Source organism: Pseudomonas sp. BP11-1-1, from assembly GCF_052112105.1.
Lineage (GTDB): Bacteria > Pseudomonadota > Gammaproteobacteria > Pseudomonadales > Pseudomonadaceae > Aquipseudomonas > Aquipseudomonas alvandae.
Genome location: NZ_JAUTYU010000007.1, coordinates 168,178 through 224,766, shown reverse-complemented (window position 1 = coordinate 224,766; position 56,589 = coordinate 168,178). Strand labels below are relative to the sequence as shown.

General features: G+C 58.6%; 53 protein-coding genes and 1 tRNA gene (1 of these 54 only partly in view). 38 read left to right on the top strand and 16 right to left on the bottom strand.

Annotated elements, in window-relative coordinates:
• Positions 1 to 149: 149 nt before the first annotated feature.
• Positions 150 to 647, bottom strand: a complete 498-nt coding sequence (locus tag Q7C33_RS16845; RefSeq protein WP_030138650.1) for a hypothetical protein — start codon at positions 645 to 647, stop codon at positions 150 to 152.
• Positions 648 to 1,374: 727 nt separating this feature from the next.
• Between Q7C33_RS16845 and Q7C33_RS16840 the strand changes: the two genes are divergently transcribed.
• The gene (locus Q7C33_RS16840) at positions 1,375 to 1,734 is read left to right on the top strand and encodes a DUF6124 family protein (RefSeq protein WP_407683812.1); all 360 of its coding nucleotides are present in this window, start codon (positions 1,375 to 1,377) and stop codon (positions 1,732 to 1,734) included.
• 91 nt (positions 1,735 to 1,825) lie between these two features.
• Here the strand turns inward: Q7C33_RS16840 and Q7C33_RS16835 are convergent, their stop codons facing one another.
• The 6 genes from Q7C33_RS16835 to Q7C33_RS16810 all read right to left on the bottom strand — a co-directional run bounded on the left by Q7C33_RS16835 (position 1,826) and on the right by Q7C33_RS16810 (position 9,267).
• Positions 1,826 to 3,583: an ATP-dependent nuclease gene (locus Q7C33_RS16835; RefSeq protein WP_407683811.1), complete on the bottom strand. Its 1,758-nt coding sequence runs from the start codon at positions 3,581 to 3,583 to the stop codon at positions 1,826 to 1,828.
• A 131-nt stretch (positions 3,584 to 3,714) separates the two neighbouring features.
• On the bottom strand, positions 3,715 to 5,271 hold the full coding sequence (locus Q7C33_RS16830) for a hypothetical protein (RefSeq protein WP_407683810.1): 1,557 nt from the start codon (positions 5,269 to 5,271) through the stop codon (positions 3,715 to 3,717).
• Between the two features lie 154 nt (positions 5,272 to 5,425).
• Complete coding sequence (locus tag Q7C33_RS16825) at positions 5,426 to 5,911, bottom strand: hypothetical protein (protein WP_407683809.1); 486 nt, start codon at positions 5,909 to 5,911, stop codon at positions 5,426 to 5,428.
• A 48-nt stretch (positions 5,912 to 5,959) separates the two neighbouring features.
• Complete coding sequence (locus tag Q7C33_RS16820; RefSeq protein ID WP_407683808.1) at positions 5,960 to 7,966, bottom strand: ATP-binding protein; 2,007 nt, start codon at positions 7,964 to 7,966, stop codon at positions 5,960 to 5,962.
• Positions 7,967 to 8,504: 538 nt separating this feature from the next.
• On the bottom strand, positions 8,505 to 8,834 hold the full coding sequence (locus tag Q7C33_RS16815) for a hypothetical protein (protein ID WP_407683807.1): 330 nt from the start codon (positions 8,832 to 8,834) through the stop codon (positions 8,505 to 8,507).
• Between the two features lie 348 nt (positions 8,835 to 9,182).
• A tRNA-Leu gene (locus Q7C33_RS16810) sits at positions 9,183 to 9,267 on the bottom strand.
• A 108-nt stretch (positions 9,268 to 9,375) separates the two neighbouring features.
• Here Q7C33_RS16810 and queA point away from each other — a divergent pair.
• The 6 genes from queA (at position 9,376) to Q7C33_RS16780 (ending at position 15,457) form a co-directional block, all read left to right on the top strand.
• Entirely contained in the window at positions 9,376 to 10,425 is a 1,050-nt protein-coding gene (gene queA, locus Q7C33_RS16805) for a tRNA preQ1(34) S-adenosylmethionine ribosyltransferase-isomerase QueA (RefSeq protein ID WP_025211994.1), read from the top strand.
• A 14-nt stretch (positions 10,426 to 10,439) separates the two neighbouring features.
• Positions 10,440 to 11,555, top strand: a complete 1,116-nt coding sequence (gene tgt, locus Q7C33_RS16800) for a tRNA guanosine(34) transglycosylase Tgt (protein ID WP_161951757.1) — start codon at positions 10,440 to 10,442, stop codon at positions 11,553 to 11,555.
• Positions 11,556 to 11,598: 43 nt separating this feature from the next.
• A complete protein-coding gene (gene yajC, locus Q7C33_RS16795; protein WP_007956696.1) occupies positions 11,599 to 11,934 on the top strand; it encodes a preprotein translocase subunit YajC in 336 nt (111 codons plus the stop codon).
• Positions 11,935 to 11,997: 63 nt separating this feature from the next.
• Positions 11,998 to 13,866 carry a protein translocase subunit SecD gene (gene secD / locus Q7C33_RS16790; RefSeq protein ID WP_407683806.1) on the top strand — a complete coding sequence of 623 codons (1,869 nt, stop codon included), beginning with the start codon at positions 11,998 to 12,000 and terminating at the stop codon, positions 13,864 to 13,866.
• Positions 13,867 to 13,875: 9 nt separating this feature from the next.
• A complete protein-coding gene (gene secF, locus Q7C33_RS16785) occupies positions 13,876 to 14,790 on the top strand; it encodes a protein translocase subunit SecF (RefSeq protein ID WP_407683805.1) in 915 nt (304 codons plus the stop codon).
• A 118-nt stretch (positions 14,791 to 14,908) separates the two neighbouring features.
• Positions 14,909 to 15,457, top strand: a complete 549-nt coding sequence (locus tag Q7C33_RS16780; protein ID WP_014336691.1) for a glycine zipper 2TM domain-containing protein — start codon at positions 14,909 to 14,911, stop codon at positions 15,455 to 15,457.
• 481 nt (positions 15,458 to 15,938) lie between these two features.
• On the opposite strand, the gene suhB is transcribed toward Q7C33_RS16780, so the two are convergent.
• Positions 15,939 to 16,757, bottom strand: a complete 819-nt coding sequence (suhB, locus tag Q7C33_RS16775) for a type III secretion system regulator SuhB (protein ID WP_003185165.1) — start codon at positions 16,755 to 16,757, stop codon at positions 15,939 to 15,941.
• A 144-nt stretch (positions 16,758 to 16,901) separates the two neighbouring features.
• Here suhB and trmJ point away from each other — a divergent pair, with 144 nt between their 5' ends.
• From trmJ to Q7C33_RS16665, 22 genes are all read left to right on the top strand, one after another.
• The gene (gene trmJ, locus Q7C33_RS16770) at positions 16,902 to 17,672 is read left to right on the top strand and encodes a tRNA (cytosine(32)/uridine(32)-2'-O)-methyltransferase TrmJ (protein ID WP_198796291.1); all 771 of its coding nucleotides are present in this window, start codon (positions 16,902 to 16,904) and stop codon (positions 17,670 to 17,672) included.
• Between the two features lies 1 nt (position 17,673).
• Positions 17,674 to 18,450 (top strand): serine O-acetyltransferase, encoded by a 777-nt coding sequence (gene cysE, locus Q7C33_RS16765; protein WP_003197992.1) that lies wholly within the window; start codon positions 17,674 to 17,676, stop codon positions 18,448 to 18,450.
• Positions 18,451 to 18,717: 267 nt separating this feature from the next.
• Positions 18,718 to 19,209: a Fe-S cluster assembly transcriptional regulator IscR gene (iscR, locus tag Q7C33_RS16760; protein ID WP_030139599.1), complete on the top strand. Its 492-nt coding sequence runs from the start codon at positions 18,718 to 18,720 to the stop codon at positions 19,207 to 19,209.
• Between the two features lie 50 nt (positions 19,210 to 19,259).
• A complete protein-coding gene (locus tag Q7C33_RS16755; protein ID WP_030139598.1) occupies positions 19,260 to 20,474 on the top strand; it encodes an IscS subfamily cysteine desulfurase in 1,215 nt (404 codons plus the stop codon).
• Positions 20,475 to 20,517: 43 nt separating this feature from the next.
• On the top strand, positions 20,518 to 20,904 hold the full coding sequence (gene iscU, locus Q7C33_RS16750) for a Fe-S cluster assembly scaffold IscU (protein ID WP_003185157.1): 387 nt from the start codon (positions 20,518 to 20,520) through the stop codon (positions 20,902 to 20,904).
• 24 nt (positions 20,905 to 20,928) lie between these two features.
• Positions 20,929 to 21,252, top strand: a complete 324-nt coding sequence (gene iscA, locus Q7C33_RS16745; protein WP_030139597.1) for an iron-sulfur cluster assembly protein IscA — start codon at positions 20,929 to 20,931, stop codon at positions 21,250 to 21,252.
• 8 nt (positions 21,253 to 21,260) lie between these two features.
• On the top strand, positions 21,261 to 21,782 hold the full coding sequence (hscB, locus tag Q7C33_RS16740; RefSeq protein WP_030139596.1) for a co-chaperone HscB: 522 nt from the start codon (positions 21,261 to 21,263) through the stop codon (positions 21,780 to 21,782).
• 50 nt (positions 21,783 to 21,832) lie between these two features.
• Positions 21,833 to 23,695, top strand: a complete 1,863-nt coding sequence (gene hscA / locus Q7C33_RS16735) for a Fe-S protein assembly chaperone HscA (RefSeq protein ID WP_030139595.1) — start codon at positions 21,833 to 21,835, stop codon at positions 23,693 to 23,695.
• A 3-nt stretch (positions 23,696 to 23,698) separates the two neighbouring features.
• Positions 23,699 to 24,040, top strand: coding sequence for an ISC system 2Fe-2S type ferredoxin (gene fdx, locus Q7C33_RS16730; RefSeq protein WP_030139594.1), 342 nt, complete (start codon positions 23,699 to 23,701; stop codon positions 24,038 to 24,040).
• A 13-nt stretch (positions 24,041 to 24,053) separates the two neighbouring features.
• On the top strand, positions 24,054 to 24,254 hold the full coding sequence (iscX, locus tag Q7C33_RS16725; RefSeq protein WP_198796292.1) for a Fe-S cluster assembly protein IscX: 201 nt from the start codon (positions 24,054 to 24,056) through the stop codon (positions 24,252 to 24,254).
• Between the two features lie 88 nt (positions 24,255 to 24,342).
• Positions 24,343 to 24,768, top strand: coding sequence for a nucleoside-diphosphate kinase (gene ndk, locus Q7C33_RS16720; protein WP_030139592.1), 426 nt, complete (start codon positions 24,343 to 24,345; stop codon positions 24,766 to 24,768).
• Positions 24,769 to 24,796: 28 nt separating this feature from the next.
• Positions 24,797 to 25,945, top strand: coding sequence for a 23S rRNA (adenine(2503)-C(2))-methyltransferase RlmN (rlmN, locus tag Q7C33_RS16715; protein ID WP_407683804.1), 1,149 nt, complete (start codon positions 24,797 to 24,799; stop codon positions 25,943 to 25,945).
• Positions 25,946 to 25,957: 12 nt separating this feature from the next.
• Positions 25,958 to 26,716: a type IV pilus biogenesis/stability protein PilW gene (gene pilW, locus Q7C33_RS16710; RefSeq protein ID WP_030139590.1), complete on the top strand. Its 759-nt coding sequence runs from the start codon at positions 25,958 to 25,960 to the stop codon at positions 26,714 to 26,716.
• Positions 26,716 to 27,771, top strand: a complete 1,056-nt coding sequence (locus Q7C33_RS16705; RefSeq protein ID WP_258648233.1) for a RodZ domain-containing protein — start codon at positions 26,716 to 26,718, stop codon at positions 27,769 to 27,771. The genes pilW and Q7C33_RS16705 overlap by 1 nt, the downstream gene beginning before the upstream one ends.
• Positions 27,772 to 27,774: 3 nt before the next feature.
• Positions 27,775 to 28,884, top strand: a complete 1,110-nt coding sequence (gene ispG / locus Q7C33_RS16700) for a flavodoxin-dependent (E)-4-hydroxy-3-methylbut-2-enyl-diphosphate synthase (RefSeq protein WP_003185136.1) — start codon at positions 27,775 to 27,777, stop codon at positions 28,882 to 28,884.
• Positions 28,885 to 28,906: 22 nt separating this feature from the next.
• Entirely contained in the window at positions 28,907 to 30,196 is a 1,290-nt protein-coding gene (gene hisS, locus Q7C33_RS16695) for a histidine--tRNA ligase (RefSeq protein ID WP_407683803.1), read from the top strand.
• Between the two features lie 40 nt (positions 30,197 to 30,236).
• Positions 30,237 to 30,878: a tetratricopeptide repeat protein gene (locus Q7C33_RS16690; RefSeq protein ID WP_030139587.1), complete on the top strand. Its 642-nt coding sequence runs from the start codon at positions 30,237 to 30,239 to the stop codon at positions 30,876 to 30,878.
• Complete coding sequence (gene bamB / locus Q7C33_RS16685) at positions 30,871 to 32,022, top strand: outer membrane protein assembly factor BamB (RefSeq protein WP_030139586.1); 1,152 nt, start codon at positions 30,871 to 30,873, stop codon at positions 32,020 to 32,022. Before Q7C33_RS16690 ends, bamB begins: the two co-directional genes overlap by 8 nt.
• A 199-nt stretch (positions 32,023 to 32,221) precedes the next feature.
• Positions 32,222 to 33,694: a ribosome biogenesis GTPase Der gene (der, locus tag Q7C33_RS16680; RefSeq protein ID WP_030139585.1), complete on the top strand. Its 1,473-nt coding sequence runs from the start codon at positions 32,222 to 32,224 to the stop codon at positions 33,692 to 33,694.
• Between the two features lie 280 nt (positions 33,695 to 33,974).
• Positions 33,975 to 35,123, top strand: a complete 1,149-nt coding sequence (locus Q7C33_RS16675; protein WP_323155360.1) for a pyridoxal phosphate-dependent aminotransferase — start codon at positions 33,975 to 33,977, stop codon at positions 35,121 to 35,123.
• On the top strand, positions 35,111 to 35,905 hold the full coding sequence (locus tag Q7C33_RS16670; RefSeq protein WP_030139583.1) for an amidohydrolase: 795 nt from the start codon (positions 35,111 to 35,113) through the stop codon (positions 35,903 to 35,905). The genes Q7C33_RS16675 and Q7C33_RS16670 overlap by 13 nt, the downstream gene beginning before the upstream one ends.
• Before the next feature lie 63 nt (positions 35,906 to 35,968).
• Positions 35,969 to 36,388: a hypothetical protein gene (locus Q7C33_RS16665; protein ID WP_030139582.1), complete on the top strand. Its 420-nt coding sequence runs from the start codon at positions 35,969 to 35,971 to the stop codon at positions 36,386 to 36,388.
• Between the two features lie 207 nt (positions 36,389 to 36,595).
• Here the strand turns inward: Q7C33_RS16665 and leuA are convergent, their stop codons facing one another.
• The 3 genes from leuA to xseA form a co-directional block, all read right to left on the bottom strand.
• Positions 36,596 to 38,275: a 2-isopropylmalate synthase gene (gene leuA / locus Q7C33_RS16660; protein ID WP_030139581.1), complete on the bottom strand. Its 1,680-nt coding sequence runs from the start codon at positions 38,273 to 38,275 to the stop codon at positions 36,596 to 36,598.
• Positions 38,276 to 38,738: 463 nt separating this feature from the next.
• Positions 38,739 to 39,560: a peptidoglycan DD-metalloendopeptidase family protein gene (locus tag Q7C33_RS16655; RefSeq protein ID WP_407683802.1), complete on the bottom strand. Its 822-nt coding sequence runs from the start codon at positions 39,558 to 39,560 to the stop codon at positions 38,739 to 38,741.
• A gap of 3 nt (positions 39,561 to 39,563) precedes the next feature.
• Positions 39,564 to 40,943, bottom strand: a complete 1,380-nt coding sequence (xseA, locus tag Q7C33_RS16650; RefSeq protein ID WP_407683801.1) for an exodeoxyribonuclease VII large subunit — start codon at positions 40,941 to 40,943, stop codon at positions 39,564 to 39,566.
• A 220-nt stretch (positions 40,944 to 41,163) separates the two neighbouring features.
• Between xseA and Q7C33_RS16645 the strand changes: the two genes are divergently transcribed.
• The 4 genes from Q7C33_RS16645 to guaA all read left to right on the top strand — a co-directional run bounded on the left by Q7C33_RS16645 (position 41,164) and on the right by guaA (position 45,817).
• Positions 41,164 to 41,931 (top strand): sulfite exporter TauE/SafE family protein, encoded by a 768-nt coding sequence (locus Q7C33_RS16645; protein ID WP_407683800.1) that lies wholly within the window; start codon positions 41,164 to 41,166, stop codon positions 41,929 to 41,931.
• 69 nt (positions 41,932 to 42,000) lie between these two features.
• On the top strand, positions 42,001 to 42,549 hold the full coding sequence (locus tag Q7C33_RS16640; protein ID WP_258648228.1) for a sugar ABC transporter ATPase: 549 nt from the start codon (positions 42,001 to 42,003) through the stop codon (positions 42,547 to 42,549).
• Positions 42,550 to 42,690: 141 nt separating this feature from the next.
• Complete coding sequence (guaB, locus tag Q7C33_RS16635; protein WP_030139576.1) at positions 42,691 to 44,160, top strand: IMP dehydrogenase; 1,470 nt, start codon at positions 42,691 to 42,693, stop codon at positions 44,158 to 44,160.
• Positions 44,161 to 44,239: 79 nt separating this feature from the next.
• The gene (guaA, locus tag Q7C33_RS16630; RefSeq protein ID WP_030139575.1) at positions 44,240 to 45,817 is read left to right on the top strand and encodes a glutamine-hydrolyzing GMP synthase; all 1,578 of its coding nucleotides are present in this window, start codon (positions 44,240 to 44,242) and stop codon (positions 45,815 to 45,817) included.
• A 234-nt stretch (positions 45,818 to 46,051) separates the two neighbouring features.
• Here guaA and Q7C33_RS16625 read toward each other — a convergent pair whose 3' ends face one another.
• On the bottom strand, positions 46,052 to 48,124 hold the full coding sequence (locus Q7C33_RS16625) for a TerD family protein (RefSeq protein ID WP_407683799.1): 2,073 nt from the start codon (positions 48,122 to 48,124) through the stop codon (positions 46,052 to 46,054).
• A 571-nt stretch (positions 48,125 to 48,695) separates the two neighbouring features.
• Between Q7C33_RS16625 and Q7C33_RS16620 the strand changes: the two genes are divergently transcribed.
• The 5 genes from Q7C33_RS16620 (at position 48,696) to tadA (ending at position 52,052) form a co-directional block, all read left to right on the top strand.
• Positions 48,696 to 48,971 carry a hypothetical protein gene (locus tag Q7C33_RS16620; RefSeq protein ID WP_030139573.1) on the top strand — a complete coding sequence of 92 codons (276 nt, stop codon included), beginning with the start codon at positions 48,696 to 48,698 and terminating at the stop codon, positions 48,969 to 48,971.
• Between the two features lie 4 nt (positions 48,972 to 48,975).
• Complete coding sequence (locus Q7C33_RS16615) at positions 48,976 to 49,500, top strand: helix-turn-helix transcriptional regulator (protein ID WP_030139572.1); 525 nt, start codon at positions 48,976 to 48,978, stop codon at positions 49,498 to 49,500.
• Positions 49,501 to 49,638: 138 nt separating this feature from the next.
• On the top strand, positions 49,639 to 50,034 hold the full coding sequence (locus tag Q7C33_RS16610) for a DUF6632 domain-containing protein (protein ID WP_030139571.1): 396 nt from the start codon (positions 49,639 to 49,641) through the stop codon (positions 50,032 to 50,034).
• 144 nt (positions 50,035 to 50,178) lie between these two features.
• Positions 50,179 to 51,555 (top strand): multicopper oxidase family protein, encoded by a 1,377-nt coding sequence (locus Q7C33_RS16605; RefSeq protein WP_198796303.1) that lies wholly within the window; start codon positions 50,179 to 50,181, stop codon positions 51,553 to 51,555.
• Positions 51,555 to 52,052: a tRNA adenosine(34) deaminase TadA gene (tadA, locus tag Q7C33_RS16600; protein WP_323155358.1), complete on the top strand. Its 498-nt coding sequence runs from the start codon at positions 51,555 to 51,557 to the stop codon at positions 52,050 to 52,052. Before Q7C33_RS16605 ends, tadA begins: the two co-directional genes overlap by 1 nt.
• Positions 52,053 to 52,174: 122 nt before the next feature.
• Here the strand turns inward: tadA and cmoB are convergent, their stop codons facing one another.
• The 4 genes from cmoB to lon form a co-directional block, all read right to left on the bottom strand.
• Positions 52,175 to 53,131, bottom strand: a complete 957-nt coding sequence (gene cmoB / locus Q7C33_RS16595) for a tRNA 5-methoxyuridine(34)/uridine 5-oxyacetic acid(34) synthase CmoB (protein WP_198796305.1) — start codon at positions 53,129 to 53,131, stop codon at positions 52,175 to 52,177.
• The gene (cmoA, locus tag Q7C33_RS16590; RefSeq protein WP_407683798.1) at positions 53,128 to 53,871 is read right to left on the bottom strand and encodes a carboxy-S-adenosyl-L-methionine synthase CmoA; all 744 of its coding nucleotides are present in this window, start codon (positions 53,869 to 53,871) and stop codon (positions 53,128 to 53,130) included. Before cmoA ends, cmoB begins: the two co-directional genes overlap by 4 nt.
• A gap of 104 nt (positions 53,872 to 53,975) precedes the next feature.
• Positions 53,976 to 54,368, bottom strand: coding sequence for a protease inhibitor I42 family protein (locus Q7C33_RS16585; RefSeq protein ID WP_030139566.1), 393 nt, complete (start codon positions 54,366 to 54,368; stop codon positions 53,976 to 53,978).
• Positions 54,369 to 54,577: 209 nt separating this feature from the next.
• On the bottom strand, positions 54,578 to 56,589 hold the 3' portion of the coding sequence (gene lon, locus Q7C33_RS16580) for an endopeptidase La (protein WP_030139565.1). The gene runs 403 nt beyond the window's last position; only the last 2,012 of its 2,415 coding nucleotides appear in the window; its start codon lies off the right edge, out of view; it ends in the stop codon at positions 54,578 to 54,580.

The following is a 56,589-nucleotide window of genomic DNA, read 5'->3' as shown; positions in this document are numbered from 1 at the left end:
AGCGGGGGATTATCGGGGTGCGGGACGGAAGGGGACTTTGCTGGAGCGGATGGGGGCTTTGCGGGAGGGGATGGATGGGGAAGATTTTTCTTGGAGGTAAGGATGCGCGCAGCGATCAAGCTAAGGGAGTCGTTGCGCGCGACGTTTCATTAGTCCAATACAACAATGCCATTTTGGGGAACGTTCACGAACGGCAACGCATTGCATCGCTGATGATGGGCTTCAAGGGCCAATGCCTCGTACCAATGTAGATAGCCATTCAGCATATGTTTGGGGATATTTGAATTGCGCAGCGGAAAGAACGCGACGGACAATTGGTCTTCCTTTTGTTCATGCCAGCGCCAGCCGGCGGAATGGCCACGAGCCCGGGCTCCCCAAAGCCCTGCGGACCAGGCAAATTGGCCCATGCGAAACTTGAAACTGCTCGTTTGCCCAATGTATTGGACGGTTGGATTGTCAGGAGAGGCCTTCCCGGTCGCTCTCCAGGCAATGCAGTAGACGCCCTTCGCAGCAACCATCTGTGCGAGAACGGGGTCCACGCCGGTGGATTTCTTGCCGACCCCGGGCCAGAAGCAATTGCTGATTTCTGCCCAGGGGTACCAGCCTGCGCCATGCGCCTCAAGATCAAACAGTTCGGGAACTTTCATGGTGATTCGTCCTTGATCGCTCAGATTGAAGTGATGGCAGGATACCGAGGCTGATGTCTTAGTGCCATTACCCGGCTGAGGTATTGATTTTGGCGGCGGTTGCTGGTCAGACAGGCACGGAGAGTTCGCTGCACGAAACGGAGTCAATTAACATGACGGCCTCATTCAATACGCTCGGTGGGTGACGTTCAGGCGCAGTTATTGGCGGTGGTGCACAGTGCGAAATCGGCACAGAAGAGCGAGAACGCCTAGCTCCTCTGATCGCCACGCTGCTACCAAGTAAACACCGAACCCCGTGGCGAGGGAGCTTGCTCCCGCTGGGCTGCGCAGCAGCCCCTCTTCATCCATCGGCCAACCGCTCACGCCAGCCAAATGAAGCCCTGTCAGTAAAGCCCGACAGACACCGCCACGAAGCCTCGCCAGCCCACGTCGCCTTGCGCCTTTGCCTACAACTACGCCAGAATCCGCCGGCTTGTGCGCCTTGGGCTGCGTCGGTAGTTTGGGACCTGTCACTGCTCATCAGTGATCGGGTTTAGCAGCTCGCCGAGTTAAGTCGCACAACGCGTCATCAGTCAGGAATCCCCATCCCTGCACTTAATGGTGGCTGTGCGCAGGGCGCCCTCGGGCGCGCCGATTTCTTAACTCGTCGGTCTGCTAACCTGCGTACAGCTGCCTCCCAATTCGTTTAGCAGCGAACGGGTCGTGGCCTCAATAGAGAGTTAAGACCATGGTCAAAATTACACCGAATCCTCCCGTTACCGACGAACACGTCTCCCGTGCTCAGTCTGCCCGCAACAAGAAAATCGACGACGCTGCCACGCGGGCGTTGGATTACTACCTGAAGCCCAAGCCTAAGGACGAAAAGTCAGACAAGACCGATTCCATTTTCCGGATTGATCCGAATGTGGACTCTGAGTGTTTGCTTGCGAATCTGAGTGAGAACCTGGCTTCGGCGAATGCGATCATCAGTGATCTTGCGTTCGATCTGGATGGCTCGCGAAGGCGGGTGGCATTGGGGATTTTGCAGGTGATTGAGGTGAGCGAGCTGTTGGCGAATCGGGCTTTGGATATTGTTGAGGTGAGGTAGGGGCAAATCATTTGCTCAGGCAATATGAAAAAGGGTCTTGCATAACGAGACCCTTTTATTGATTGTAAATAAATCTACTTATTTGCTTCGATTATTGGTTTGTTCGATAGCATTCCAAGGAGTTAATTAGTCCGCGAAGGTCTTGTGGTATCTCATCGTTATCAAATTCATCAATGATTCGGATTTCGGTGAGAGTTACAGAATATAAGTCACTAACTTTGGCTCGAAGAATTTTCAAGACATCCTTTCCGCAAACCATTTCCATTCGGCTCTCTAAAATTTTCCATTTTTCGTCGAATGAGCGAAGACTCTCAACGTTCAAGGTCGAAACGTCTCTTCCGCTTTTACGATGAAAGTCAGTATATTTGCCGGCGTACTGACCTTGTAACTCAAATTTTTGATTGTCTGTAATTGATTCAAGAAGGGGTAAGATCGTAACTTTTTCAGAGGTTTCTCCTGTACGTTTGCTTCGCTCGATGATTAATCTATTGAGGCATCGATCTAAGACTGACGGTACCAGAAGATAATTTTCCATCTCTTTTCTACGATGAATGTGAGCAAATGCAAGCTCTGATTTAAGTTTTAGCTCGACATTTTCTATCTCTTCATCACACCAAAAATCTCTGTCATAGATAGCCGCAATTTCAATATTAGCTCCTAATGTAGATCTTAATCCCCACGCTAGTGCTTGTACTTTAGGCCAAGAACTGTAGCCTTCGGAGGCTAACTGAGTTAAATCATTTCCTGACGCAAGTTCGGAGAAACCCATCCTGCTGGCAAATCTCCGTAGAACCTTATAATCGAAGGCCCCCTCACAGAATAGTACTTTTTTATTGCGGGCCAATTGAGTGAGTGTTATGTTCTGCAGTGATCCTAATGCATTCATTGCTTCCTGTACGCCCTCAACGTCTTTAATTCGCCTGGCTGATTTTTTTGTTTTGTCTACGATTAATATTTCTGACGGGTCTGCCTCACCCATGATCTCCGTCGAGTGAGTCGCGATTATAAAATCATTTGAATGATCTCTCAAAAGAGACAGGAGTTGACGCTGTAAATCTGGATGTAAATAGACTTCCGGCTCATCGATTACAGTAAGGTTGTATTCTTTTGAACGGGATATATGAGTTAATAGTTGACACCAGATTTGGAAGCCAAAGCCCGCCCAAAATATTTCTCGATCCATGCGTGATTCTTTACAGTACATAGCATATTGATGTGATGTGGAATCAAACTCTGGTTTTCCAATGGACATGCCTGGCCATGTTTTCTCAAGCATATCTTTGAACTGCTCAAATCCTTCGGGATTTTGATACCAGAAGTTTCTGAAGTGTCGGCATGCTCTCGGAGTTCCAAGCGAACGGCGTACTGTTTCCTCTGTCACATGTGGTTCTTCATGCTCAAATGGACCAAGAACCGGTACGACTTGCACCTTAAATGTGAATGCGTTTCTAAATGCTTGGGCAGTTCTAATGGTCGGACCATTAGTCTCCCAAGACATGATGCAACCGCCATCTGACGGGAAATGCAAAAATATTTGATTGGAGTTAGAAAATCTGAAAGTTATGTAGGTGTTAGTGTGGATGTAGTCAGTGTGGACATTTTCTAATGATACTGGAAGACCATTGACGGGGATTCTGTGCCCCAATTTCCTCATTTCGTCGACTATTACAAAATCTGGCTTTTTACTTCCGGCAGTTCTTAGGGCTGCCTCTAAAATTCGGAAAGAACTAATTATCGTAGATTTTCCGGCATTGTTTGGTCCTACCAAAATATTGCAAGAGTCCAGTTTGACCGAAAATGAGTGAAGAGCCTTAAATTGACTAAATTTAATTGAGGTTATTGCAACCAATTTAACACCTTCCTTGTTCTTCGATTTATGGTCGTTAGTTACTCTAAGATTCCCATCGCCAGTTATGACGGCATAACTTTACTTGTCCACTGCTCCATATTTGATCTACCTCTCTCATGACTTATACAGCTTTAGCCATAGGTGTCTTTTCCTGACTTTAGGGCGCTATCGATTTTCTCCCATGTCTCTTTTCTTTGCTTTATAGCTTCGATGGCAATACGTTCCGCAGATTTGAGGAAAATTTTCGCCTGTTCAACGGCTATCTCACTCATCTTCAATTTACCCGCGATCTTTATAGGCTTGCATTGCTTGATCTGATTTGCTTCCTTTATTGTTTTTAACTCATTCACCAGATAATCCCAGAATGTTTGGGTCGTATACTGTAATTCTACTTCTGTGATGATTTTTTGATATTTATAAAAGGCAGGGATGTCTACAGAGTTTCTCAAGTCAACCCATTCGACGAGTTTCGCATTGTTTCCTTTATGCGCTTCTTTTAGAACGTCAAGCGCGCGCATAATTGGTAGGTCATCTGATATGGCAAGTTCACATACCGGAAGTAGATCCAAGATTAGATGAACGGCAGTGTCCTCCAGTTCGCCGTCCACCAAACCGCCATGTGCCACTAAGTTTCTCAAGACTGGAAACTTGAAGGAGTAATATTCAAAGGGGAAAAAACTTCGCATGCGTTCATCTATATGCTGAAGCTTGTCGTTTAATGATGAAATGTCCAGTTGACTTTCTGAAATGCCGATGCTCCTACATATATCGGCAAAAATTCCTTCAATTTGCAGCGGTGCCATACTGACAAATGAAATATAATCTTTCATCTCGAAGTGTCTAAGCATGGTCGATATAACTTGCTTGCGATTGAATAGGATATGGGAGCTGTTAACTAGCGATTCAATTTTGTCGCGAACGCTGGGTGTTTCATTAGGAATGCCTTGGATATAGGCGATCGCTTTTTTTTTGAATGCTTCAGGAGATTTTTTGCATTCATTTATTAAGTTTCGGTATGTTGTTATTGGTAGATCCATAAACTTATTAGAGTACTGGTCCAAGGCACGAACGTCATATGGATCAGCGGGGACCCAATGGAGCCGTCGACCAAATGGATATGGACTATCTCCAAAAATAGTCGTCTTCGAAAAAGGATTGATTGGACGCTGGATGGATGCTTTCGTTATGGCATGTGATTTTATTTTGTATGCCATGAACTCGACGATTTGATCCTTGGCAACAAGATTCTTTTTCTCGAAATATTCAAGTTGGTTTTTGTAGTACCTTTCATCAGCAGTCAGTCGACCATTATTTTTTTTCTTCTCTTCAAGTGATTTTGATTCGTTTTGAATGTAAGCAAGGTTTTTCGCTAGGGCGGCTAAATCTTCATGCACACGGAGCGCTAATTCAAAAAACCTGGTTTTTGGCTCTGTCTCTAAATATAGATACTCCCTCTCCACGAATGTCCAAAAATCTTCAGTGTTTTTTGGGATTTTTTCAAGAGGTGAGCACGCGTTATAAGCTAGTTGGAGTTCTTCGTCACTAGCTTCGGTGTTCAGTTCTAACAGTTCACGTATGAAGATTTTTGCGAGACTTCGTTTTCCTAATTTAAAAACATCATGATTGTCCATGACTTTTTTACTGATATCAAAAATTTCGCCAATGGTGGTGGAAGTGCTATATGCCATTCAGACTCCTTGTTAGAAAAAAACAGCTTGTTTCGGCGCTTCTGTTAAGTGGCATGGATGCATTTCTATCCATTTGTCTTACGTCATTACTGACCCGTACCATGTCGCTTTTCGGTTGCCATCCGAATAAAATGTAACTAGGTCTTATCAAGATTTATTGATCTTTAGGGGGGGGCATCAAGGCTAAAACTTGCATTCTGAGTGCTGTTGAGAAGATTGCGAATTGCTCTTTTGGTGAAAGGTCAAGAAGTGTTCTTTTATGTCCTATAGATACTTTTTCTATAGTGTTTTTAAAAGTTAGATGTATGAGGTTTTTCTGTTCTGGAGAAAAGCTTTTGTAAAATTCTTTCATGCTAGGCTTGTCGATTTTTGTATCTAGTCGATGGGCAAATTTATTTCGTATTCTTCCCAGATGCATAAGCGCAGGGGCGTATTCTTTAGGGAAGCCGACCGCCACAGCCAAATTAACTCTTTGTGAAAAGTCGAGTTGCATTTTTTTTATGTATGAAAAATCAAGAATAAATTCTTCAATAAATGAATCAAGTGCAGACTCAACATAAATGTGTGATCGAATAGCTTCATCTTCCGCTAGTATTGAAGAGATAAATGATTCTTCACGTGGTGGGGAGGGGGAAGTCATTAATGAACTCCATTCTGTATGTGGGTTTATGCGTTAGTCGTTGTTGTTTCAGGTTATTCCTAGTTTGTGAAAAAATATCTGGTTTCGCATGGTTGCGTCCTTTAGTATTTTGTCCCAGCTTAATACTTCGATGTAAAGATTTAAGTTTTCATGCCATTTAAAGTAGCCCAGTCTGTCGGGCATAGGTTTGAAATCTTTTTCTTCTTCGAGCCAAGATTTTATTTTTGGAGTTAGGTCGCATACTACATACCCGTAGAAGGGTGTGTTATCAGAAATCAATATTTCTCTTCCTGCTGGCGTTTTAAAATCGCCGGATTTTAGCTTTCTAACATAGCGTATAATTTGTTGTATAGGATCTTCTTCAGATGAGGGGTTAACAAAGTCTTCTCGCTGAGGTTTTTTGAATTCAAATATTGTGACAGGATTACTCGTTGTGTTCTCTCCACGGAATACAACTCTCCTGTCATAGGCAATTAGGTCCGGTCTGTCCGAGTTTCCTTTGAGTGGTAGGTCTGAAGATAAATACTCTGTGAAATTCAGTCTTTCATCAATCATCCATAAATTGTGCTCGTTAAAGAAGTTTTCTGTAGTGTCCTTTCTTCTTGGGAAAATAATATCGTGTACAACACCCTCTGAAGAGTATTTCCCTTCAGTATTGGTCTCAAGATTCTTTTTGAATAAATTTATGATGTTGCGACGTAGTGCAACGTAGTGGACTAGGTCGTTTTTACTGGTTTCTGATATTTTTCTGATAATGCTCGCGGTATTTTCTTCTAGTTCGGTTAGTTCTGAGGTTGCAAGTAGTCTCTTCATTTCTCCGTTTATAAGCACCTCTTGCTTATATTTTAGCTGCTGTAAGGTGTCCTCGATCTGTTCATCTTCAGCGTTATAGGGAAGGTCTCTGAGATCAGCATACTTAAGAATTTCTGTATGCCAAGGCGCGCTATATTTAATATAGTCCTCTACGCGCTGTTGTTTTTTGAGAATACGAGCGTCCACTTCCGTGTTAACCGCTTTTCTAGCGAATTCGGAGGCGACTGATTCGATATCATATTGAGAGATACCTAACAAGGCGTCATCTTCTTTCGAGAACTCAAAGCCTCCTCGCTCAAGTGATACATGGTTGTCTAAATAATCACTGAAGACATAGATTTTTATAATGAAGTTTCTTTCTTTTGAATCCTGCCCTATTCCGTTTTTTTCATAAAACTCTTCTATGAATTCAGGGATGTATTTGTGTAGTGATGTGCTAGTTACTTCTCGTCGATGGGCCACCAAGCTTATCTTGCTGGTTGCAGAGCGAGGAGAGTAAAACTTAAAAACTTGTGCCCTGAATTTTTCCTCTTGCAGGTTGCTTTTTTTCTCAAAAAAACCACTTGCCGATGTTATTTCTTCGATTAAGTGAGCCCCCTGCTTTTCAATGAAATCATTTAGGGCGATTCGCTCTGACTCATCCTCTTCGCGGAGTAATATCAAAGGGAAATTCTGATTGTTTTGATAAAAGTAGGGCAGCAACTTTTCTACAAGAACTCTAGCTAAGGTGAGTAGTTTCCTGTCTGGAAACTTCACGTTTTTTATGGAAGACAGTTTTATCTTTGAGCCGGTAACGGTTTCTTTGGTAGAGGAAATCCTCTCATCTATAATTATCTCGTTTTCTTTTCCCATTCTAAAGTGTCGTGTTGCATATGAATTTTCAGTTTTATAAGTGCTTTCAATAAGGACGTCGTCGAAATATTTCAGGCAGGTGAATCTTCCGAATCCTTTGCCACCCTCACTTATTTTATGGGCTGAATAAAGAGTGTCGAATGAATCTCGGTTTTCATCATTGAATCCTATTCCGTTGTCAGTAATTAAGAAGCCTGTTATTTCTGGGGACGTTGAGTCGTCTAATGAAAGCTGGTGTTCTCTTATAGGGATGATTTCGATCAGCCCATGTTCTGTTTTAAGACATTCAATAGCTTGTATGGCATTTACGACTGTTTCAATGATGGGCGTGTAAACGCTGGTTCCAGACCTGATATTTTCTATAGCCCTGCGTATATTTACATTGCTCATGTGGGGCCTGCTTTAATCTTGGTTGTGAGCTTAATGCTTGTAAGCTATGAAGAAATTTTACACACGTTCACAGCAATTTAATTTAGGTGTGTCTGTGACTAACGGATTATTTGCAAGACCTCGGATGACAGTGTTGCTTCCGTCATTAGCGTCATAGTAAAAAGTTAGTATGCTTACATTCGAGTGCAGGGGCAGGGGGGAGTGCGTGGCGTTATATATAAAAATTACTGGTTTGATCACTTCTCTCATCCTTTGAGGGGACCACTTTGTGTAGTGAGGGCCGAAAACCCTTTCGTTCACATAGCTCAACGCTAAGGCTGGCTCGGTGCCATCAAATTACGCTGCTTGAAGTGAGGCGTCTAGTGGGGACGCGCTGTGCCTACACCTAGTAGATTGTCTTACAGGAGAGTTGTATCGATAATCGTTACAGGTTTTGTCTATAAGTTCTTTTTTTTCAATTGCTTGTGATGCGTTTATGCGTGAAAAAGGGGGACAGTGGAAAAGGAGTCATTTGTATGGACACCCCTTTGTATCCAGCTCACACAACATCGCGCAAATACCCCTTGAGCACGATAGCCGGAGCATGAAGCCTCTCCATCGTTTGCGCATCGCTAAAATCTGCAGCCAACCTCTCCAGCTCCCGCCCCAGCACCGTATCCACTCCACCAACCGCCCCCAACGCCAAATCCAAGCACCGACCAATCTCCCCCTGAATCCCAGCCAAATCCCCCCGCCGCACCAACAACCCAAAAACCTCCCGATCCCAACCCCCCATCAACGGCTCATCCCGCAAAATCGGGCTGTGGCCTTCCGTCTCATAAGCCAGCTTGAGGGAGTAAAGGGCGACCGTTTCCAGCAGCAATTCCATGGGGTGAAATCCTTTGTGACTGGGTGAGGAGGGTTGGGTTGAGGGTTCATGGCTTGGCGAGTGCTAGTCGGAGTATCGGTGTGGGGAGTGACTGTTTTGTGAGCGCTTTGCGCTCAAGCGGGAGCAAGCTCACTCGCCACGGGGTTTTCCCCTACTACTGGTTCTTCCTTATCGCAGGTTCTTCCTCGTGACTGGGCTGGTATTGGGGGGCTGCTTTGCAGCCCAGCGGGGATAAATCCCCTCGCCACAAAAGAGATCGCCGTCAGGTGAGATCTGCGTTGCTCGCGGCCAAACCACTTTCCTACAGGCGAAAAAAAAGACCTTGAATTTCAAGGTCTTTCTTTAAGATGGTGCCCCGAGGGAGACTCGAACTCCCACTCCTTTCGAAAACGGATTTTGAATCCGCCGCGTCTACCAATTCCGCCATCAGGGCTCAATGGCGGCGAAGTATAGAGAGGTGCCTACCGTTGGTCAATCACGTTTCATGGTGAATTTTTAATATTTCCGCTAGACTTTCCGGCCCTGCTAGACGAACCCCATCATGCGTGTTGCTGACTTTACCTTCGAACTCCCGGATTCGCTGATCGCTCGCCACCCGCTGGCCGAGCGGCGCGCCAGTCGACTGTTGACCCTGGACGGGGTCAGCGGTGCCATGGCTCACCGTCAATTCACTGATTTGCTCGAGCATTTGCGCCCGGGCGATTTGATGGTGTTCAACAATACCCGGGTGATTCCGGCGCGGTTGTTTGGCCAGAAGGCCTCCGGCGGCAAGCTGGAGATTCTGGTGGAGCGGGTGCTGGACAGTCATCGGGTGCTGGCCCATGTGCGGTCGAGCAAGTCGCCCAAGCCCGGTTCGTCGATCCTGATCGACGGCGGCGGTGAGGCGGTGATGGTGGCGCGGCATGATGCGTTGTTCGAGCTGGAGTTCGCTGAAGAGGTGTTGCCGCTGCTCGACCGTGTCGGGCACATGCCGTTGCCTCCTTATATAGACCGTCCGGACGAAGGTTCGGACCGCGAGCGTTATCAGACCGTCTACGCCGAGCGCCTGGGGGCGGTGGCGGCGCCGACGGCGGGGCTGCATTTTGATCAGCCGTTGCTGGAGGCGATTGCGGCCAAGGGCGTGGAGACGGCGTTCGTGACGCTGCACGTCGGCGCCGGGACGTTCCAGCCGGTGCGCGTCGAGCGGATCGAAGACCACCACATGCACAACGAATGGCTCGAAGTGAGCCAGGAAGTCGTCGATGCCGTGGCGGCCTGCCGCGCCCGCGGTGGGCGGGTGGTGGCGGTGGGGACCACCAGCGTGCGCTCCCTGGAAAGCGCGGCCCGCGATGGCGTGCTCAAGCCGTTCAGTGGCGACACCGACATCTTTATCTACCCGGGCCGGCCGTTTCATGTGGTCGATGCCCTGGTCACCAACTTTCATTTGCCCGAGTCCACGCTGTTGATGCTGGTTTCGGCGTTCGCCGGTTATCCCGAAGCCATGGCCGCCTACAAGGCCGCCGTCGAGCATGGGTACCGCTTTTTCAGCTACGGTGATGCGATGTTCATCACCCGTAACCCCGCGCCACGCGGGCCCGAGGAAACCGTATGAGTCGCACCTGCCGCATGTCCTTCGAGTTGCTTGCCACCGATGGCAAGGCTCGTCGCGGACGCCTGACCTTCCCCCGCGGAACCGTGGAAACCCCTGCGTTCATGCCGGTGGGCACCTACGGCACGGTCAAGGGCATGTTGCCGCGTGACATCGAGGCGATTGGCGCGGAGATCATCCTCGGCAACACCTTCCACCTGTGGCTGCGCCCGGGCATGGAGGTGATCAAGGCCCACGGCGACCTGCACGATTTCATGCAGTGGAAAGGTCCGATCCTGACCGACTCCGGCGGCTTCCAGGTGTTCAGCCTCGGTGCGATGCGCAAGATCAAGGAGGAGGGCGTGACCTTCGCTTCTCCAGTGGACGGTTCCAAGGTGTTCATGGGGCCGGAAGAGTCGATGCAGGTGCAGCGCGACCTGGGCTCGGACATCGTGATGATCTTCGACGAGTGCACGCCGTACCCGGCCGATGAAGACGTGGCGCGGGTATCCATGGAGCTGTCGTTGCGCTGGGCCCAGCGTTCGAAGAATGCCCATGGCGAAAACACGGCGGCGCTGTTCGGCATTGTCCAGGGCGGCATGCACCGCGACCTGCGCATGCGCTCGCTGGAAGGCCTGGACAAGATTGGTTTTGACGGCCTGGCGATTGGCGGCCTGTCGGTAGGCGAACCGAAGCACGAGATGATCAAGGTGCTCGATTACCTGCCGGGCGAAATGCCCGCTGACAAACCTCGTTACCTTATGGGCGTTGGCAAACCGGAAGATCTGGTTGAGGGTGTGCGCCGCGGGGTGGACATGTTCGATTGCGTGATGCCAACCCGTAATGCCCGCAATGGGCATCTGTTCATCGACACCGGTGTGCTGAAGATCCGTAACGCGTTTCATCGCCATGATGATTCGCCGCTCGATCCGACGTGCGATTGCTACACCTGCCAGAACTTCTCCCGTGCTTATCTGCATCATTTGGACAAGTGCGGCGAAATGCTCGGCAGCATGCTCAATACCATCCACAATTTGCGCCATTATCAGGTGCTTATGGCTGGTTTGCGCGAGGCTATCCAACAGGGTACATTGGCCGCCTTTGTCGAGGCCTTCTATGCCAAGCGCGGGTTGCCTGTTCCGCCTTTGGACTGAGTTTTCCGATCCCTAGATTCAATACTTGCAACTGGAGTGCTAAATGAGCTTTTTTATCTCTAACGCCATGGCCGATGCCGCTGCACCTGCAGCTGCGCCAATGGGTGGCGGTTTCGAGTGGATTTTCCTGGTCGGCTTCCTGGTCATCTTCTACCTGATGATCTGGCGTCCACAGGCCAAGCGCGCCAAAGAGCAGAAGAACCTGCTCAGCAGCTTGCAGAAAGGTGATGAAGTGGTCACCACCGGCGGCATCGCTGGCAAGATCACTAAAGTGGCTGATGACTTCGTGGTACTGGAAGTGTCCGACACTGTTGAAATGAAGTTCCAGAAGGGCGCCATCGCGGCCACGCTGCCAAAAGGCACGCTGAAAGCGATCTAAGTAACAACTTCTCTTCAATCGACGGGGCGCGCAAGGCGCCCCGCGTCATAAGCGGGCGGCGTGATGCTGAACAAATACCCTCTGTGGAAATACCTACTGATCCTGGCGGTGCTGGCGGTCGGTCTGATTTATTCCGCTCCCAATCTTTACCCGGATGACCCGGCCATTCAGGTCAGTGGCGCAAGCACTGCGCTGCAGGTCACCCAGGCCGATCTGGACCGTGCGAGCGCTGCGCTCAAGGCTTCCAATATCGAGGTCAAGGCTGCGTCCATCGCTGAAAACGGCAAGGGCGGCCTGTTGCGCCTGGTCAAGTCTGAAGATCAGTTGCCGGCCAAGGACGTGGTGCGCAAGGCGTTGGGCGACGACTACGTTGTAGCCCTGAACCTGGCCCAGACCACCCCGCAATGGCTGCGCAACCTTGGCGCCCACCCAATGAAATTGGGCCTGGACTTGTCCGGTGGCGTGCACTTCCTGCTGGAAGTGGACATGGAAAAAGCCCTCGACGCACGCCTGAAAGTCTACGAAGGCGACGTCAAGAGCCTGCTGCGCAAAGAGCGCGTGCGTTATCGCAGCCTGCCGCAGTTCGAAGGTGCCATTCAACTGGGCTTCAGCGATGAAGACGCCCGCGAACAGGCTCGTGCGCTGGTCCGCAAGAATTTCAACGATTTCGACATTGTTCCGGCCGACCTCAATGGCCAACCGGTGCTGCGTCTGGCGATGACCCCGGCCAAGCTGGCGGAAATCCGCGAATACTCCATCAAGCAGAACTTGACCACGGTACGTAACCGCGTCAACGAGCTGGGTGTGGCCGAGCCGATCGTGCAGCGCCAGGGCGCCAACCGCATCGTGGTTGAGCTGCCAGGTGTGCAGGACACGGCCGAAGCCAAGCGTATCCTCGGCAAGACCGCCAACCTGGAATTCCGCCTGGCCGCCGAGCCGGGTGCTTCCAAGGCCACTTCCGAGAGCTTCGAGTTCCGTGAAGGCGGTCGTCCGGCGGCGCAGATCGAGCGTGGCCTGATCATCACTGGTGACCAGGTGACCGACGCCCAGGCGGGCTTCGACGAGCAGGGTCGTCCGCAGGTGAACATTCGCCTCGACGGCCACGGCGGCGAACTGATGAGCCGCGCCACGCGCAGCAACGTCGGTCGCAGCATGGCGGTGATCTTCATCGAGCAGAAGCCGACCACTACCTACACCAAGCAAGTGGTCAACGGTGTCGAGAAAGACGTACCGGTGCAGACCTTCAAGGAAGAGAAGAAGATCATCAGCCTGGCGACCATCCAGTCGCCACTGGGCAGCCAGTTCCGCATCACCGGCCTGAACGGCCAGGGCGAATCCTCGGAACTGGCCTTGTTGCTGCGTGCCGGTGGCCTGGCCGCGCCGATGTACTTCGCTGAAGAACGCACCATCGGCCCGAGCCTGGGTGCCGACAACATCACCAAGGGTGTCGATGCATCCCTGTGGGGCATGTTGTTCGTGTCGCTGTTCATCATCGCCATCTACCGCTTCTTCGGCTTGATCGCCACGGTTGCGCTGGCGGTGAACATGGTGCTGCTGCTGGCCCTGATGTCGTTGTTGGGCGCGACGCTGACCCTGCCGGGTATCGCCGGTATCGTCTTGACCATGGGCATGGCGGTGGACGCCAACGTGCTGATCTTCTCGCGGATACGTGAAGAGATCGCCGCGGGCATGACGATCCAGCGGGCAATCAACGAAGGCTTCGGCCGGGCATTCACTGCGATTCTCGACTCCAACCTGACCACATTGCTGGTCGGCGGGATTCTCTTTGCCATGGGCACCGGCCCGGTCAAGGGCTTCGCAGTGACCATGTCCCTCGGGATCTTTACCTCGATGTTCACAGCCATCATGGTGACCCGCGCAATGGTCAACCTGATCTTTGGCGGTCGTGACTTCAAGAAGTTGTGGATTTAAGGGGCTGCCATGTTACGTACAATCAACTTCATGGGCGTTCGCAATATTGCGTTCGGCGTCACATTGTTTCTTACGGTCCTGGCGTTGTTCAGCTGGGCCACCAAGGGCCTGAACTACGGCCTGGACTTCACCGGCGGTACGCTCATCGAGCTGACCTACGAGCGTCCGGCCGACGTCACCAAGGTGCGTGAGCAACTGGCGACCTCGGGCTACAGCGACGCCATCGTGCAGAGCTTTGGTGCAACGACTGACCTGTTGGTGCGCATGCCGGGTGAAGACCCGCAATTGGGTCACCAGGTCGCCGAAGCCTTGCAGAAGGCCGGCGGCGACAACCCGGCCCAGGTCAAGCGCGTCGAGTTCGTCGGCCCGCAGGTGGGTGAAGAGTTGCGCGACCAGGGCGGCCTCGGCATGCTGTTGGCGCTGGGCGGCGTGATGCTCTACCTGGCCTTCCGCTTCCAGTGGAAGTTCGCGGTGGGCGCCATCGTCTCGCTGATCCACGACGTGATCGTGACCGTGGGCATCCTGTCGTTCTTCCAGATCACCTTCGACTTGACGGTGCTGGCGGCGGTGCTGGCGATCATCGGTTACTCGCTCAACGACACCATCGTGGTGTTCGACCGGGTGCGTGAGAACTTCCGGGTACTGCGCAAGGCGTCCTTGGTCGAGAACATCAACATCTCGACCACCCAGACCCTGCTGCGGACCATGGCGACGTCGATCTCCACCTTGCTGGCGATTGCCGCGCTGCTGTTCTTCGGCGGCGACAACCTGTTCGGTTTCTCCATCGCGCTGTTCATTGGTGTGATGGCGGGTACCTACTCGTCGATCTACATCGCCAACGTGGTGTTGATCTGGCTGAACCTGAGCTCCGAGGATCTGATTCCTCCGGCAGCCACCGAGACCGAGGTGGACGACCGCCCGTAAGGCTCGGTTTTCCGTCCGTCACGGCAGAAAAGGCGCGAGTTGAACTCGCGCCTTTTTTTGTGCTCCAAGGCTGGGAGAAGCGCGGATTGATCCGCATGTGATGGCCCTGGAGGTTCAAGTGAACAAATCGATGCTGGTTGGTGCGGTATTGGGTGCTGTCGGTGTGACTGCCGGTGGTGCGGTCGCCACCTACAGCTTGGTAAAGAGTGGCCCTGAGTACGCGCAAGTATTGGCCGTGGAACCGGTCAAGACCCAGATCAAGACTCCGCGTGAAGTGTGCAAGGACGTCACCGTGACTCGGCAGAAGCCAGTCCAGGACCAGCACCAGATCGCCGGCACCGTGCTCGGCGCTGTGGCCGGTGGCCTGTTGGGCAACCAGATCGGCGGCGGCACCGGCAAGAAAATCGCCACCGTGGCCGGTGCGGCTGGCGGCGGTTATGCCGGTAACAAGATTCAGGAAGGCATGCAGGAACGCGACACGTACACCACCACCCAAACTCGCTGCAACACGGTCAATGACATCAGCGACAAGGTTGTAGGCTACGACGTTCGCTACATGCTCGACGGCAAGGAAGGCAAAGTCCGTATGGACCGCGACCCGGGCAACCAGATCCCGGTGAGCAAGGAAGGCCAACTGATCCTGGGTCAGAACGAACCGGCCCAGTGATCCAACCGCTATGAAAAAGCACCCTTCGGGGTGCTTTTTTCATGCCCACAGTTCAAGCGCCACCCCGAATCCCCTGTAGGAGCGAGCTTGCTCGCGAAAGCGGTGGCTCAGCTTGCATCGATATTGAATGTGCCGGCCTCTTCGCGAGCAAGCTCGCTCCCACATTGGATCTGCGGTGGGCACAAATCTTGTGCCTACCCCAAATTTCCTTGTGGGAGCGGGCTCGCTCGCGAAAGCGGTGGTTCAGCCTGCATCCATATTCCAGATGTCATCCATCGTGGCGAGGGGATTTATCCCCGCTGGGGCGCGTAGCGGCCCTAATTGCAGCCAGCCAAGTGTGTCAGGCAGATTAAATTTGGCTGCTGGGGAGGGGACTGCTGCGCAGCCCAGCGGGGATAAATCCCCTCGCCACGGGTGAGTGGGGTGAGCGCGTAGGCATAAAAAAAGCACCCCGAAAGGTGCTTTTTTCTAGCCGGGCTGCTTAACGCTTCAGCGAAGCCGGCAAATGCGGCTGGATAGCCGTCAGCACAGCCTTGAAGCATTTGGTGTTGCCGGCAACGATGTGGCCTTTTTCAAGGAAGTCGTGGCCGCCGGTGAAGTCGCTCACCAAGCCGCCAGCTTCCTGGATCAGCAGGGCGCCCGCAGCCATGTCCCACTCGGACAGGCCCGACTCCCAGAACGCATCGAAACGGCCTGCTGCAACATAAGCCAGGTCCAGGCTTGCAGCACCGGCGCGGCGGATGCCAGCGGTCTGGCCGACCAGGGCGCGGAACATACCCAGGTAGTTGTCCAGGTTGTCCATCTGGTCGTCACGGAACGGGAAGCCGGTACCCAGCAGGGCGCCGTCGAGGCTGGTGCGGCCGCTGACGCGCAGGCGACGACCGTTCAGTTGGGCGCCACGGCCACGGCTGGCGGTGAATTCTTCCTGGCGAACCGGGTCCAGTACGACGGCGTGTTCCAGGCGACCACGGTATTTGCAGGCGATGCTGACAGCGAAGTGTGGAATGCCGCGCAGGAAGTTGGTGGTGCCGTCCAACGGATCGATGATCCACAGGTACTCTTCGCCTTCGATGCCGGTACCGGCATGCATGCCGGTCTCTTCACCGAGGATGGAGTGGTTCGGGTAAGCCTTGCGCAGGGCGTCGACGATTTTCTGTTCGGCGGCGCGATCCACCTCGGACACGTAGTCCTTGGCGTCTTTTTCATCGACCTTGATGGTATCCAGGCGCTCGATGGAGCGGAAGATCAGTTCACTGGCGCTGCGGGCGGCGCGCAGCGCGATATTCAGCATGGGCTGCATGGATGTGTCACCTAAGGTTGTTAAAGAAAGCCGCGCATTCTATCAGAACTTTTTCTCAGGAGAAGGTTGGTGTTCGCTTTCATAGCTTAACGGTAGGTGCTTAGGTAAGATTTGCTCCCTTTGTCGTGTTCGAGAGCGCCTCCCTTGTTGCAGAACATTCGTGTCGTCCTGGTCAATACCAGCCATCCGGGAAACATCGGCGGAGCTGCGCGGGCCATGAAGAACATGGGCCTGTCGCGGCTGGTGCTGGTCGAGCCCCGTTCGTTTCCCCACCACGAAGCCGATGCCCGGGCATCCGGCGCCAATGACATCCTGGCCAATGCCGAGGTCGTCGCCACGCTGGAGGACGCCCTGGTGGGTTGCAACCTGGTGCTCGGCACCAGTGCCCGCGACCGCCGCATTCCCTGGCCGTTGCTCGATCCCCGCGAATGCGGCACCAAAGTGGTCGAGGAGGCCGGGCAGGGCGGGCAGATCGCCTTGGTGTTTGGCCGTGAAGATTCCGGCCTCACCAATGAAGAGCTGCAGCGATGTCATTTTCACGTGCATATCCCTTCCGACCCCGGCTTCAGCTCGCTGAACCTCGGGGCGGCGGTGCAGGTGTTGAGTTATGAAGTGCGCATGGCCTGGCTGCAAGCCGAGGGCCAGCCCAGCAAGTTGGAAAAATACGAGGCGACGTCGCCGCGCAGTGAGACACTGGCGACCATGGACGAACTGGAGCGATTCTATGAACACCTGGAGCAGACCCTGGTGGACATCGAATTCCTCGACCCGGACAAGCCTCGGCACTTGATGGCGCGCCTGCGTCGGTTGTACGGACGAAGCTCGGTAAGCCGGGCGGAAATGAATATATTGCGCGGCATCCTCACGGAAACCCAGAAAGCGGCCCGTGGCGAGCTGATTAAGCGGAAGGAATAAAATGTTCGAACGTTTGCGTGAAGATATCCAGAGCGTCTTTCATCGTGACCCGGCGGCGCGCAATGCCTTTGAAGTGTTGACCTGCTACCCGGGGATGCACGCCATCTGGATCCATCGCCTGTCCGGCGCCCTGTGGAACATGGGCTGGAAATGGCTGGCGCGGCTGGTCTCGAACTTCGGGCGCTGGCTGACCGGGATCGAGATCCACCCGGGCGCCAAGGTCGGTCGCCGGTTCTTCATCGACCACGGCATGGGCATCGTCATTGGCGAGACCGCCGAAATCGGCGACGACGTGACGCTTTATCAAGGCGTGACCCTCGGCGGCACCAGTTGGAACAAAGGCAAGCGTCACCCGACGCTGGAAGACGGCGTTGTCGTGGGGGCTGGCGCCAAGGTGCTCGGGCCGTTCACGGTCGGGGCCGGGGCGAAAGTCGGCTCCAATGCGGTGGTGACCAAGGCCGTGCCGCCCGGCGCCACTGTGGTGGGCATTCCAGGGCGGATCATCGTCAAATCCGATGACGAGCAGGACGCCCGTCGCAAGGCCATGGCCGAAAAGATCGGCTTCGACGCCTACGGTGTTGGCGAAGACATGCCCGACCCGGTGGCTCGCGCCATCAACCAGTTGCTCGACCACCTGCAAGCGGTGGACGGGCGCCTGGAGGGGATGTGCGGCGCCCTGAAGGACCTGGGCAGTAATTACTGTGCCAAGGACCTGCCTGAACTGCGCGAGGAAGACTTTGCGTGTGTGAAGGACAAGGATGAGACCCAGGCCAGCTGAAACCCTGCTGGCCTCATCGCGAGCAAGCTCGCTCCCACATGGGATTTGCGTCGTACATGAATTATGTGCTCGCCAGAGAGCCCTGTGGGAGCGAGCTTGCTCGCGATGAACGATAACGCGGTATCGCTGGTCGTTAGCCGCCTACCTTTGCTATCATTCGCGCGCTCTTTTGCGGGTAAACCTGAGTAAAGCACTGGGTCTTATACTTGACTTAAATACTCGGGAATTGCATACTCGCCCCCATTCCGAACTCCGTGGTAATTGTCCATGCGACTGACTACAAAAGGCCGATACGCCGTGACCGCAATGCTCGATCTGGCATTGCATGCGCAGCACGGGCCGGTGTCCCTCGCCGATATCTCCGAGCGCCAGGGCATTTCCCTGTCCTACCTCGAACAACTGTTCGCCAAGCTGCGCCGCAGCAACCTGGTCTCCAGTGTTCGCGGCCCCGGCGGCGGCTACCAGCTGTCGCGCGAGATGCAAGGCATCCAGGTCGCCCAGGTGATCGATGCCGTGAACGAATCGGTCGATGCGACCAAATGCCAGGGGCTAGGCGATTGCCATGGCGGCGATACTTGCCTGACCCATCATCTGTGGTGCGACTTGAGCCTGCAGATTCACGAATTTCTGAGTGGTATCAGCTTGGCCGACCTTGTGACTCGCCGTGAGGTGCAAGAAGTAGCCCAGCGTCAGGACCAGCGCCGTTGCAATGGCAAGGCGCCGCACCTGGACAAGATCGAAGCGTCCGCCGTCGAATGACCGCCGCAGAGCACGCGGAACGCCAGCCAGCCTGATTTAGGAGAGAGTCCATGAAATTGCCGATTTACCTTGATTACTCTGCGACCACCCCGGTTGATCCGCGTGTCGCGCAAAAAATGAGTGAATGCCTGCTGGTCGACGGAAACTTCGGTAACCCGGCGTCCCGCTCCCACGTCTTCGGCTGGAAGGCCGAGGAATCGGTGGAAAACGCCCGTCGCCAAGTCGCCGACCTGGTCAACGCCGACCCGCGTGAAATCGTCTGGACCTCCGGTGCCACCGAGTCCGACAACCTGGCAATCAAGGGTGTCGCGCATTTCTACCACACCAAGGGCAAGCACCTGATCACCTCGAAGATCGAGCACAAGGCTGTCCTGGACACCACGCGCCAACTGGAGCGTGAAGGCTTCGAAGTCACCTACATCGAGCCCGGTGAAGATGGCCTGATCACCCCGGCCATGGTCGAAGCCGCCCTGCGCGACGACACCATCCTGGTTTCGATCATGCACGTGAACAACGAAATCGGCACCGTCAACGACATCGCCGCCATCGGCGAGCTGACCCGCTCCAAGGGCGTCCTGTTCCACGTCGACGCGGCGCAGTCCACTGGCAAGGTCGACATCGACCTGTCCAAGCTGAAAGTCGACCTGATGTCGTTCTCCGCCCACAAGACCTACGGTCCTAAAGGCATCGGCGCCCTGTACGTCAGCCGCAAGCCGCGTGTTCGCCTCGAAGCGACCATGCACGGCGGCGGTCACGAGCGTGGCATGCGTTCCGGTACCCTGGCGACCCACCAGATCGTCGGCATGGGCGAAGCCTTCCGCGTCGCCAAGGAAGACATGGCGGCCGAGAACGTGCGCATCAAGGCCTTGAGCGACCGTTTCTTCAAGCAGGTCGAGCACCTCGAAGAGCTGTACGTCAACGGCAGCATGACCGCCCGCGTCCCGCACAACCTGAACCTGAGCTTCAACTACGTTGAAGGCGAGTCGCTGATCATGGCACTCAAGGATCTGGCCGTGTCGTCCGGTTCGGCGTGCACCTCGGCGTCGCTTGAGCCTTCGTACGTACTGCGCGCCCTGGGCCGCAACGACGAATTGGCCCACAGTTCCATCCGCTTCACCTTCGGCCGCTTCACCACCGAAGAAGAAATCGATTATGCCGCGCAGAAAGTCTGCGAGGCCGTGACCAAGCTGCGCGCTCTGTCGCCGCTGTGGGACATGTACAAAGACGGCGTCGACATTTCGAAAATCGAATGGGCGGCGCACTGAGAAGTCGCCACCAGAGCGGCTCCACTGATGAGGATTGAAGCAAATGGCATATAGCGAAAAGGTCATCGACCACTACGAGAACCCGCGCAACGTCGGCAAGATGGACGCGCAGGATCCTGACGTCGGCACCGGCATGGTCGGCGCCCCGGCGTGCGGCGACGTGATGCGCCTGCAGATCAAGGTCAACGAGCAAGGCATTATCGAAGACGCCAAGTTCAAGACCTACGGCTGCGGTTCCGCCATCGCGTCCAGCTCCCTGGCCACCGAGTGGATGAAGGGCAAGACCCTCGACGAAGCCGAAACCATCAAGAACACCCAGCTGGCCGAAGAACTGGCCTTGCCGCCAGTGAAAATCCACTGCTCGGTACTCGCTGAAGACGCCATCAAGGCCGCCGTTCGCGACTACAAGCAGAAGAAAGGCTTGATCTGATCCGCGTTACGGTAAGGAGTTTCCATGGCTATCCAGATGACAGAAGCGGCAGCTAAGCATGTGCAGCGTTCTCTTGCAGGGCGCGGCAAGGGCGAGGGTATCCGCCTGGGTGTTCGCACCACGGGCTGTTCCGGCCTCGCCTATGTACTGGAATTCGTCGACGAAGTCGGTGAAGACGACCAGGTGTTCGAAAGTCATGGTCAGAAAGTGATCATTGACCCGAAGAGCCTGACGTACCTGGACGGCACCGAGCTGGATTTCGTCAAGGAAGGGTTGAACGAAGGTTTCAAGTTCAACAATCCCAACGTGCGCGGTGAATGTGGCTGCGGCGAAAGCTTCAACATCTGAGGCTGCTCGTGGGTACTCCTTGTCATTTTGCGTTGTTCCAGTTGCAGCCTGCTTTCCAGCTGGACCTCGATCAGTTGTCCGCGCGTTATCTTGAACTGGCCCGTGGTGTCCACCCCGATCGCTTTGCCGATGCCTCCGAGGCGGAGCAGCGGCGGGCGCTCGAGCAGTCGGCGAACCTCAACGAGGCTTACCAGACGCTCAAGAACCCGGCCAAGCGCGCGCGTTACCTGCTCGCCATCAGCGGTCATGAGCTGCCCCTGGAAGTCACGGTCCACGATCCCGAGTTCCTGTTGCAGCAGATGCAATGGCGCGAGGAGCTTGAAGACCTGCAGGACAGCGCCGACCTGGCCGGTGTCGCGGTTTTCAAGCGTCGCCTGAAAGATGCCCAGCACACACTGAACGAAAGCTTCGCAGCCTGCTGGAACGATGCCGCGCAACGCGAACAGGCCGAACGCCTGATGCGGCGCATGCAGTTCCTCGACAAGCTCACCCACGAAGTGCGCCAGCTAGAAGAGCGCCTCGACGATTAACCCAGTGCCGCTCCGGTCGCACGCCTGATTACAGATAAGTCCTGATTACGATGGCCCTACTGCAGATCGCCGAACCCGGCCAAAGTCCACAACCGCACCAGCGTCGCCTGGCTGTCGGGATCGACTTGGGTACCACCAATTCCCTGGTCGCTGCCTTGCGCAGCGGTCTTTCCGAACCGCTGGCCGACGAGCAGGGACGGGTGATCCTGCCGTCCGCCGTGCGTTATCACGCCGACCGCGTTGAAGTGGGCGAGTCGGCCAAGCTGGCCGCCGCCACTGATCCCCTGAATACCATTGTCTCGGTCAAGCGCTTGATGGGTCGTGGTCTGTCCGACGTCAAGCAACTGGGCGATCAATTGCCGTACCGCTTCGTCGGTGGCGAATCCCATATGCCGTTCATCGAAACCGTGCAGGGGCCGAAAAGCCCGGTAGAGGTTTCCGCTGACATCCTGAAAGTCCTGCGCCAACGTGCCGAAGCGGCGTTGGGCGGCGAACTGGTGGGGGCGGTGATCACGGTGCCGGCCTATTTCGACGACGCTCAGCGCCAAGCCACCAAGGACGCCGCCAAGCTCGCGGGCCTGAACGTGCTGCGCCTGCTCAACGAGCCGACTGCAGCGGCCGTTGCCTACGGCCTCGATCAGCACGCCGAAGGCCTCGTCGCGATCTACGACCTGGGCGGCGGTACGTTCGATATTTCGATCCTGCGCCTGACTGGCGGTGTTTTCGAGGTCCTGGCCACCGGCGGCGACAGTGCCCTGGGCGGCGATGACTTCGACCATGCCATCGCGGGCTGGATCATCGAGCAAGCGGGCCTCTCCGCCGACCTCGACCCGGGTGCGCAACGCCACCTGCTGCAAACTGCCTGCGCCGCCAAGGAAGCCTTGACCGACGCCAACACGGTTGAAGTCGTTTATGGCGAGTGGAAAGCCGCGCTAACCCGCGAAGCCTTCGATGCCCTGATCGAGCCCATGGTTGCCCGCAGCCTCAAGGCCTGCCGCCGTGCCGTGCGCGATTCCGGCGTAGAGCTCGAAGACGTCAAGGCCGTGGTCATGGTCGGTGGTTCGACCCGCGTGCCTCGGGTTCGCGAAGCCGTTGCCGAAGCCTTCGGCCGTCAGCCGCTGACCGAAATTGACCCGGATCAGGTGGTCGCCATAGGCGCCGCGATCCAGGCCGATACCCTGGCCGGCAATAAGCGCGACGGCGGCGAACTGCTGTTGCTCGACGTGATCCCGTTGTCCCTGGGGTTGGAAACCATGGGCGGCCTGATGGAGAAGGTGATCCCGCGCAACACCACCATCCCGGTTGCCCGTGCCCAGGACTTCACCACTTATAAAGACGGCCAGTCGGCCATGATGATCCACGTGCTGCAAGGTGAGCGTGAGCTGATCAGCGACTGCCGTTCCCTGGCCCGCTTCGAATTGCGCGGCATCCCGGCCATGGTCGCCGGTGCGGCGAAGATCCGCGTGACCTTCCAGGTCGATGCCGACGGTCTGCTCAACGTTTCCGCTCGCGAACTGGGTTCGGGCGTGGAAGCGAGCATCCAGGTCAAGCCTTCCTATGGCCTGACCGACGGTGAAATCGCCAAGATGCTCAAGGATTCCTTCCAGCACGCCAGCGACGACAAGGTCGCCCGTGTGCTGCGCGAGCAGCAGGTTGACGGCCAGCGCCTGGTCGAAGCCGTGCAGGCCGCTCTCGAAGCCGATGGCGAGCGCCTGCTTGACGCCGAAGAGCGCATGGTCATCGAAATGCAGATGCAAGAACTCTCCGAATTGATCAAGGGCACCGATGGTTATGCCATCGAGCAGCAGACCAAGCGTCTGTCGCAAGTCACCGATGCCTTTGCTGCCCGCCGCCTGGACTCGACGGTGAAAGCCGCCCTGGCGGGGCGCAACCTGAATGAAATCGAGGAATAACTGATGCCGCAGGTGATTTTTCTGCCCCACGAGAAGTTCTGCCCGGAGGGCATGGTCGTGGAGGCTGAGCCCGGAATTTCGATTCTCGAGCTGGCCCATGAGCACCATATCGAGATGGAAAGTGCCTGTGGCGGCGTCTGCGCTTGCACGACCTGCCATTGCGTCATTCGCGAAGGGTTCGACTCGCTGGAAGAAGCGGACGAACTGGAGGAAGATTTCCTCGATCGGGCCTGGGGCCTGGAAGCGCAATCGCGCCTGGGTTGCCAAGCCATCGTCGGCACCGAAGACCTGACCGTCGAGATTCCGAAATATTCGCTTAACCATGCGGCCGAAGCGCCGCACTGATGGTGATACTGTCATGAGCTATGGTTGGACTGATGTACAACGCATCGCAGAAGAACTGGCCGAAGCCAAGCCGGACGTGAACCCGAAGGCTGTAAATTTTGTCGATTTGCAGCGCTGGATCATGGAATTACCCGATTTCGACAACACCTCTGGCCGTTGTGGCGAGAAGGTCCTGGAGGCTGTCCAACAGCTCTGGATCGACGAAATCGACTGATCGACCCGGCAGGTTAGGCAATACCCCTGAACCCGCGTATAATTCGCGGGTTTAATTTTTCGCAAATTACCGTTTCTGGAGTTACACCATGGCTGTTCAACGTACTTTCTCCATCATCAAGCCTGACGCCGTTGCTAAAAACGTGATCGGCAAGATCGTTACCCGCTTCGAAGACGCTGGCCTGCGCGTTGTAGCTTCGAAAATGAAGCAACTGTCCAAAGCCGAAGCCGAAGGCTTCTACGCTGAGCACAGCGAGCGCGGTTTCTTCGGTGAGCTGGTTGCCTTCATGACTTCCGGTCCGGTTGTCGTTCAGGTGCTGGAAGGCGAAAACGCCATCGCTCGCAACCGTGAGCTGATGGGCGCTACCAACCCTAAAGAAGCTGCTCCTGGCACCATCCGTGCTGACTTCGCTGAATCCATCGACGCCAACGCCGTCCACGGTTCGGACTCCGAAGCCGCCGCTGCTCGCGAAATCGCTTACTTTTTCTCCGCTACTGAAGTAACCACTCGCTAAGCCCAGGCTTTTGAGTGAAGGTGAATCCATGACTACATCGAACGGCAAAACCAACCTGTTGGGCCTGACCCAGCCGGAAATGGAGAAATTCTTCGACTCGATCGGGGAGAAGCGTTTCCGTGCCGGCCAGGTGATGAAATGGATTCACCACTTTGGCGTCGACGACTTCGACGCCATGACGAATGTCGGCAAGGCCCTGCGCGAAAAGCTCAAGGCTGTTGCCGAGATTCGCGGCCCCGAAGTGGTCAGCCAGGACATTTCCAGCGACGGCACCCGTAAATGGGTGGTACGCGTGGCGTCCGGCAGCTGCGTCGAGACCGTCTACATCCCCCAGGGCAAGCGCGGCACCTTGTGCGTTTCGTCCCAGGCAGGCTGTGCCCTGGATTGCAGTTTCTGCTCCACCGGCAAGCAAGGCTTCAACAGCAACCTCACCGCCGCCGAAGTGATCGGCCAGGTGTGGATTGCCAACAAATCCTTTGGCAGCGTCCCGGCAACCGTCGACCGTGCCATCACCAACGTGGTGATGATGGGCATGGGTGAGCCGCTGCTGAACTTCGACAACGTCGTCTCCGCCATGCATTTGATGATGGATGACCTGGGCTACGGCATTTCCAAGCGCCGCGTGACCCTGTCTACCTCCGGCGTGGTGCCGATGATCGATGAGCTGGCCAAGCACATCGACGTCTCCCTGGCGCTGTCGTTGCACGCACCCAATGACGCATTGCGTAACCAATTGGTGCCGATCAACAAGAAATATCCGCTTAAGATGCTGCTCGAATCCTGCCAGCGCTACATGTCGGCGTTGGGCGAGAAACGCGTGCTGACCATCGAGTACACCCTGCTCAAGGATGTGAACGACAAGGTTGAACATGCGGTCGAGATGATCGAGCTGCTCAAGAACATCCCGTGCAAGATCAACCTGATCCCGTTCAACCCGTTCCCGCATTCCGGTTACGAGCGTCCGAGCAACAACGCGATTCGTCGCTTCCAGGATCAGCTACACCACGCTGGCTTCAACGTCACCGTGCGCACGACTCGCGGCGAAGACATCGACGCCGCGTGTGGCCAATTGGTAGGACAGGTGCTGGATCGCACCCGTCGCAGCGAACGCTACATCGCCGTGCGCGAACTGAACGCCACCGACGATGCACTGCAGAACGCTGCGAACAGTCACTAAGAGAGGAACTCTATGTCCCTGCGCTTCGCGCTCGTTTTGCTGCTGGCCGGTCTCTGTTCCGGTTGTGTCCTGTCGGGTGACTACAACCCGATGAAGACCAGCAAAGGGCGCGACGAAGCCCGCCAGGCCTATGTGCAACTGGGCATCGGCTATCTGCAGCAGGGCATGACCGAGCGGGCCAAGGTGCCACTCAAGAAAGCTTTGGAACTGGACAGCTCCGACGCCGATGCCAATGCGGCGCTGGCGCTCGTGTTCCAGGCCGAGCTGGAATCGGAGCTGGCTGACGAGCATTTTCGCAAGGCGTTGTCGGCCCGGCCACAAGATGCCCGTATCCTGAACAACTACGGCAGTTTTCTCTACGAACAGGCCCGTTACAAGGACGCCTACGAACGTTTCGAGCAAGCGGCCGCCGATACCCTTTATCCCGAGCGTTCGCGGGTTTTCGAGAACCTCGGCATGACGGCTGCCAAACTCGGCCAGCGCGACCTGGCCCGCCAGCAGCTTGAGAAGGCGCTGCGGCTCAACCGCCAACAACCGCGTGCATTGCTGGAAATGGCTGAGTTGTCTTACGAAGACAGGCATTATGTGCCCGCGCGTGACTATTACGAGCGTTTTAGCCTGCTGAGCGAACAAAATGCACGTAGTCTATTGCTCGGCGTTCGGCTGGCACATGTGTTTGAAGATCGCGACAAGGCTGCAAGTTACGGCCTGCAACTTAAAAGACTCTATCCCGGTACGCCGGAATATCAGCAATACCTGTCGGAGCAATGATGAAAGCGGCGCATCCCGAAGTTGTAGCAGCGACTCGCGTAAATCCCGGTGAGACCCTGCGTCAAGCCCGCGAAAGCAATGGTTGGTCGCTGGCCGAAGTGGCCCACAAGCTCAATCTTACCGTGACTTCCCTGAGCAATCTGGAAGCCGGCGCGTTCGACAAATTGCCAGGGCATACCTTCGCCCGGGGCTACATCCGCGCCTATGCCAAATTGCTCGGCATGGACCAGACCGTGCTGGTCCAGCAGTTCGACCAATACACCGGTTCCGACGCCCAGGGCAGCAACGTGCACAGCCTGGGCCGTATCGAAGAGCCCGTGCGTGTTTCCCACACCATTCTGCGCATCGTCAGCCTGTTGCTGCTGATCGCGGTGATCGGTGGCGGTTTTGTCTGGTGGCAGGACCAGGCGTCCTTGCGTACCAAGGAACCGGTTGCGATGAACACCGAGCACGTCGAAGTCGAAGGCGCCGACGGCACCACCCAGATCCATCCGCTGGACGAGCCGGAAGACCAGGCCGTTGCCGAAGGCCAGGCTGAAGGTGAAACCGCACTGGCGTTGCCCCAGGGTCAGGATGGCGCCGAGGCCGATACCGCTGCCGGCACCGAGCCAGCCGCCCCAGCCGCGCAGGCGCCTGTTCCCACGCCTGCAGCGCCAACGGCTCCGGCCCATGCCGGCAGCACTCCGGCGGCGCCTGCTCCTCCGGCCCATGCTGGCAGCACTCCGACAGCGCCTGCTAGTCCTGCGCCTGCCACGCCAGCACCTGCCGTGGCGACTCCGGCGGTACCTGCTGCTCCAGCGGCCCCGGCGGCGGGTGACGGCCAGGTCCAGATCCAGTTCACCGCCGATTGCTGGACGCAGATCACCGATGGCAACGGCAAAGTCCTGTTCAGTGGCCTCAAGCGCAAGGGCGACAGCGCGTCTGTCAACGGCAAGCCACCGTTTGCCGTACGCCTGGGTTATGCCCGTGGCGCGCAGGTCAGCTACAACGGCCAGCCGGTCGACATCGCTCCGTTCACCAGTGGCGAGACCGCTCGCCTGAAGTTGGGTCAATAAGTCATGCACGGCGAATCTCCAATCAAGCGTCGCGAATCCCGGAAAATCTGGGTCGGTAACGTGCCCGTGGGCGGCGATGCGCCAATCGCTGTGCAGAGCATGACCAACAGCGACACCAATGACGTGGCCGCCACGGTCGCACAGATCAACCGCCTGGAAGCCGCCGGCGTCGACATCGTGCGTGTCTCCGTGCCGGACATGGACGCCGCCGAGGCGTTCGGCAAGATCAAGCAACTGGTCAAGGTCCCGTTGGTGGCCGACATTCATTTCGACTACCGCATTGCCTTGCGCGTGGCCGAGCTGGGTGTCGATTGCCTGCGCATCAACCCGGGCAATATCGGTCGCGAAGACCGTGTTCGTGCCGTGGTCGATGCCGCCCGCGACCGCGGCATCCCGATCCGCATCGGCGTGAACGCCGGTTCCCTGGAAAAAGACCTGCAGAAGAAATACGGCGAACCGACCCCAGCCGCGCTGGTGGAGTCGGCCCTGCGCCATGTGGAACACCTCGAACGCCTGAATTTCCAGGACTTCAAGGTCAGCGTGAAGGCGTCCGACGTGTTCATGGCCGTCGAAGCCTACCGCCTGCTGGCCAAGGAAATTGTCCAGCCATTGCACCTGGGCATCACCGAAGCCGGTGGGTTGCGTTCGGGTACGGTGAAATCCGCCGTCGGCCTCGGTATGCTGCTCGCCGAGGGGATTGGCGATACCATCCGCATCTCGTTGGCGGCTGACCCGGTCGAGGAAGTGAAAGTCGGCTACGACATTCTCAAGTCCCTGCACCTGCGTTCCCGTGGCATCAACTTCATTGCCTGCCCGAGCTGCTCGCGGCAGAACTTCGATGTGGTCAAGACCATGAACGAACTGGAAGGGCGCCTCGAAGACCTGCTGGTGCCGCTGGATGTCGCGGTGATCGGTTGCGTGGTCAACGGGCCTGGCGAAGCCAAGGAGGCCCATATCGGCCTGACTGGCGGTACACCGAACCTGATTTACATCGACGGCAAGCCGTCGCAGAAACTGACGAATGACAATCTGGTGGATGAGCTGGAACGGCTGATTCGCCAGAAGGCGGCCGAAAAGGTCGAAGCCGACGCAGCGGTCATCGCGCGCGGTTAAGTCGCAAGATTAAGGAATACATGTGAGCAAGTCTCTGCAAGCCATTCGTGGCATGAACGACATCCTGCCCGAGCAGACGCCCCTGTGGCGTTATTTCGAGGGCACCGTGGCGCGTTTGCTGGATAACTACGGTTATCGGCAGATCCGCATGCCGATCGTCGAGTTCACCGAGCTGTTCAAACGCTCCATTGGTGAAGTCACCGACATCGTCGAAAAAGAGATGTACACCTTCGACGACCGCAACGGCGATTCCCTGACCCTGCGCCCCGAAGGCACGGCGGCCTGTGTGCGTGCAGTGCTCGAGCACGGCATCACCGGCGGCGGCCAGGTGCAGAAGCTCTGGTACGTTGGCCCGATGTTCCGCCACGAGCGCCCGCAGAAAGGCCGTTATCGCCAGTTCCACCAGATCGGTCTCGAGGTGTTCAACCTCGAGGGGCCGGACATCGACGCCGAGCTGATCGTCATGACCTGGCGCCTGTGGGGCGAGCTGGGGCTGCGTGATGCGGTCAAGCTCGAGCTCAACAGCCTGGGCACCAGTGAATCCCGCGGTCGCTACCGCGAAGCGTTGGTGGATTTTCTCTCCGCGCACGTGGACAAGCTGGATGAAGACAGCCAGCGCCGCATGAAGACCAACCCGCTGCGCGTGCTCGACACCAAGAATCCGGAAACCCAGGCGATCCTGGTGGACGCGCCGAAAATGGCCGACTACCTCGACGACGAGTCCCGTGCGCACTTCGAAGGGCTGAAGGCTCGCCTCGACGCCGTGGGCATCCCCTACGTGATCAACCCGAAGTTGGTTCGCGGCCTGGACTACTACAGCAAGACCGTCTTCGAATGGGTCACCGACAAGCTCGGCGCCCAGGGCACCGTGTGTGCCGGCGGCCGCTACGACGGCCTGGTGGAGCAGATGGGCGGCAAGCCGACCCCGGGCGTGGGCTTTGCCATGGGCATCGAGCGCCTCGTGTTGATGCTTGAGGCGCTGGACAAGGTGCCTGAAGAGCTGTCCCGTCAGGTCGACGTCTACCTGTGCGCCTTTGGCGAGGCTGCCGAGCTGGCCGCCCTGTCGTTGAGCGAGCGGGTTCGCGACCAGTTGCCCAACCTGCGCCTGCAGATCAACGCCGGTGCCGGCAGCTTCAAGAGCCAATTCAAGAAGGCCGACAAGAGCGGTGCGCTGTACGCATTGATCCTCGGTGACGACGAACTGGCCCAACAAGTGGTAGGTTTCAAACCCCTGCGTGGCCAGGGCGAACAACAAAGTATTGCCTGGGATGCGCTTGCTGCACACCTGGCCACCTGCGTCGTGCAGGGTTGAAGCTGTCAAACAGCCGATTTAGCGATTAAGGAGTATTGGGGTGTCGAGTACCGAAGATGAACAGCTGGCGGATTTGAAGGACTGGTGGACGCGCAACGGCAAGCCGCTGGTCACTGGCGGCCTGTTGGCGCTGGTCATCGTGTTCGGCTGGCAGGCCTACCAGAAATACCAGAGCAACCAGTCGCAAGGCGCCTCGATGCTCTACCAGCAATTGCTGGAAACCACCCTGACCCCGGACGGCAAGCCTGACGCGGCACGCGTGGCGGACCTGGCCGGCAAGCTGAACAAAGAGTTCGGCGGTACCGCCTACGCCCAGTACGGCAGCCTGTTCGTGGCCAAGGTCGCGGTAGACAGCGGCAAGCTGGACGATGCGGCCACCGAGCTGAAAGCGATCGTCGACAAGCCGGCCAACCCGACCTTGGGCGAAGTCGCACGTCAGCGCCTGGCACAGGTGCTGGCGGCACAGAACAAGACCGAAGACGCCTTGAAGCTGCTCGACGGCGACGCCGACAAGGCGTTCCTGGCGACTCGCGAAGAACTCAAGGGCGACCTGCTGGTACAGCTGGGCCGTGCCGATGAGGCCCATGCGGCCTACCAAAAAGCCAAGGCTGCGCTGTCGGATGAAGCCGCGGTCGGTGGCCTGCAAATCAAGCTGGACGACCTGGCCAAAGGGGATGCGTGACGTGATCCGTTGGAAACATGCAGCATTGCTGGCCCTGGCCATTCTGGCCGCGGGTTGCAGCAGCAACAGCAAGAAAGAACTGCCTCCGGCCGAACTGACCGACTTCAAAGAAGAAGTCGTTCTGCAGAAGCAATGGAGCCGTTCCATCGGTGATGGCCAGGGTGAAACCTACAACATGCTGGTGCCGGCCATTGACGGCGACACCATTTATGCCGGCGACGTCACGGGCGTCGTCATGGCCATGGATCGCATGAACGGCGACGTGAAATGGGAGAAAGATCTCGAGCTGCCTGTGTCCGGCGCCGTTGGCGTGGGTTACGGGCTGGTCATGATCGGCACGCTCAAGGGTGAGATCGTCGCCCTGGACGCGAGCAGCGGTGAAGAGAAATGGCGCGCCCGCGTGACCAGTGAAGTCCTCGCACCGCCCGCCACCAACGGCGACGTGGTCGTGGTCCAGACCCAGGATGACCGCCTGATCGGCCTGGATGCCGCCACCGGCAACCAGCGCTGGTTGTATGACAGCACTCCGGCGGTACTGACCTTGCGCGGCACCAGTGCGCCGATCGTCACCAACCGCCTCGCGGTGGCTGGTTTGTCGACTGGTAAAGTCGTCGCCCTGGACATTTCCAACGGCGTGCCGGTCTGGGAACAGCGTGTAGCGATCCCTCAAGGTCGTTCGGAGTTGGAACGTGTAGTCGACATCGACGGCGGCCTGTTGCTGTCCGGCGGTACGCTGTATGTCGCCAGCTACCAGGGTCGCGTCGCGGCGCTGGACCTGGAAAGCGGTCGCGTGCTGTGGCAGCGCGATGCTTCCAGCTACGCCGGTGTCGCCCAGGGTTTTGGCAGCGTCTATGTGAGCCTGTCCTCGGGCACGGTCGAAGGCGTCGATGAGCGTTCCACTACCGCCTTGTGGAGCAACGATTCCCTGGCCCGTCGTCAACTGTCGGCCCCGGAAGTGTTCTCCAGCTACGTTGCAGTGGGTGACCTGGAAGGTTACCTGCACCTGCTCAGCCAGGTGGACGGTCGTTTCGTCGGCCGTGAGCGCATCGACAGCGACGGCCTGCGTGCCCGTCCGCTGGTGGTGGGCAGCATGATTTATGTGTATGGCAACAGCGGCAAACTGGAAGCCCTGACCATCAAGTAAGACTATGCTTGGGTTAATTCCCAAGCGGCTTCATTCATGTGGGAGCGGGCTTGCTCGCGAAAGCGGTGGATCAGTTGACATCCATCTCATTGGGCCAGCGCATTCGCGAGCAAGCCCGCTCCTACAGGTTGGCCCCGAGCACCAGCCGCTGCCTCGCAGCGGCTTTTGTATTTTCTGAAATAACGAAGTGGAGAGCCGCATGGTTCCCGTAATCGCCCTGGTGGGCCGACCGAACGTCGGCAAGTCCACCTTGTTCAACCGCCTGACCAGGACTCGCGACGCCATCGTCGGCGACTTGTCCGGTCTGACCCGTGATCGCCAATACGGTGAGGCCAAGTGGCAAGGGCGTACCTATATTCTGGTCGACACCGGCGGCATCTCCGGTGATGAACACGGCATGGACGAAAAAATGGCCGAGCAGTCTCTGCTCGCCATCGAAGAAGCCGATGTGGTGCTGTTCCTGGTAGACGCCAAGGCCGGTTTTACCGCCGCCGACCAGATGATCGCCGAGCATTTGCGCAAGCGTAACAAGCGTTCCTACGTGGTCGCCAACAAGGTCGACAACATCGACCCGGACATGGCCCGCGCCGAGTTCGCGCCGTTGGGCATGGGCCAGGCGATCCCGATCGCCGGTGCCCACGGACGCGGCATCACCCAGATGCTGGAAATCGCCCTGGCTGATTTCCCCAAGGATGACGAAGACGAGCCGGAAGAAGGCGAGGAAGAAATCGTTGCCGAGGGCGAGGAAGCCAAGCGCATCCCGGGCCCGAGCGAAAAAGACGGGATCAAGATCGCGATCATCGGTCGCCCGAACGTCGGCAAGTCGACCTTGGTCAACCGCATGCTCGGCGAAGACCGGGTCATCGTCTACGACCAGCCCGGCACCACCCGCGATAGCATCTACATTCCCTTCGAGCGTAACGAAGAGAAGTACACGCTGATCGACACCGCCGGTGTGCGCAAGCGCGGCAAGATCCACGAAGAAGTCGAAAAGTTCTCCGTGGTGAAAACGCTGCAAGCGATCAAAGACGCCAACGTGGTGATCTTCGTGATGGACGCCCGCGAAGGCGTGGTGGATCACGACCTGAACCTGCTGGGCTTTGCCCTGGAAGCCGGTCGTGCGCTGGTCATCGCGATCAACAAGTGGGACGGCATGACGCCGAGCGAGCGCGACTACGTGAAGGTCGAATTGCAGCGCCGGCTGTTCTTCGTCGACTTCGCCGACATCCACTTCATCTCGGCCCTGCACGGCACGGGCGTGGGCAACCTCTACGCTTCGGTGCAGAACTCGTTCAAGTCGGCGGTCACCCGCTGGCCGACCAACCGCCTCACCCAGATCCTCGAAGACGCCGTTGGCGAGCACGCGCCACCGATGGTCAACAATCGTCGGATCAAGCTGCGCTACGCCCACTTGGGTGGCGCCAACCCGCCGATCATTGTGATCCACGGCAACCAGATCGAGAAAGTGCCCAAGTCGTACGTTCGCTATCTGGAGAACACTTATCGGCGCGTCCTGAAGTTGGTCGGCACCCCGATCCGCATCGAGTTCAAGGGCGGCGAGAACCCGTACGAAGGCAACAAGAACACGCTCACCGACCGCCAGGTCAACAAGAAGCGCCGCTTGATGTCGCACCACAAGAAGGCCGACAAGAAGCGCCGCGACAAGCGCTGATTGTCGATGCAGCGCGCCGAACCCTGTGGCGAGGGGATTTATCCCCGCTGGGCTGCGAAGCAGCCCCAAGACAGGCAACTCAATACGCCTGATATACCGAGTTGTTGGGTTCTAGGGCTGCTGCGCAACCCAGCGGGGATAAATCCCCTCGCCACAGGTTCTGCGACGAGATGCATTGAAGAGGGTGCCCACGGGCACCCTTTTTCATGCCCGGCGATTGGGCTATCCTCGACCTCTCCCGCGCCGCACCAGAGCCGGGTGCAGACCCAGGGAAACCTCGATGATCACCAGCAAGTTGCCGAACGTCGGCATCACGATTTTCACCCAGATGTCCCAGCTCGCCGCACAGACCGGCGCGCTGAACCTGTCCCAGGGGTTTCCCGATTTCGATGGCCCGCAAGCCCTGCGCGATGCGGTCGGCCGGCACATTGCCCAAGGCCACAACCAATATTCGCCCATGACCGGCCTGCCGGCGCTGCGCCAGCAGATCGCGGCGAAGATCGCCCGCAGCTATGGCGCCAACGTCGATGCCGATCAGGAAGTCACCGTGACCCCTGGCGCGACCCAGGCGATTTTCTGCGCTATTGCGGCGGTGGTTAACAGTGGCGACGAAGTCATCGTCTTCGACCCAGCCTACGACAGCTACGAGCCTTCCGTGCAACTGGCCGGCGGGCGTTGCGTGCATGTGCCACTGGGCCTGGACGATTTCGCCATCGATTTCCAGAAGCTCGGCGAAGCCCTGAGCCCGCGCACGCGCATGATCATCCTCAACACGCCGCACAACCCCAGCGGAGCGTTGATCAGCCGCGCCGAGCTGGACCAATTGGCGGCCTTGATCCGTGATCGTGACATCTACCTGATCAGCGACGAAGTCTACGAGCACCTGGTATTCGACGGCGTGCCTCATGTCAGCGTACTTGCCCATGAGGAACTGTATCGCCGCGCCTTCGTGGTCAGTTCGTTCGGCAAGACCTACCACGTCACGGGCTGGAAAACCGGCTACGTCGTCGCGCCTGCCGCCCTGACGGCGGAGCTGCGCAAAGTGCATCAGTACGTCAGCTTCTGCGGCGTGACGCCATTGCAGTATGCGTTGGCCGACTACATGGCCGAGCACCCCGAACACGTCGATGAACTGCCAGGCTTCTATCAGGCCAAGCGCGACCTGTTCTGTGATCTGCTGGCACCGTCGCGGTTCAGCTTCAAGCGCGTCGCCGGCACATACTTCCAACTGGTCGATTACTCGCAGATCCGCCCAGACCTCAATGACGTCGACATGGCGCTGTGGATGACCCGCGAACACGGCGTGGCGACCATTCCGATTTCGGTCTTCTACCAGAACCCGCCGCAGGGCCAGCGCCTGGTGCGCTTATGCTTTGCCAAGCGCGAGGAGACGCTGCGTGAAGCGGCGGAAAAACTATGCGTGATCTGAGTGCCTTGCCCAACCTGAACATTGCCTTGATCCAGACCACCTTGGCTTGGCACGACCGCCGGGCCAACCTGGAGCATTTCGACGCGTTGCTTGAGCAGGCGCGCGGGGCGGACTTGATCATCCTGCCGGAAATGTTCACCACCGGTTTTTCCATGGAATCCGAGACCCTGGCGGAGCCTGAAAACGGACCCGCCAGCAAGTGGCTCAAGGACCAGGCGGCGAAACTGGATGCGGTAATCACCGGCAGCGTGATCGTCCAGGCCGCCGATGGCAGCCATCGCAATCGCTTGCTGTGGGCGCGGCCGGACGGCGAAGTGCTGCATTACGACAAGCGCCATCTGTTCCGCATGGCGGGCGAGCATAACCACTACACACCGGGCGACCAGCAGGTGCTGTTCGAGCTCAAGGGCTGGCGGATTCGCCCGTTGATCTGCTACGACCTGCGCTTCCCTGCATGGAGTCGCGACGCCGAGGACACTGACCTGTTGCTGTATACCGCCAACTGGCCGGGCGCCCGGCGCCATCACTGGAACCGGCTTCTGCCGGCGCGGGCCATCGAAAACCTGTGCTACGTAGCGGCGGTTAACCGGATCGGCACTGACGGCAAGGGCTTCGCCTATACCGGCGACAGCCAGGTGCTGGACTTCCAGGGCGAAACCCTGCTCAGCGCTGGCGAAGCCGACGGAGTGTTCACCGTGTGCCTGAGCGCGGCGGACCTGGCAGCTTATCGCACGCGGTTTCCGGCCAACCTGGACGCCGACCGTTTCGAGTTTATTTATTGAAACGATTCAGCCTCAAGAAGCGCTGTTGCGTGCCGATAACCGGTCAGCCAAGGAGGAGTCTCTATGACCAGTATCAGCGCAACGACCGTAAACCCTTATCCGCTGTCAGCTCCAAAAGTCTCCATTCGCGGGGCTGAGGAAGAGAAGGCGGTCAGTCCGGTGACACCGACTGACAGCAACGAAGACAAAGACAAGGCACTGAAAGTCGACACCAGCGGTGCGAACATCGCCGGTGCAGGCGGCAGCAGCGGCGCCAGCGACGTCATCGAGCAGTTGAAGAAGCAGATCGAGCGGACCGAGAAGCTGCTGGCCGAACAGCAAGCCCAGTTGGCCCGCGTGCAGAAAAGCCAGGCCGATCAGGAGCAGAAATCCCAGGAAGCCATGGCGATCCAGACCCAGATCATGGCAACCCAGGCGACCTTGCAGACCCTGCAGGCTGCGCTGTTGCAGGCGATGACTGTTTCGATCGATACCCATGCCTGACATTTTGGTCGTCTGAAAGGGCCCCTTCGCGAGCAAGCCCGCTCCCACAGGAGATTTCTGCCAGGCACAGAGTTTGTTCTCGCAGCAGATCCATTGTGGGAGCGGGCTTGCTCGCGAAGGGGCCGGAACAGGCCACACAAAACCATCAGCCAAACAAAAAGGCCCCAGGGTTCACACCCCAGGGCCTTTTTGCATTTCAGCCTTGGATCAAGCCGCCTTGGCTTCCGGCTGGCTCAGCGAGCGGTTCAGTGCGCTGAACAGTGCCTTGAAGCTCGCCGTGGTGATGTTTTCATCGATGCCCACGCCGTGCACCGCACGCTCGCCGTTCACCCGCAGTTCGATGTACGCCGCGGCCTTTGCGTTGGTGCCGGCGCCGATGGCGTGCTCGTTGTAGTCCATGATTTCCACCGGAATCGGCAGGCCGGCCACCAGCGCTTCCAGGGCGCCGTTGCCTCGGCCGCGCCAGTGCAGGTTGGTTTCGCCCTGGCCCTTGCTTGCCACTTCCACTTCCACGGCGCTGTTGCCGTTTTCTTCCTGCAGGCGATGGCTGACCAGCGCGTACGGGGTGTTGGCTTGCAGGTATTCACGCTGCAGCAAGGCATGGATCTGCTGGGCGGTCATCTCCAGGCCCAGGCGATCGGTCTCGCGCTGCACCACCTGGCTGAACTCGATCTGCATGCGACGCGGCAGGCTGATGCCGTATTCCTGTTCCAGCAGGTAGGCGATGCCGCCCTTGCCCGACTGGCTGTTCACACGAATCACTGCCTCGTAGCTGCGGCCAATGTCGGCCGGGTCGATCGGCAGGTACGGCACTTCCCACAGGGTGTCCGGTTTCTGCTGGGCAAAGCCCTTGCGGATGGCGTCCTGGTGCGAACCGGAGAAGGCGGTGTGAACCAGGTCGCCGACGTACGGGTGACGTGGGTGCACCGGAATCTGGTTGCACTCTTCGACCACTTTGCGCACGCCGTCAATGTCGGAGAAATCCAGTTCAGGGTTGATGCCCTGGGTGTAGAGGTTCAGCGCCACGGTCACCAGGTCGACGTTACCGGTGCGTTCGCCGTTGCCGAACAGGCAGCCTTCGACACGGTCGGCGCCGGCCATCAGGCCCAGCTCGGTAGCGGCCACGCCGGTGCCACGGTCGTTGTGGGTGTGCAGGCTGATCAGCACGCTGTCACGACGAGTGATGTTGCGGTGGAACCACTCGATCTGGTCGGCGTAGATGTTCGGGGTGGCGACTTCCACGGTGGCTGGCAGGTTGAGGATCACCTTGCGCTCAGGCGTCGGGTTCCACACTTCGATCACGGCGTCGCAGACTTCCTTGGCGAACTCCAGCTCGGTGGCGCTGAAGGTTTCTGGCGAGTATTCGAACTGCCACTGGGTTTCCGGCTGTTGCGCGGCGTATTTGACGAACAGCTTGGCCGCGTTCACCGCAATTTCCTTCACGCCTTCCTTGTCCTGGTTGAACACGATGCGGCGGAACGACGGGCAGGTGGCGTTGTACAGGTGGACGATGGCCTTCTTCGCGCCACGCAAGGATTCGAAGGTGCGGGCGATGAGGTCTTCACGGGCCTGGGTCAGCACCTGGATGGTGGTGTCGTCCGGGATGTGGCCTTCTTCGATGAGGGTGCGCACGAAATCGAAGTCGGTCTGCGACGCCGCTGGGAACGATGCTTCGATTTCCTTCACGCCTACTGCAACGAGGGTCTTCCAGAAGCGCAGCTTCTTGACTGCGTCCATCGGCTCGATCAGCGACTGGTTGCCATCGCGCAGGTCGGAACTGCACCAGATCGGCGCGGCGGTGATGGTCTTCGACGGCCAGGTGCGATCCGGCAGGTTGATGGTCGGGAACGCGCGGTATTTCGAAGACGGGTCTTTGAGCATGCTCATGGGCGGAATCCTTATTGTCGTGGCCGGAAAAAGGCGGCCTGCCGGTGTTTCGAATGGGGTGGCTCTTCAGCCGGGACGAGGTGCCGCGATTCAGCCCGGCAGTCGTGCGCTGACGAGGCACAGGCTGCGGTGCTGGCGAAGCTGAATGAGGGTGTGAGAGGTTTTCATGCTTTCAACCCTAACCGCGTGGGCGGGGGGTTGCAAGCAGTCGGGGAAAATTGGGAGAAGTTCTGTTTTTGAACTGATTTGCGGGATTTAATCGCGCATGTTCGGGAATGGGTTCCTGGAAATTGCGTCGATGTTTTTAGCTTGGCAATCCGCAGGAGGCGGTGATGCGACAGCCGTCATCGCGAGCAAGCTCGCTCCCACAGGGGATCTGTGCTGATTGCAAATGTTGTTCACTGAGATCCCCATGTGGGAGCGAGCTTGCTCGCGATGAGGCCAGTAGCCTCACCACAAACACTCAGGGTTGAAACGCACCGATAAAAATCGCCGGATCCACCCGCGCATCATTCAGGCTGATGTTCCAGTGCATGTGCGGCCCGGTCGCGCGACCGGTGGCGCCGACCTTGCCGACCACCGCGCCGCGGGCCAGTTGCTGGCCGACCTTCACGTCGATCTTCGACATGTGGCAGAACATGCTGATGAAGCCTTGGCCATGGTCGACAAACACCGTGTTGCCATTGAAGAAGTAATTGCCGGTGAGGATCACCTTGCCGGCGGCCGGGGTCTTGATCGGCGTGCCAGCGGGCACGGCGAAGTCCAGGCCGGCGTGGGGGTTGCGTTCTTCACCGTTGAAGAAACGACGCACGCCGAACTTGCTCGACAGCGGACCGTTGACCGGTTTGTCCAGCAACAGGTTACTGGGAATGTTCGGGCTGAAGCTGCGGTAGGCCTTCAGCTGCACCGCGAGCTCGGCGTTGATGCGCTTGAGGTCCGCCGGGTTCGGGTTGACCTGGCGCGTGTTTTTCAGCGTGATGTGCTGCTCGGGGTACTGCTTGTAGCCGACCACGAAGGGCTGGGTACTGCCGCCGCTGCTGATCTGCTGCGTGCCGGGTTGGACCGTCAGCGGAATGCCGACAATTGCCAGCCAATTCTGCTGTTCCTTGACCACCAGCACCGGTTTGCCCTGGTAGGTGGCTTTGGGCGCCTGGGCCGCGCTGCCCAGGTCCACCACGGCCACGCCGCCGGGCACCGGTTTGTTCAGCAGGCGGCTGATGTAGCTGTCGGCGTAGGCGTTGAAGGTCAGGCACAGCAAGAGCAATGAGGCGAGATATCGCGGCATGAATCAGTCCAGTAGAGAAAGGGTGACCGGCGTCAGGTGGTTGTCTTCGACCCGCACCAGCAGTTCGCCTTCGCCGAGCTTGGCGGTCAGCCGCTGGCCGGTCTGGGTTTGCCCGGCGTTGCGGATCGCGTGGCCGCGTTCGTCGAGCAGGATGCTGTAGCCGCGACCGAGAGTCGCCAGCGGGCTGACGATGTGCAGCGTCTGCATCTGGTTCTGTAGCTGGACGCGTCGCGTTTTAAGACCTTCGCGCATCGCCCGGGGCAGGCGTTCGGCGAGGCTGTCGAGGCGCTGGCGCAACATCGCCAGTTGGCGGCCCGGATGCTGCCCGGCCAGGCGGGTTTCCAGGCGGATCAGCCGTTCGCGGCGGGTATTGAGGCTGCGTTCGAAGGCCCGGCGCATGCGCATGTCCAGATCATCGAGGCGCTGGGCTTGCTGGCGCAGGCGTTCGCCGGGGTGGCGCAGGCGTCGGGTAAGACCTTCGAGGCGCAGTTGATCGCGCATCAGCCGATCGCGCATGCGCATCACCAGTCGGCGATGCAGGCTTTCGACCCGGCGCACCAGGTCGCCAGCGTCCGGCGCCAGCAGTTCGGCGGCGGCGGACGGGGTCGGCGCGCGCACATCCGCGACGAAATCGCTGATGGACACGTCGGTTTCATGGCCCACGGCGCTGACGATCGGCGTGACGCAAGCATCCACCGCCCGGGCCACGGCCTCTTCGTTGAAACACCACAAGTCTTCCAGCGAACCGCCGCCCCGGGCCAGGATCAGCGCGTCGAAGCCACGGGCATCGGCCAGTTTCAGGGCGCGGACGATTTGCGCGGTGGCCTCGCGGCCCTGTACGGCGGTGGGAATCAAGGTCAGGGAAATCTGCGGAGCGCGGCGGCGGAATACGCTGATGATGTCGCGGATCACCGCGCCCGTCGGTGAGCTGATGATGCCGATGCGTTGCGGATGGGCCGGCAACGGTACCTTGCGCTCGGCACTGAACAGGCCTTCGGCGCTGAGCTTTTCCTTCAGGGCATCGAAGGCCAGGCGCAGGGCGCCATCGCCGGCCGGCTCCACGGTGTCGAGGATCAGTTGATAGTCGCCACGGCCTTCGAACAGCGAGACCTTGCCGCGCACCTTCACCGCCAGCCCGTCCTTCAAGGCCTGGCGCACCCGCGCGGCGTTCTGCCGGAACAGCGCGCAACGCACCTGGGCGCCGCTGTCCTTGAGGGTGAAATACACGTGGCCGGAGGCGGGGCGGGCGAGGTTGGAGATTTCGCCCTCGACCCAGATGTTGCTGAACACGTCTTCGAGCAACACCCGTGCACGGCCGTTGAGCTGGCTGACAGTCAGGACCTCGCGGTCCAGGCCCAGTCGGGCAAAGGGATCTTTAATCATGGGCGGCATGATAAGGGGATTCGCGGACAGTGTGCAGAGAATTAGACCGGGTTGCCTGCATCGCGAGCAAGCTCGCTCCCACACTGGATTTATGTCGCGCTGAACTCCCTATGTGGGAGCGAGCTTGCTCGCGATAGCGTCGGATCGGTTGATATAAATGCTGGATGTCCCCCTCGGCATCTGGCTAAAGTCCCCGCTCTCCTCATCAAGGAAGTGCCGGATGAATTTTCTACCGTGGCTAGGTGAATGGGCATTCGCCCCCACGCAATGGCTGGTGATCGGCTCGGCCATCGTCCTGGCCTACGTCGTATTCGGCATCGCCGGGTTCGGCACGGCGCTGGTGGCGGCGCCGATCCTGCTGTTGTTCATGCCCCTGTCGAAGATCGTCCCGCTGCTGGTCTTGCTGGATTTTGTCGCGGCCTTCGGCAACCTGTTGCCCTCGCGCCGGGAGGTGTCCCGGCCGGAGCTGCTGCGGTTGCTGCCGTGCATGGCGGTGGGTTGCACCTTGGGCGTGATTTTCCTGCTCAACCTCAAATCCGATCTGTTACTGCTGTTGATGGGGCTGTTCATCAGCGCTTATGCGATCTACAGCTTGTTGATTAAGGCCCGGCCGGCGCAGCTGTCGGCGCTGTGGTCGATTCCCATGGGCACGGTGGGCGGATTGTTTGGCGCGCTGTTTGGCAGTGGCGGCTTTTTGTATGCGATCTACCTGAACAGCCGTTTGTCCAAGGAGGCGGCGCAGGCGACCCAGAGTGCGCTGATCAGCTGCAGCACGGTGGTACGCTTGAGTCTGTTCGTCATCGCGGGCGTGTATGCCGAGCTACCCTTATTGGTACTGGCGCTGTGTTTGATGCCGGCCATGGCGCTGGGGTTGTGGGTGGGGCGTCGCCTGACCATGAAAATGTCCCGAGAGGCCTTCGTGCGCCTGGTCACGTGGTTGGTGCTCGCCAGTGGCCTCGCGTTGATCGGGCGCTACCTGAGTGCTTGACCTGACCCCACCAAGGATTAAGCTGCCGGCCTTTTATAAGATCCGCCAGGAAAACCGCCAGGCCTCGCCATGAATTCGCAAAGCATCATCGTCCCGAAAATTTCCACCTTGCCGGTCCACGAGCCTCGGGCCCGGGCGATCGTGCGTTGGCTGGTGCGCAAGAACATTGTCGAAGAACAACTGACCACCTGCGGACGCACCGGCAATCGCATGGCCCATGCCATCGCCCCGGGTGCCCGCGACGTGGTCCTGCATCCCGACGCGTTGCCGTTCGGCGAAGCGGTCAACGGCCTGGAGATCATCACCAAGCGCTGCATCTATACGCCGGCCAAGGGCTTTCTCGAAGAGGCGGGTTGTGCCGAGTGCCGCAAGGAGATTGGCGAAGCGCTGTTCGAAAGCCTGGAAGACTGGATGCCGGGGCGCACCGATAACTTCACCTGCCCTGAATGCGGGCACGAAGACGACATCAATGGCTTCCTGTTCCTGCAACCCTGCGCTTTCTCCAACCTGGGTTTCATCTTCAACAACTGGCTGGAGGCGGGGTTCAAGCAGGACTTCATCGATGAATTCGCCGATTGGCTGGATCAGCCGGTGAGTTGGGTGAAGGTGGAGTTGTAGATAGGTACACAACTGGATGTGCGTGCGGTGGTTTCAGCCCGTCAATCACCCCGCCAATAATAGACAGAGTTTTACATTGAGCCAGACGGGGTGCATGAGTATAATGGCGCGCTTCCATTTTCCCGCTCGGGAGCCCCCGCGATGCTGCGTATCAGCCAAGAAGCTCTGACCTTCGACGACATTCTCCTAGTGCCCGGTTATTCCGAGGTACTGCCTAACGAAGTCAGTCTCAAAACCCGTCTCACCCGTGGCATCGAACTGAATATCCCCCTGGTTTCCGCCGCCATGGACACCGTGACCGAAGCCCGTCTGGCCATTGCCATGGCCCAGGAAGGCGGTATCGGGATCATCCACAAGAACATGACCATCGAACAGCAGGCCGCCGAAGTGCGCAAGGTCAAGCGGTTCGAGGCTGGCGTGGTCAAGGATCCGATCACCATCGAGGCTGACGCCACGGTCCGGGATCTGTTCGAACTGACCCGCATGCACAATATCTCCGGCGTTCCGGTGCTGCACGATGGCGACCTGGTCGGCATCGTCACGTCCCGCGACGTGCGTTTCGAGAACCGCCTGGATGCCACCGTCCGCCAAGTGATGACGCCTAAAGAGCGCCTGGTCACGGTCAAGGAAGGCACCAGCAAGGACGAAGTCCGCGAGTTGCTGCACAAGCACCGCATCGAACGCGTGCTGATCGTCGACGACAAGTTCGCCCTCAAGGGCATGATGACCGTCAACGACATCGAAAAAGCCAAGGCCTACCCGCTGGCCAGCAAGGACGACCAAGGTCGTCTGCGCGTCGGCGCCGCCGTCGGCACCGGCAAGGACACTGGTGACCGTGTCGCGGCCCTGGTCAACGCCGGTGTCGACGTGGTGGTGGTCGACACCGCCCACGGTCACTCCAAAGGCGTGATCGACCGTGTGCGCTGGGTCAAGCAGAACTTCCCTGAAGTGCAGGTGATCGGCGGCAACATCGCCACTGGCGCTGCCGCCAAGGCCCTGGCCGACGCCGGCGCCGACGCCGTGAAGGTCGGTATCGGCCCTGGCTCGATCTGCACCACCCGCATCGTCGCCGGTGTCGGCGTGCCGCAGATCAGCGCCATCGCCAACGTCGCCGCTGCCCTTGAAGGCACGGGCGTGCCGTTGATCGCCGACGGCGGTATCCGTTTCTCCGGTGACCTGTCCAAGGCCATCGTCGCCGGTGCCTACTGCGTGATGATGGGTTCGATGTTCGCCGGTACCGAAGAAGCGCCGGGCGAGATCGAACTGTTCCAGGGCCGTAGCTACAAGGCCTATCGCGGCATGGGTTCGCTGGGCGCGATGTCCCAGGCCCAGGGCTCTTCCGACCGTTACTTCCAGGACTCCTCCGCAGGGGCCGAGAAGCTGGTGCCGGAAGGCATCGAAGGTCGCGTGCCGTACAAGGGCACCCTGAGCGCTATCATCCATCAACTGATGGGCGGCCTGCGTTCTTCCATGGGCTACACCGGCAGCGCCGACATCGAAGAGATGCGCACGAAGCCTGAATTCGTGCGCATCACCGGCGCCGGCATGGCCGAGTCCCATGTCCACGACGTGCAGATCACCAAGGAAGCGCCAAACTACCGCGTAGGTTAAGGCCTTCAGCAAAACGTTAATCACCGGGGCTGTTCATTCAGCCCCGAGTTGTTTCTGATTCACTACATGAGAATGAGTCATGGCCCTCGACATTCACGCTCACCGCATCCTGATCCTCGACTTCGGTTCCCAGTACACCCAGCTGATCGCCCGCCGCGTGCGTGAGATCGGCGTGTACTGCGAACTGCATCCGTTCGACATGGATGACGAAGCGATTCGCGAATTCGCGCCTAAAGGCGTCATCCTCGCTGGCGGCCCCGAGTCCGTGCACGAAGCCGACAGCCCGCGCTGCCCGCAAGCCGTGTTCGACCTGGGCGTGCCGGTCTTCGGCATCTGCTACGGCATGCAGACCATGGCTGAACAACTGGGCGGCAAGGTCGAAGGTTCGGACCTGCGTGAGTTCGGTTATGCTCGTGTCGACGTGGTCGGCAAGAGCCGCCTGTTGGACGGCATCGAAGATCACGTCGACGCTGATGGCCTGTTCGGCCTCGACGTGTGGATGAGCCACGGTGACAAAGTCACCAAGATGCCTGAAGACTTCCACGTCCTCGCCAGCACTCCGAGCTGCCCGATTGCCGGCATGTTCAACGATGATCGTCGCTACTACGGCGTGCAGTTCCACCCTGAAGTGACCCACACCAAGCAGGGCGGCCGCATCCTGTCGCGCTTCATCCTCGACATCTGCGGGTGCGAAGCCCTGTGGACCCCGTCGAAGATCGCTGAAGACGCCATCGCCCAGGTCCGCGCCCAGGTCGGTACCGACAACGTGTTGCTGGGCCTGTCCGGCGGCGTCGACTCCTCGGTGGTTGCCGCATTGCTGCACAAGGCCATCGGCGACCAGCTGACCTGCGTGTTCGTCGACAACGGCTTGTTGCGCCTGCACGAAGGCGAGCAAGTGATGGCCATGTTCGCCGAGAACATGGGCGTCAAGGTGATCCGCGCCAACGCCGAAGAGCAGTTCCTGAACAACCTGGCCGGTGAGTCCGACCCGGAGAAGAAGCGCAAGATCATCGGCCGTACCTTCATCGACGTGTTCGATGCCGAATCCTGCAAGCTGGACAACATCAAGTACCTGGCCCAGGGCACCATCTACCCCGACGTGATCGAGTCGGCCGGCGCCAAGAGCGGCAAGGCCCACGTGATCAAGTCCCACCACAACGTCGGTGGCCTGCCGGAAGAGATGAACCTCAAGCTGGTCGAGCCGCTGCGCGAACTGTTCAAGGACGAAGTGCGTCGCCTCGGCCTGGAACTGGGCCTGCCGTACGACATGGTCTACCGCCACCCATTCCCGGGCCCGGGCCTGGGCGTGCGGATCCTCGGTGAAGTGAAGAAGGAATACGCCGACCTGCTGCGTCGCGCCGACCACATCTTCATTGAAGAACTGCGCAAGGCCGACTGGTACCACAAGGTCAGCCAGGCGTTCGTGGTGTTCCAACCGGTGAAATCGGTGGGCGTGGTCGGCGACGGCCGCCGCTACGCCTGGGTCGTGGCCCTGCGCGCCGTGGAAACCATCGACTTCATGACCGCTCGCTGGGCGCACCTGCCGTACGAGCTGCTGGAGACTGTTTCCGGGCGGATCATCAATGAAATCGAAGGCATTTCTCGCGTGACGTATGACGTGTCGAGCAAGCCGCCGGCGACGATTGAGTGGGAGTGATGGGACATCCCAGGGGATAATTATCCCCTGCGGTTCTGAAATCGATGCAACGTCGATTTTGTCATCGGAGGGAGGAAGGGGCGTCTTCAGCCTCTTCCTTCACTCTGACGAGCCGGTTGTTAGAAATAATCGTTTTTGTGCGCGGCGCTTGTTATCTAATCATTTTTATCCCGTTCTAATCGATGGCTGACAGGGCCAGGCACGCGGCGATCATGTCGAAGGCTGGTTCAGGCATCAGAGAAACTCTGCTCGAATCAAATCCGTATCGAACGGCGTAACCCCTTGGTGAGGCGAAAATACCGCCTGTGCCTGTTCCGGCGAAGCCACCCGTTCTCCTCGCGCACGCACATGTAGATCGAACAGCGTCTCCAGATCCGGACGTGGCGTGTGCACCAAGGCCCGCAGCATCAACGATATCCCACTCAGGTTGTTCTGAACGTTGTTCCATCGTGGTGAAGATGTGAGCCCTAGATCGGCCCAAATCACGCGCCGCTCCTGCAAGTCGATCACGAACGGCAGACAGATCTGTGTATCGGACGCGATGTCGAGACGGTCGATCACGGATCGCGGTTCGAATACTTCACCCGATGCCACGTCAGCACGGGCCATCCAGCCAGCGAAGCATTCGGGAAGGTCGCAGTACGGCTGCTCGGTATAAGAGTTGATGGACGTGACGACGTAGCGAATACCCTTCTCGAGGAGGGCATCAACGTCAAGGTCGATGAATTCCGAAGCGCCGTGGGGCGCGTCGACGATGTCACCGCTGTGGTAACCACCGAACGCCTTCAGGTTGTAGTACGAGACAGTTTGCATGAACACGAAACGGGTGTTGAAAAAAGCAGCGGACAAGTCGATGTCTGTGCGTTGACCGCCGTTTTTCCACCAGAGGAACAGGCGAATGAAACGCGTGTCAGGCATAGGCAACCGGCTGCCTCGCACCAGCGTACGCAGCGACTTCGATGCGGCACGCTGCGCAAGTGGCACTCTGTATTCGTGCAGTGAGGGATCAATGAAGCAGCGGCCTAACGGAGGCAGCGACGCGAAACGCTTGATCAGAGCGTCCTCGCAAATTTGGGCCGCACGTGCCAACACCTCGGGTGTGAGAGGTTCACGTCGATCCTTGATGCCATAGACTTTGGCCAAGGCTCCTTTCGGTGTGAAGGCCCGCAAGGGCAGGGGACGCGGGGCTCTTACTTGGGCCAGCACCTGCAGCAGGATGGGTGAAGAGACCTGCGTCGCGACAGCCTCGAAAGCATCGAGCACGGCATCTGGATCGGTCGCACGGCGCAAGGTCACATCCAGCCGTCGAGCGAACTCACCGGGACGATCCTGCAGTATGGGCGTAAGCGCGGCGATCTGACGCTGGGCAAGCAGTGTTTCGACACGTGATCCAAACGAGGCCGGCGCGTCGTTGCGGCGCGCTGCCGTGATGGCGGCGAGTGCGCGTGGGTACTTATCGGCATACTCCCCCGGATGCAGCACTTCGGCCAGGCGCTTCCAGCGTTCGGCATGGCGCATCACATCTTGCGTAGCGCTGGGGGCGCGATCGAGTAGGCGCAACAGCAGACGGCGCGTCGCGCGCTTCATCGCCGTGAAACGAGTTGAAGCTGTCGTCAGCGACACGTCTCCTCCAGTCAACGCGACCGCCAGCCGTAGCACGTCCGTCGCCGTTTCGACGTTTCGTTCCAGGAAGGCGTCCAGCCGTGCATCGCTGGCTACATGCAGGAGCAGTGCGCCGCCAACCAATGCACGGGTTTCCCGAAACGGTACGGCTTCCGGCAGCAGACGGAACACGTCGCTTTTGTACGCTCGGATAAACCAGACGACATCAGTAGTTTCCTCATCGGAGAGCGAGGTACGCGCGGAAACCAGCGGTTCGAGCATCGACTCGAATTCAGAGACGCTTCCCAGTTCGATGACCCGGGATACGAAATTCCCTTCCAACATCACAGGTCGAGGGTGCTCTTCGGGTGGCAAACGCCAAAGCGTGAGGTAGTGCAAGACGGCGGTAAGATACAACTCCGCTTCGGAAGCCTTCAGTACTTGTTCTGGAAAGGCTGGGTAAAGCGGCCTGTGGTGCACATGGGCGCCGGTCTGCCGCCGAAGTACCCCGACAATTTCGCGCAGCCAGTGTGTGAGTTCTGCCGCCGAGAGCATGATGATGCGCTCAATCAATGGTTCCGATAGCACGCATCGGAACGCGGCGATTTCCTGGACAGCCGACGCGACCTGGGCGCGCGTGGCACCGCCGGTGCCCGTCGGGACGTGAACCTTGCTGCGGCGACGCAGGAACAGCTCCTGATTCATGCTTGATTCTCCCTTTGGCCGCCGTTGTGATTGGGCAGCAGCGTCGCGTGTGCAGTCGATATGAAAACGCCTGCAAGAAGCAGGCGCGGTGTGGAGAGCGGAACCCCTAGGTCATGAGGGATAGAAGGAAGGTGTTCCATAGCCACGGCGGCATTGTACGGAAGGTGGGGGCTGCTTGTCAGGCAAACACATAGCTTGAAACGTACTCGATTCTCAGCCGGCAATTTTCCTTTAATTGCTTCCGGACTTGGAAGCTCCCCCCACAGGACCGTTCCGTCGACCCGGAACCGCGGCGAGACAGCTGGCTCCCGCTGGAGTGCCAAGCGCCACCGTCACCTTTCGCTACGATTTCTTGCCTCAATAGGCGCAGAAGAGTGCTTACCATCGGCGGCGATGCCCGGCTGGTTTCGCCGGCGTGCTCGCAAACGCTGGCGCGTGCTCACCGACGTCCGCGCACAGTTCATCAAGTTGCTATCGACCAACGTGAGCGCGGCTGAATGCTGCGTTTGAAAGAGTGCGCAGGGTTGTCATTTGACAACCCTGCGTTTCATGCGAATACTGGAGATCACGGATGACTCGTCCAACGCACCCGAAAAAAGAGATTGAGGAAGCGTTAAGGCATGCCGAAGGGCACGGCTGGCGCATAGAAGTCGGCGGCAGCCACGCTTGGGGGCGGTTTTACTGCCCGTCCAAAGACGTGGAGTGCCGTTGCGGTGAGTTCTGCATCACTTCGATATGGAGCACGCCGAAGAACCCAGGCAACCACGCGCGAGCGTTGAGACGCGTCGTGGAGAATTGCTCGAGGCATCGCAATCAGCGCGATGCGGATCACGATGCTAAGGAATAGAACGATGGAATATATCTTTACCTTGAAATATCAGCTTGTTGATGACGGCTGTGCCATGGATGAATTGGTCGAGCGGCTGGGTGAAGCGGGCTGCGACGATGCCCTGGTTGGTATCGGGCAGCCCGGACGGATGGCGCTTGAGTTCACTCGCGATGCGCCTGATGCGGTCGAGGCCGTGCTTAGCGCTCTGGCCGATGTCCAGCGCGCGGTGCCATTGGCCAAGTTGATCGAGGTTGCGCCTGATTTAGTCGGTCTGACAGACGTCGCCGAGATCGTAGGCGTGTCTCGGCAGAACATGCGCAAGCTGATGTTGGCTCATCCGGGCAGCTTCCCTACGCCGGTGCATGAGGGCAGTACATCCATTTGGCATTTGGCGGACGTTCTCAGCTGGCTTCAGGCCAAGGGCAGCTATTCGCTTGCCAGGAACGTGCTGGATGTCGCGCAGGTGGCCTTGCAGGTCAACGTTGCGAAAGAAGGTCGACGATTTTCTGGCGTGGCTTTTAAAGAGCTGGACGCTTTGGTTGTGTGACAATCTTGGAGGGCTGCTGCGCAGCCCTGCGGGAGTAAGCTCCCTCGCCACATGGAAGGTCGATGTGGGGTTTCAGGCGCGTTCTATACTCCGGGCTCCCTTTGCCGTGAAACACGCGTCGCAATCCAGGAGCCCGCCATGAACGACGTTCAAAAACTCGCCGCGCTGCGCATCGTCTTGATCCTGGTTGGTCTGATTGCCGTTTTCGCGATCTGGCCGCTGATGATCCTGTGGCCGTCCGGCTGGGCATGGCACAGCGGCCATTCCGACTATCCGCTGATGATTGTCGGCATCTACGCGACGCTCGGCGTGTTCCTGCTGAGGGCCTCCCGCGAGCCGATGAAACACTTGAGCCTGATCGGGTTCACGGTGTGGTCGAGCATCGTGCATGGCGCGATCATGGCGGTGCAGTCGTTTGGCGTCGGGATGGACGGGATGTCGCACTACGGGCACTTGCTCGGCGATGTGCCTGCCTTGTTCGTCGTCGCGGCGGCGCTGGCCTTTTTTACGCCTCGGGGGGTAAACGCGCGCTGACCGCTCGGTTCATTCTTTTGTCGGGAAGTGACCACCACAGGTTTTTTTCATCTTCGTTTCCTTACCGTTTCTCATCTGCGGGTGTATCGTATTCGCCTTTTGCGGGCCCACCGGTCCGTCGCAGATGCAGAGGTAGTCGCGTTCATGTCCTTTACCCGTCGCCAAATTCTCGGTGGCCTGGCCGGTCTTGTTGTCGTTGGCGTGGGTGCAGGCGGTGCGTCGCGGTATTGGCTGGGCAAGATGGCCGATGCTGACGCCGGTCACGACTATGAATTGATCGCCGCGCCTTTGGACGTGGAACTGGTGGCCGGGCACAAGACCCAGGCCTGGGCGTTTGGTCCGTCAGCGCCGGGCACCGAACTGCGGGTCCGCCAGGGCGAATGGCTGCGGGTGCGTTTCATCAATCACCTGCCGGTCGCGACCACGATTCATTGGCACGGCATCCGCTTGCCGCTGGAAATGGACGGCGTGCCGTACGTCTCGCAGCTACCGGTGTTGCCGGGTGAATATTTCGATTACAAGTTCCGTGTGCCGGACGCCGGCAGCTATTGGTACCACCCCCACGTCAACAGCAGCGAAGAGCTTGGACGAGGATTGGTCGGGCCGCTGATCATCGAAGAGCGCGAGCCGACCGGTTTCAAGTTCGAACAGACCTTGAGCCTCAAGAGCTGGCACGTGGACGAGCAGGGCCAGTTCGTCGAGTTCAGCATTCCCCGCGAGGCGGCGCGTGGTGGCACGGCCGGGCGGTTGTCGACCATCAACGGTGTGCCGCAGGCGGTCATCGATTTGCCGGCCGGGCAGATCACTCGCGTGCGCTTGCTCAACCTCGACAACACGCTCACTTATCGCATCAACATTCCTGGCGTTGAAGCGCAGATCTATGCGCTGGACGGTAACCCCATCGAGCCGCGCCCATTGGGCAAGGAATACTGGCTGGGGCCGGGCATGCGCATCTGCCTGGCGATCAAGGCGCCGCCGGCCGGCGAAGAATTGTCGTTGCGCAATGGCCCGGTACGCCTGGGGACATTGCGTTCGGTACCCAATAACGACGCGCCGAGCCCATGGCCGCCTGCATTACCGCCCAACCCGGTGTCGGAGCCGGACCTGGCCAATGCCGAGAAACTCAACTTCAATTTCGAATGGGTCGGCTCGGTGTCGGTCAACACTGACAACGGCAAGCCGCCGAGCCTGTGGCAGATCAACGGCAAGGCTTGGGACATCACCGACAAAACCTGCGCCGACCGGCCGATCGCCACGCTGAAGAAAGGCCAGAGCTACATTTTTGAATTGAAAAACATGACCCAGTATCAGCATCCGATCCATTTGCACGGCATGAGCTTCAAGGTGATTGCGTCGAACCGCCACAAAGTCATCCCGTATTTCACCGACACCTACCTGCTGGGCAAGAACGAGCGGGCGCAGGTGGCATTGGTGGCGGATAATCCGGGCGTGTGGATGTTCCATTGCCATGTGATCGACCACATGGAAACCGGCCTGATGGCCGCCATCGAGGTGGCGTGATGCGCCAGATTCGCCCCGCCAGGATCATTGACCGCAGCCGTGACCAGGATTTCATGCGCGAAGCCCTGGCTCTCGCGGCACAAGGCGCGGCGCTGGGCGAAGTGCCGGTGGGCGCGGTGCTGGTGCAGGATGGCGAGATCATCGGGCGCGGCTTCAACTGCCCGATCAGCGGCCACGACCCCAGCGCCCACGCGGAAATGGTCGCCATCCGCGTCGCCGCCCAGGCGGTGAGCAACTATCGCCTGCCGGGCAGCACCCTCTATGTGACCCTGGAGCCGTGCAGCATGTGCGCCGGCCTCATCGTTCATTCACGTATCGCCCGGGTCGTCTATGGAGCGCTGGAGCCCAAGGCAGGGATTGTGCAGAGCCAGGGACAGTTTTTCAGCCAGGGCTTCCTGAACCATCGGGTGATGTTCGAGGGTGGGGTGTTGGCTGAGGAGTGCAGCACGGTGCTGAGTGAATTCTTCAAGGCCCGAAGAGCCAAGTCTTCAGACTGAACACTGACCCCCTGTGGGAGCTTGCTCGCGATAGCGGTCTGTCAGGCGACATCTCTGTTGAATGTCAGGTCGCCATCGCGAGCAAGCTCGCTCCCACAGGGGTTTTGTGGTGCTTGGACTGGTTATTTGCGCGCCACAATCACCGCCCGCATCGGCGCCGGCAGGCCTTCGATGGTCTTGCTGTGGTCTTCAGGGTCGAGGAAATCGCTCAGCGACTGATATTTCATCCACTCGGTGCTGCGTTGTTCTTCCACGGTGGTCAGGCTCACGTCGACGCAGCGCACATCGCTGAACCCGGCGCGGCGCAGCCAGCGTTCCAGTGCGGGCACTGACGGCAGGAACCACACGTTGCGCATCTGCGCGTAGCGGTCCTCTGGCACCAACACCTGATGTTCGTCGCCTTCGATCACTAGGGTTTCCAGCACCAGTTCGCCGCCCTTGACCAGGCAATCCTTCAAGGCGAGCAAATGCTCGATCGGCGAGCGGCGGTGGTAGAACACGCCCATGGAGAACACCGTGTCGAAGCCTTCCAGCTCCGGCGGAAGAGCCTCGAACGGGAATGGCAGGTGCCAGGCGTTGGGCTGCGACAGGTAGCGCTGCACCGCCTGGAACTGGCAGAAGAACAGCCAGTTGGGGTCGACACCGATCACCGTGTCCGCCCCGGCACCGAGCATGCGCCACATGTAGTAACCATTGCCGCAGCCCACATCGAGGATGCGCTTGCCCTTGAGATCGAGATGCGGGGCGACGCGTGACCATTTCCAGTCCGAGCGCCATTCAGTGTCGACGTGTACGCCAAACAGGTCGAAAGGCCCTTTTCGCCATGGCGACAGGCCCATCAACGCGGTACGCATTTGCGCCCGGGTCTCGTCGGAACAATCGGTGTCGAGGGTCAGGCCATTCAGCAGATCCACGGTGGTGGGCTGCAAGACAGGCAGCGCATCGAGCGCGCTTTGCCAACGCTCCAGGTCGCCGTGGCCCTTTTCCATCTTGGCGTCCAGCTGCGCCTGCAGCGTCGCGGCCCAATCGGCCAGGGGCGTGCCGGCCAGGTGGCGGGCAAGGGGAGACAGATCAATCATGGCAAGGCAATCAACGAGGCGAAGTTAAGACACTGGAACCACGGCACGACTTTCGAGAACCCGGCCGCCAGCAGGCGCTCGCGGTGTTCTTCGAGGCTGTCGGGCTTCATGACATTTTCGATGGCGCTGCGTTTCTGGGCGATTTCCAGTTCGCTGTAGCCGTTGGCGCGCTTGAAGGCCACGTGCAGGTCGGTGAGCAGCGCGTGTTCCTCGGCATCGTTGAAGCGCAGCTTCTCTGAAAGGATCAGGGCGCCACCGGGCAGCAACGATTGGCGGATGCGGCCGAGCAGCGCGGTGCGCTGGTCCGGCGCGATGAATTGCAGGGTGAAGTTCAACGCCACCACCGAGGCCGGCTGGAACGCCAGGGCCAGGATGTCGCCCTCGATCACCTCCACTGGCAGCAACTCCTGGAACATCGAGTCCTGGCCGTTGAGGTATTCGCGGCAGCGCTCGACCATGGCCGCCGAGTTATCCACCGCGATCACCCGGCAACCGTCGGTGCGCACATGGCGGCGCAGGGCCTGGGTCACCGCGCCGAGGGACGATCCCAGGTCGTACAGCACGCTGTTGGGCTGGGCAAATTGCGCCGCGAGCACACCGAGGTTCTCGACGATGGTCGGGTAGCCAGGCACCGAACGCTTGATCATGTCCGGGAACACCCGCACCACGTCTTCATTGAAGGCGAAGTCAGGCACCTGGGCCAAGGGTTGGGCGAATAGGTGATCGGGTTCTTTGCTCACGGCGGTTCCAGCGGCTGGGGGGCGAAAAGGCCGGCATTTTAACCAGAAAATCATCGGTTCTGTGCGGCTTTCAAATGGGCGTTTGCCTATCAGCCAACCCCTGCTCAATTCACCGAAATGGCGCAGTCAAAGGTTTCCACGGGCGGCACTTCCGGTGCCCACGGCTGTTGATAAGTCAGGCGCAAGCGCCCGGTGCCACCCGCAAACGCCTGGAAACGCCAGGTCGATACCCCGGCGGCGCCGACCACGCCAGCGTCCTCGGGGTTGCGATAGACTTCCGGGCCAAGGCCTTTTAGAACGCCGCCGGCCGAGTCCTGGATACTCCAGCGATAGCCGGTGGTGGGGTTGCTCGGCAGGCTCAGGATCAGGTTCTGCCCGCTGTTGAGTCGCACAGGGCACTGACTCTGCTTCTCCAGCGTCACGTTCTGTTTCGGCTGCGTGGCGCAAGCGGTCAGCAGGGCGAGGCTGACCGGGACGAGTAGGCGGGTGAGGGACATAAAGACTCCGGCATTCACGACGAACGGCGAGCATAACCGAAGATGCTACTGGGTGTGTCAGGTGGAAGTGCGCGGGTGCGGATGGCGCCTTCGCGAGCAAGCCCGCTCCCACACAATTTGGGATGGATCACAAGTATTGTGAAAACCACAAATCCCCTGTGGGAGCGAGCTTGCTCGCGATGAGGCCAGTACAAAGCACTAGAGAACGATCAGAACAACACCTTCGCCACATCCGCAAACCGCTTGGCGAAATGCACCGTGACGCCTTCCTTCAGATAATCCGGCAGTTCCTCGAAGTTACCTCGGTTGGCGTCCGGCAGGATCAGTTCGTTGATCTTCTGTCGTCGCGCCGCGATGACCTTCTCGCGTACGCCGCCAATCGGCAGCACGTGCCCGGTCAAGGTCAGTTCGCCAGTCATGGCCACGCCTTTCTTCGGCGGCTGGTTGCGCGCCAGGGACAGCAGGGCGCTGGCCATGGTCACGCCGGCACTCGGCCCGTCCTTCGGCGTGGCGCCTTCCGGTACGTGCAGATGGACAAAGGCCTCGTCGAAGAACTTCGGATCACCGCCGAACTGCTTCAGGTGCGAGCTGACATAGCTGTGGGCAATTTCCGCCGATTCCTTCATCACCTCGCCCAGTTGCCCGGTCAGCTTGAAGCCGCGATTGAGGGTGTGGATCCGCGTTGCTTCGATCGGCAACGTGGCGCCACCCATGCTGGTCCAGGCCAGGCCGGTGATCACCCCGACGCCGGACAGCACCTGTTCGTTGCGGAACACGGGTTTGCCCAGGGAGGCCTCGAGGTCCTTCGGTCCGAGCTTGATCACTGCTTTTGGATCGTCGATCAGTTTCATCACGGCCTTGCGCACCAGTTTGCCCAGTTGCTTCTCCAACTGGCGCACCCCGGCTTCACGGGCGTAGCCGTCGATAAGGGCCTTCAGGGCGCTGTCGTTGATGCTCAGGCTGCCCTTGGACACGCCGGCCTTGGCCAGTTGCTTGGGCCAAAGGTGGCGCTTGGCAATGGCGACCTTTTCTTCGGTGATATAGCCCGACAGGCGAATCACTTCCATGCGGTCCAGCAGCGGGCCGGGGATCGAGTCCAGGGTGTTGGCGGTGCAGACGAAAAGCACTTTCGACAGGTCCAGGCGCATGTCCAGGTAATGGTCGAGGAATTCGACATTCTGCTCGGGATCGAGGGTTTCCAGCAGCGCTGACGCCGGGTCGCCTTGGTAGCTCTGGCCCATCTTGTCGATTTCGTCGAGCATGATCACCGGGTTCATCACTTCGACGTCCTTGAGCGCCTGCACCAGCTTGCCCGGCTGGGCGCCGATGTAGGTGCGCCGGTGGCCCTTGATCTCGGCTTCGTCGCGCATGCCGCCGACGCTGAAACGGTAGAACGGCCGCCCGAGGGATTCGGCGATCGATTTGCCCACGCTGGTCTTGCCCACGCCCGGTGGGCCCACCAGCAAGACGATGGAGCCGCTGATTTCGCCTTTATAGGCGCCCACGGCGAGGAATTCGAGGATGCGGTCCTTGATGTCGTCCAGGCCGGCGTGGTGCTGGTCGAGTACCTTGCGGGCGTGCTTGAGGTCGAGCTTGTCCTGGCCATACACGCCCCACGGCACCGATGTCGCCCAATCCAGGTAATTGCGCGTGACGGCATATTCCGGTGAGCCGGTTTCCAGGATCGAGAGCTTGTTCATTTCCTCTTCGATGCGCTTCTGGGCCTGGGCGGGCAGGACCTTGCCTTCCAGGCGCTGCTCGAATTGTTCCAGGTCGGCGCTGCGATCATCCTTGGTCAGCCCCAGCTCCTGCTGGATGACCTTGAGCTGTTCCTTGAGGAAGAACTGGCGCTGATGTTCGCCGATCTTGCTGTTGACCTCGGCGGAAATCTCTTTTTGCAGCCGCGCGACCTCGACTTCCTTGCGCAGCATCGGCAGCACTTTTTCCATGCGCTTGAGCATCGGCACGCAATCGAGCACTTCCTGCAGCTCGCTGCCGGTGGCGGAAGTGAGCGCGGCGGCGAAGTCTGTCAGTGGCGATGGATCGTTGGGGCTGAAGCGGTTGAGGTAGTTCTTCAGCTCTTCGCTGTACAGCGGGTTGAGCGGCAGCAGCTCCTTGATCGCGTTGATCAGCGCCATGCCATAGGCCTTGACCTCATCGGTCGGCTCGCTTGGTTGGTGCGGATACTCGACCTCCACGAGGTACGGCGGGCGATGATGCT

Bases quoted from the DNA above. Each gene is read 5' to 3' on its own strand.
- Q7C33_RS16845 (WP_030138650.1), bottom strand. From the start codon at position 647: ATGAAAGTTCCCGAACTGTTTGATCTTGAGGCGCATGGCGCAGGCTGG.
- Q7C33_RS16840 (WP_407683812.1), top strand. From the start codon at position 1,375: ATGGTCAAAATTACACCGAATCCTCCCGTTACCGACGAACACGTCTCC.
- Q7C33_RS16830 (WP_407683810.1), bottom strand. From the start codon at position 5,271: ATGGCATATAGCACTTCCACCACCATTGGCGAAATTTTTGATATCAGT.
- Q7C33_RS16825 (WP_407683809.1), bottom strand. From the start codon at position 5,911: ATGACTTCCCCCTCCCCACCACGTGAAGAATCATTTATCTCTTCAATA.
- Q7C33_RS16820 (WP_407683808.1), bottom strand. From the start codon at position 7,966: ATGAGCAATGTAAATATACGCAGGGCTATAGAAAATATCAGGTCTGGA.
- Q7C33_RS16815 (WP_407683807.1), bottom strand. From the start codon at position 8,834: ATGGAATTGCTGCTGGAAACGGTCGCCCTTTACTCCCTCAAGCTGGCT.
- queA (WP_025211994.1), top strand. From the start codon at position 9,376: ATGCGTGTTGCTGACTTTACCTTCGAACTCCCGGATTCGCTGATCGCT.
- tgt (WP_161951757.1), top strand. From the start codon at position 10,440: ATGTCCTTCGAGTTGCTTGCCACCGATGGCAAGGCTCGTCGCGGACGC.
- yajC (WP_007956696.1), top strand. From the start codon at position 11,599: ATGAGCTTTTTTATCTCTAACGCCATGGCCGATGCCGCTGCACCTGCA.
- secD (WP_407683806.1), top strand. From the start codon at position 11,998: ATGCTGAACAAATACCCTCTGTGGAAATACCTACTGATCCTGGCGGTG.
- secF (WP_407683805.1), top strand. From the start codon at position 13,876: ATGTTACGTACAATCAACTTCATGGGCGTTCGCAATATTGCGTTCGGC.
- suhB (WP_003185165.1), bottom strand. From the start codon at position 16,757: ATGCAGCCCATGCTGAATATCGCGCTGCGCGCCGCCCGCAGCGCCAGT.
- cysE (WP_003197992.1), top strand. From the start codon at position 17,674: ATGTTCGAACGTTTGCGTGAAGATATCCAGAGCGTCTTTCATCGTGAC.
- iscR (WP_030139599.1), top strand. From the start codon at position 18,718: ATGCGACTGACTACAAAAGGCCGATACGCCGTGACCGCAATGCTCGAT.
- Q7C33_RS16755 (WP_030139598.1), top strand. From the start codon at position 19,260: ATGAAATTGCCGATTTACCTTGATTACTCTGCGACCACCCCGGTTGAT.
- iscU (WP_003185157.1), top strand. From the start codon at position 20,518: ATGGCATATAGCGAAAAGGTCATCGACCACTACGAGAACCCGCGCAAC.
- iscA (WP_030139597.1), top strand. From the start codon at position 20,929: ATGGCTATCCAGATGACAGAAGCGGCAGCTAAGCATGTGCAGCGTTCT.
- hscA (WP_030139595.1), top strand. From the start codon at position 21,833: ATGGCCCTACTGCAGATCGCCGAACCCGGCCAAAGTCCACAACCGCAC.
- fdx (WP_030139594.1), top strand. From the start codon at position 23,699: ATGCCGCAGGTGATTTTTCTGCCCCACGAGAAGTTCTGCCCGGAGGGC.
- iscX (WP_198796292.1), top strand. From the start codon at position 24,054: ATGAGCTATGGTTGGACTGATGTACAACGCATCGCAGAAGAACTGGCC.
- ndk (WP_030139592.1), top strand. From the start codon at position 24,343: ATGGCTGTTCAACGTACTTTCTCCATCATCAAGCCTGACGCCGTTGCT.
- rlmN (WP_407683804.1), top strand. From the start codon at position 24,797: ATGACTACATCGAACGGCAAAACCAACCTGTTGGGCCTGACCCAGCCG.
- pilW (WP_030139590.1), top strand. From the start codon at position 25,958: ATGTCCCTGCGCTTCGCGCTCGTTTTGCTGCTGGCCGGTCTCTGTTCC.
- Q7C33_RS16705 (WP_258648233.1), top strand. From the start codon at position 26,716: ATGAAAGCGGCGCATCCCGAAGTTGTAGCAGCGACTCGCGTAAATCCC.
- ispG (WP_003185136.1), top strand. From the start codon at position 27,775: ATGCACGGCGAATCTCCAATCAAGCGTCGCGAATCCCGGAAAATCTGG.
- bamB (WP_030139586.1), top strand. From the start codon at position 30,871: ATGCGTGACGTGATCCGTTGGAAACATGCAGCATTGCTGGCCCTGGCC.
- der (WP_030139585.1), top strand. From the start codon at position 32,222: ATGGTTCCCGTAATCGCCCTGGTGGGCCGACCGAACGTCGGCAAGTCC.
- Q7C33_RS16675 (WP_323155360.1), top strand. From the start codon at position 33,975: ATGATCACCAGCAAGTTGCCGAACGTCGGCATCACGATTTTCACCCAG.
- Q7C33_RS16670 (WP_030139583.1), top strand. From the start codon at position 35,111: ATGCGTGATCTGAGTGCCTTGCCCAACCTGAACATTGCCTTGATCCAG.
- Q7C33_RS16665 (WP_030139582.1), top strand. From the start codon at position 35,969: ATGACCAGTATCAGCGCAACGACCGTAAACCCTTATCCGCTGTCAGCT.
- leuA (WP_030139581.1), bottom strand. From the start codon at position 38,275: ATGAGCATGCTCAAAGACCCGTCTTCGAAATACCGCGCGTTCCCGACC.
- Q7C33_RS16655 (WP_407683802.1), bottom strand. From the start codon at position 39,560: ATGCCGCGATATCTCGCCTCATTGCTCTTGCTGTGCCTGACCTTCAAC.
- xseA (WP_407683801.1), bottom strand. From the start codon at position 40,943: ATGATTAAAGATCCCTTTGCCCGACTGGGCCTGGACCGCGAGGTCCTG.
- Q7C33_RS16645 (WP_407683800.1), top strand. From the start codon at position 41,164: ATGAATTTTCTACCGTGGCTAGGTGAATGGGCATTCGCCCCCACGCAA.
- Q7C33_RS16640 (WP_258648228.1), top strand. From the start codon at position 42,001: ATGAATTCGCAAAGCATCATCGTCCCGAAAATTTCCACCTTGCCGGTC.
- guaB (WP_030139576.1), top strand. From the start codon at position 42,691: ATGCTGCGTATCAGCCAAGAAGCTCTGACCTTCGACGACATTCTCCTA.
- guaA (WP_030139575.1), top strand. From the start codon at position 44,240: ATGGCCCTCGACATTCACGCTCACCGCATCCTGATCCTCGACTTCGGT.
- Q7C33_RS16625 (WP_407683799.1), bottom strand. From the start codon at position 48,124: ATGAATCAGGAGCTGTTCCTGCGTCGCCGCAGCAAGGTTCACGTCCCG.
- Q7C33_RS16620 (WP_030139573.1), top strand. From the start codon at position 48,696: ATGACTCGTCCAACGCACCCGAAAAAAGAGATTGAGGAAGCGTTAAGG.
- Q7C33_RS16615 (WP_030139572.1), top strand. From the start codon at position 48,976: ATGGAATATATCTTTACCTTGAAATATCAGCTTGTTGATGACGGCTGT.
- Q7C33_RS16610 (WP_030139571.1), top strand. From the start codon at position 49,639: ATGAACGACGTTCAAAAACTCGCCGCGCTGCGCATCGTCTTGATCCTG.
- Q7C33_RS16605 (WP_198796303.1), top strand. From the start codon at position 50,179: ATGTCCTTTACCCGTCGCCAAATTCTCGGTGGCCTGGCCGGTCTTGTT.
- tadA (WP_323155358.1), top strand. From the start codon at position 51,555: ATGCGCCAGATTCGCCCCGCCAGGATCATTGACCGCAGCCGTGACCAG.
- cmoB (WP_198796305.1), bottom strand. From the start codon at position 53,131: ATGATTGATCTGTCTCCCCTTGCCCGCCACCTGGCCGGCACGCCCCTG.
- Q7C33_RS16585 (WP_030139566.1), bottom strand. From the start codon at position 54,368: ATGTCCCTCACCCGCCTACTCGTCCCGGTCAGCCTCGCCCTGCTGACC.